Source organism: Thermostichus sp. OS-CIW-30 (genome assembly GCF_054060215.1).
Genome location: NZ_JBSSCZ010000005.1, coordinates 57672 through 115342 on the forward strand (window position 1 = coordinate 57672; position 57671 = coordinate 115342).

Below are 57671 nucleotides of genomic sequence, written 5' to 3' on the forward strand. Positions count from 1 at the left end.
GCGGTACGAGTTATCGGCTGCAGCTGTTGGACATCACCGCCCTGCCCCAACTGCTGGAGCTGGATCGGCGGTGCTATGGGGGATACTGGGGAGAACAGGGATATCGAGCGGAGCTGGAACGACCCACAAGCACGGTGATTGGGGTAGTGGCGGAACCCGCTGCCGTTGGCGCTTCGTGTGGCTCGGGCCAAACGGAGTTCCCCCTTCCCTCTCCAGGCCCCACCTCGCCGACGCAGGTGACAAAAGAGCTGGTGGGCTTCGGCATTCTCTGGCGTATTGAAGAAGAAGCACATATCATCTCTCTGGCGGTGGATCCCGAGCACCGGCAACAGGGCTTGGGCCGGCGGATTCTGGAAGAACTGCTGAACCAAGCGAGAGCAGCAGGCTGCCGCTGGGCCACTCTGGAGGTAAAGGCTTCCAATCAAGCGGCAATCCGCCTGTACGAATCGGCAGGGTTTCAACGGCTGGGACGTCGCAAGGGGTATTACAACGGAGAAGATGCGCTGGTGTATTGGAAGAAACCGATTTAGAAGGCTATCAATTGTAAATTGAAGAACTGCAAACGTATTTCGGGATACACCTTAGGTCAGACAGTGAGCAAGCCAATAGGCTAAGCATATCAAGGCTACAGGGGATCCAACCCATTGACCGAGTGTCGATTGCCCGTTTGATTCTTTATGTAGGTCATCAAAATGCTCTCATTCTGTGGATGCAAACTGCCCGCTACAGTTCCTCCCAGCAACACTGACTCTAGCCAATGCAGCCGCATCCATCGCACAACAGAGATCCTGACTTAATCTACAAAGCTCCTGCTCGGTGGGGAAAAGCTATAATCTGCGGTATCAACAACTTGAATTCGATCCTTGCCGTTCGATGGCCCATCGGAGCTTTGACTGATGGCTGGAGCCCTTGGGTTAATAGAATGTGAAGTTTTATTTCGAGATCCGACATTTCTGCCTCAATATATATTTCTCATATCATATTCCCCCTTTGGCCAACTTGCCTGAAAAAACACTTCAGGTTAACCTACACTTGTTATCTGTCCATCCTGAGCATTTTCAAGCTGTGAGGATCATTATGGACACCTCTGGAAACACCATTGGAGATGAGGCCATCTCTTTTGTCGTCAGTCTTTGGTCTAGGCTTATCGATTTTATGCCCAATCTCCTTGCGGCGATTGTCATCTTAATTCTGGGTTGGATAGTGGCCATGGCAGTAGCCTTCGGCGTTAGAGGACTGCTCAAAAGGACGCAACTGGACAATCGCTTGGCTGCTTGGGTTTTGGGCCAAAAGCCCGGCGAGAAGCTGCCCCAAACGGAGCGCTGGGTGGCCGCTGCCGTCTACTGGGTGATTCTTGCTTTTGTGTTGGTGGCGGTACTGAATGCCCTGCAGCTTCAAGCTGTCTCCGATCCGCTCAACAGGTTTTTGGGGGAAATCTTCGTTTATCTGCCACGGGTGGGTGGGGCGCTGGTGCTGCTGGCTGTGGGCTGGGTGGTGGCCACTGTTGCTCGGCTGGCGGTCATCCAGGGGCTGCGGCGTTTCAACCTCGATGAGCAGTTGGCCCGGCCTCTGCAACAGGAAAGCACTGCCGGTGAGGCAGGTGCAGAAGGAACCCCAACCGGCCAAGAGGGAGGTACAGAGGTCACCCCTTTCCTGCTGAATGAAACTTTGGGCAATGCCCTTTACTGGCTGATTCTGCTGTTCTTTTTGCCGATCATCCTGGATACCCTGAACCTGCAGGGGCCGCTGCAGCCGGTGCAAAACCTGCTGGATCAGTTGCTGTCGATGGTGCCACGGATTTTGGGAGCGCTGATCATCGGTGCAGTGGGCTGGTTTTTGGCCCGCATCGTGCGTGGGATCGTCTCCAATTTGTTGGTGGCAGCAGGGGCAAATCGGTTGGGGGCACGCTTTGGCGTTCCCCAGTTGGCCCAGATCGTCGGGACGGTGGTGTATGTCTTGGTGTTGATCCCGGCGGTGATTGCGGCGCTGAATGCCTTGGAAATTCGGGCCATCTCCGATCCGGCGGTGGCGATGCTGGAGCAGGTGTTGCGGGCCATTCCCTTGATCGCGGGATCCGCTTTGATCCTGGCCGTCTTTTACTTGCTGGGGCAATTTTTGGCCAGCTTGGTAACCCAGTTGCTGCAGGCGGTGGGTTTTGACCGTCTGGTCGCGGGGCTGGGCTTGCCCCTGGCCGCTGCTCCTGAGCCTGAAGGGGATCCCGCTGCCAAACGTCGCACTCCCTCCGAGATCGCCGGCTTGGTGGTCTGGGTAGGCGTGGTCTTGTTTGGGGCGGTGCCGGCAGTGGAGTTGCTGCAGTTTGCCGCCCTAACCGACATTGTGCAGGGGCTGTTGCTGATTTCCGGTCGGGTGCTCATCGGCGCCCTGGTGTTTGGGATCGGTCTTTATTTGGCCAATTTGGCCCACTCTATGATCAAGAGCTTGGGTAGCCCTTCCTCAGGGGTACTGGCCCAGGCGGCGCGGGTGGCTATCTTGGTTTTTGTTGGCGCCATGGCCCTGCAGCAGATGGGCGTGGCCACCGACATTGTGGTGTTGGCTTTTGGTCTGGTTCTGGGGGCGATTGCCGTGGCGGTGGCGTTGGCTTTTGGGTTGGGAGGTCGCGATGTAGCTGCCGAGCAGATCCGGCAATGGCTCAAGAGAGAGTGAGAGCAGGTTTTGTAGATATCGCCAAGGGGGACTTTGGTAGAATCACTCGGCTGTGCTACCACCTAGACGATCTGCAATCTAGGCTGAGCAAAGCGCCGAGGCCCAAGCGTAGGCGAATGCGGCAAGCGGCGTTTCGTCTGCGGGAGAGAATCAGGAACTTGGTGGACGAGTGCCATCGCAAGGTAGCGGCGTTCCTGACGGATAACTACCGATTGATATTCCTCCCCACTTTCGAGTCAGCCAAGATGGTTGCCAAGGCGGGGAGGAAGTTTGGTAGCAAGACAGCAAGGGCGATGCTCACCTGGGCGCACTATCGGTTCAAGCAGTTCCTGAAGTTTCAAGCCCAAAAGAAAAACGTGGTCGTCGTGGAAGTATCGGAAGCGTACACCAGCAAAACCTGTACCAAGTGCGGGCACATCCACACCAAGTTGGGTGGCGCAAAGGTGTTTAGATGCCCAAAGTGCAACCATAGGCTACCACGAGATTGGCAAGGCGCTCTGGGTGTTATGCTCAGAGCTTTGCGGGATACCGCCGTTCTGTTTGGAAACGGACAGAATGCTATCGCTTCACCGTTGAGCAGTAATGCTCAGCAGTGTTCAGCGTAAATGTATCAGCCTTTCTCTGTAGACGTTCGATTGCACCTAAAAAATTGCCCCGCCCATCACCGGGCGGAGTTATTGCTGCATCCTCAGGCCAGCTTAAACTGCCTCTGGAACTTTGGCCTCTTCCGCCGCCACTTCCTGCACCACGATCTTGCCCCGGAACACCACGTAGTTGTAGATGTTGTAGGACAAGATAACCGGGATCAGAAAGCCAATAAAGGTGAGCATAAACACCAGCGAGCTGGGGGAGGCTGCCGCTTCGTAGATGGTGACGCTGGGGGGGATGATGTTGGGGAAGACCATGAACCCCAAGCCGATAAAAGAAAGCGCAAAGATCAAAAAAGTGTAAACCAAAACGCTATTTTCTTCCCGCCGGCGCAGGCTGCGCAGCAACAACGCCACCAACAAAAGTCCCAGAACTGGGATGGCAGCAAAGATGTAGAAAAGAGGGGGCGAGAAAAGCTGAGCACGCGCCTGCTCGGACATGATAGGAGTGCTGATGGTGATAAACACTGCCCCCAGTAAAGTTGTCCAGGTGGCGATGGTTGCCGTCTTGTAGTAGGTTTCCTGAAGCTCGCCGGTGGTCTTAACGATTAGGTAGGCTGAGCCGATTAACACATAGCCCTGGATCAAAGTAAGAGCCACCAACAGCGTGCGCCAGGTCAGCCAATCCCAGGGGCTGCCGGCAAAGTGGCCGGCTTCGTCCACTTGGATCCCTTCGAAGACGCTGCCCAAGGCAAATCCCTGGCCCAAGGCTGCCAAAAAGCTGCCCACTCCAAAGGCCAGGTTCCACACCAACTTGTTGTCGGCGTTTTCCCGAAACTCGAAGGAAACGGCCCGCAAGATCAGGCCCACCACCATGATCACCAAGGGTATGTAGAGGGCATTGAGAATGGTGGCGTAGGCGAGAGGAAAAGATCCAAATAGGGATCCCCCCATCAACACCAGCCACGTCTCGTTGGCATCCCAAACATTGCCCAAGCTGGTCATGAGAATGCTGCGCCGCGTCTCGCTGGAGGCCGTCAGGGAGAGGATACCAACTCCCAGATCAAACCCGTCCAGCAGAACGTAGAGAAATAGGAATAGGCCCAGGATAAAAAACCAAACCTGGGGCAGAAACCGCTGTAAAGGCTCAAAAGATTCCATCGCTGTTCCCTCTGCTTTGAGTATTTCTGACCAGTGCGAGACAGTTCCCGATGGCGATCCCCAGTCCCTCTCCCTCTAGGGAAGGGAAGTTGGGAGTTGACGTAGCGAAGGGTTTCACTGCTGTGGGGAATGGGCCTGCTACGTTGCCCTGTTGCTACTTGGAGTCACCAGTTAGATGGCTACCAAACTGCTGCTACCGAGCTTCTGCAGGACGGCGATCTGGCTCGTGGCGGGCAGGCTCGACCACGATCACCGGCTGCGTTGCCGGGACAGGGGCGGGCAACTCCAGGTTTGGCCCTTCGCGGATGATGCGGCTGCCAAAGTAGAGAGCGGCAACGAAGAACACAGTGTACAACGCGGTCAGGCCAACCAGAGAAAACAGCACTTCTCCTGCCGGCAGGGGCGAAACCGATTCCACCGTGCGCAGTTGTCCATACACAATCCAGGGCTGCCGACCCACACAGCGGACGATCCAACCGGTTTCAACGGCGATGTATCCCAGGGGTGCTGCGAAGATCCAAGCTCTCATCAGCCATTTCTGCTGAGAAAGGGCCTCCACTGAGAGCTTGCCCCTCAGCCATTGCACAAGGGTAACTCCGACAAGCCCAGCTAGGAGGAGGCCAATGGCCACCATTGTCCTAAAGGAGTAGTAGATGAGGCCAACCATGTGGGGACGATTTTGGGGATCCCAGCTTTTGAGCCCTTGAATGGGTCGATCCAGCCTGGGCTTAAACTCCAGCAGATAGCCCAGCGCGCCGGGGATCTTCACCTCCCACTCGTTGCGCTCTTCACGGTCGTTGGGCACAGCCAACAGGCTCCAGTCCGCCCGCTCACCGGCGGGGATCGTCTCCCACTGGGCCTCCATGGCCGCCAGCTTGGCCGGCTGATAGCGATAGACTTGCTCCGCGCTCAGATGGCCGACGAACACCTGCAAAGGGGCGACCACCAGGGTCATTGCCAAGACCACTTTGAGGGAGCGGGAGAAGAACTCGCTGTGCCGCCGCTTGAGAATGTACCAGGCACTGATGCCACCGATAACAAACAAAGAGGTTTCCAAGGTGGCAAAAAACATGTGCAGAAAGCTGTTGACCATGAAGGGGTTGACAATAGCTTGCAGGTAGTCCCGCACCACAAATTTCCCATCGACGAACACGCCACCTGCCGGCGTCTGCAGCCAAGAGTTGGCCGTCAGGATCCAAAAGGTGGATAAGTTGGCGCCAAAGGCCACCAGGATCGTCGAGATCCAGTGAATCACCGGCGGGACGCGCTCCCAGCCGAACAGCATGATCCCCAGAAAGCTGGCCTCCAGCATAAAGGCCATCGTGCCCTCAAAGCCCAGGATGGTTCCAAAAAAATCTCCCACTGCTTCGGAGAAGGGCGCCCAGTTCATGCCAAATTGAAAGGCCATCGGCAAGCCTGAGGCCACGCCAATACCGAAGTTCAACACATAGAGTTTTGACCAGAAACGGGCGTGACGGTAGTAATCTAGGTTGCGGGTTTTTAGCCAAAGTCCCTCAATAACAACAAGGTAAATGGCCATCCCCGTTGTTAAAACCGGCCACAACATGTGAAAAATGGCCGTGAGGGCAAACTGTAGACGAGAAAGGGCAACGGTATCTAGAAACATGATTTGTACCAAGCTTAGATGAATTGGCCAATACAGCTTTTTCCGACAACATCCTCTGCAGTTGATGCAGCTACACCTCTTGCATGAAAAACATCTTGCTGACTGGCAGACATCAGATGAGGCCGGGAAAGCCGCGCTTTGTGGTTCCTTCTAACATCGAATCTTGGCTAAGACAATCGACAAGCCGTCCGACTCTAAAGGTTAATTTTAGGATTCTGGAAGTGTGAACCCTTTTTTGTAATTTAGACTACAAGACAAAGAGCGCACTGCGAACCTAGCGGCCAAAGCCTGGCAGGCCACTAGTATAGGATTTTGGTTTTTTTCGTCTTTAAACAACAAAACTGTTGTCTTGTTGTATAGATCCAGGAGCGCTTCCCAGCAAGGGGCGACTTCCCGTCTACAGCGCCAGCAGACGGCTGCTGATCGTCCCCGGAGCCTGCCAGAATTGGGATCCCAGTTTGCAGTGTGGGGTGGAAGATGTCGTTTATCCCGCTGGTGCGCTTTCTAGGCCAGTCCGGCTTGATTCAAGAGCTAGCCGCCTGCTTGAGATCGCAGCGACGGGCAAATCTGCAGGGGGCAGGGCGGATTGCCAAGGGGTTGATCGCCTCGGCTTTGGCCCAGCAGGAGGGAAGATCCCTACTGGTGGTCACCGCCACCTTGGAGGAGGCAGGCCGCTGGACGGCGCAACTGGAGGGCATGGGCTGGGAGAGTGTGCAGCTCTACCCTACTTCAGAGGCTTCCCCCTACGAACCTTTTGACCTGGAACCGGAGCTGGTGTGGGGCCAGTTTCAGGTGCTGGCCGATTGCCTCCAGGGGAAGAAGGGCATGGCCATTGTGGCGACAGAGCGGGCCCTCCAACCCCACCTCCCTCCCCCAGAGGTGTTGCGGGCCTTTTGTCTCCAGCTGGAACCCGGCTTGGAGATGTTTCCCCAGCAACTGGGGCAGCAGTTGACCCGTCTGGGCTACCAGCGGGTGAGTCTGGTGGAAAGCGAGGGGCAGTGGAGCCAAAGGGGCGACATTCTCGACGTTTTCCCAGTGGCCTGCGAGTGGCCGGTGCGGCTGGAGTGGTTCGGCAACGAGCTGGAGAGGCTGCGGGAGTTTGACCCAGTCAGCCAGCGCTCCCAAGATGGGATCCCCTACGTCTGGCTGACCCCCACTGGCTACGGACCCATCCTCTGGCCAGCGCTGCAGGAAAAAGCCGATCAGCTCTCCCAGGGCCTACGGCAGCAGTTGGAGCAGTCGCCCACCCCCCCGGAGGGCTTGCGCCGTTTTCTCGGCCTGCTCTACACCCCTCCCGCCAATCTGCTCAGCTATCTGGATCCCACCACCCTCATCCTGATCGACGAGCCAGAGCAGTGCCAGGCCCACAGCCGGCAGTGGCTCTACCACGCCCAAGAACAGTGGAAACAGGCCCAGGTTGCGGAGCCGGCTCTGCAGCCCTTTCACCGCCCCTTCGATCTCCATGCTCCCGACTGGGATCCCTTCCCCTGCCTGTTGGCCCGCACCTTTGCCCCTGCTGGCGAAGCCGAAGCTGCCCTTGACCTAAAAAGCCGGCCTGTGCCTACTGCTCCCCACCAGTTTGGATCCCTGGCCAAAACCCTGCGCGAGTACCGCAAGCAGCAGTTGCAGGTGTGGATCCTCTCTGCCCAGCCCTCCCGCACCGTAGCTCTGCTGCAGGAACACGACTGCCCCGCCCAGTACGTGCCCAATCCCAAAGACTTCCCGGCCATCGAGCGCCAGCTGCAGTCCTACACCCCAGTGGCCCTCAAGTATTCCGGCCTGGCCGAGCTGGAGGGGGTTCTCCTGCCCACCTTGGGGTGGGTGGTGCTCACCGACCGCGAGTTTTTCGGCCAGCACAGCCTGGCCACCCCTACTTATGTGCGCAAGCGCCGCCAGGCCAGCTCTCGCCAGGTGGATCCCAACCTGCTCAAGCCAGGGGATTTTGTCGTTCACAAGGCCCATGGCATTGGCCAGTTTCTGCGCTTAGAAAGCCTCACCATTGGGGGCGAAACCCGCGAGTACCTGGTTATTCAATACAGCGATGGCCTGTTGCGGGTGGCTGCCGACCAGGTCAACTCCCTTTCCCGCTACCGGGCCAGCGGGGATGGACCACCTGCCCTGCACAAGATGTCCGGCAGCACCTGGGAAAAGACCAAACAGAAGGTGAAAAAGAGCCTGCGAAAAGTGGCCTTTGACCTGCTGCAGCTCTATGCCAAACGCGCCGAACAGGAGGGCTATGCCTTCCCGCCCGATTCTCCTTGGCAACAGGAGCTGGAAGATTCTTTCCCTTATCCCCTGACGCCGGATCAACTCCGCGCTGTCCAAGAGATCAAGCGGGATATGGAATCCCCTCGCCCCATGGATCGGCTGCTGTGTGGAGATGTGGGTTTTGGCAAAACAGAGGTGGCAATCCGTGCCATTTTCAAAGCCGTAACCGCCGGCAAGCAAGTAGCTCTCCTGGCGCCAACCACCATTCTTACCCAGCAGCACTACCACACCCTCAAAGAGCGCTTTGCTCCCTATCCTATTCAAGTGGGCTTGCTCAACCGCTTCCGCACCTCGGAGGAGAAAAAAGAAATCCTATCCCGTCTCAAGAGTGGCGAACTGGATGTTGTGGTGGGCACCCACCAGCTTTTGGGCAAGGATGTGCAATTTCGGGATTTAGGCCTTTTGGTTATTGACGAAGAGCAGCGCTTTGGCGTCAACCAAAAAGAGAAAATCAAACTTCTCAAAACCCAGGTGGATGTACTCACCCTCACCGCCACCCCTATTCCCCGCACTCTGTATATGGCCTTGTCGGGTTTGCGGGAAATGAGCTTGATCCAAACTCCGCCTCCTTCCCGCCGGCCTATCAAAACTCACCTTTCTCCCTACAACCCCGAAGTCATCCGCACGGCTATCCGCCAAGAGTTGGATCGCGGCGGTCAAGTCTTCTATGTCGTCAACCGCATTGAAGGCATCGAAGAAGCCAGCGCCAAATTGCGGGAATGGGTGCCCGGCGCCCGCATTGCCATTGCCCACGGGCAGATGCCGGAAGGGGAGCTAGAGGCAACGATGCTGGCTTTTAACAATGGGGAAATCGATATCCTGGTCTGCACGACGATTATCGAATCCGGTTTGGATATTCCCCGCGTCAACACCATTTTGATTGAAAATGCTCAGGAGTTTGGATTGGCTCAGCTATACCAGCTGCGGGGGCGGGTGGGCCGGGCTGGGATCCAAGCCCATGCTTGGCTGTTTTACCGAGAAGACGGGATCCTCACCGAGGAGGCCCGCAAACGCCTACAGGCCATTCAGGAATTTACCCAACTGGGATCCGGCTATCAGTTGGCAATGCGGGATATGGAAATTCGTGGCATTGGCAACCTGCTGGGAACGGAACAATCCGGGCAAGTCAATGCGGTGGGCTTCGATCTTTACCTGGAAATGCTGCAAGAGGCTATTCGAGAAATTCGCGGCCAGGAGATCCCGCAGGTGGAGGACACGCAAATCGACCTGAATGTTACCGCTATGATCCCGCAAAGCTATATTCCCGACGAAGATCAAAAGATGCAGGCTTATCGACAACTGGCTGCTGCCGGCTCTCGGGTCGAGCTGTTGCAAATTGCCCAGGAATGGCAAGACCGCTTTGGCCCCCTGCCCAAGCCCACTCAGGAGCTGCTGCGGGTAATGGAGCTGAAGGTGCTGGCCCGAGCCCTGGGCTTTTCCCGCATCAAACTGGCCAAAGAGCATGTGCTTTTGGAAACCCCCATGGAGGAGCCCGCTTGGAATCGCCTGAAAGAGGCCCTGCCCACTCACCTGCAGCCTCGCTTTGTTTACCAACCGGGCAAGGTGACGGTGCGGGGTCTGGGGATGGTGCCGGCAGCGCAGCAACTGGAGAGCCTTTTGCAGTGGCTGGACAAGATAAGCCTGGCCCTGAGCCGGATGGAGGCTGGGATCCCAATGACCCCCTAGATCTTGCCGGATCTCTCTCGAGGCGGGCCCATGCTCTGGTGTGAGAGAGTGGAATGGCCGGCCCTCCTCTCTTCAGCACTCCTTTTTGCATCGGCTTCGCGTTTGCATCGTGTTCGCGTCATGAAAGTTCTAGAAGCTCACCACCTCCAAAAAACCTACCGGCAAGGAGGCAGGGAGGTGCGGGCGGTGGTGGATGTCTCCCTGACGCTGGCAGCAGGGGAGATCCTGGCTTTTTTGGGGCCCAACGGGGCCGGCAAGACCACCACCATTAAGATGATTGCCGGCCTGATCCAACCGGACGCGGGCACAGTGTGCGTTCTCGGACGGGATCCCCACAGGGATCCTGGCACATTGGCCCAAGTAGGGGCGGTGCTGGAAGGCAATCGCAACCTCTACTGGCGGATGACCCCCCTACAGAACTTGGAGTACTTTGGCGTGCTGCGGGGGCTATCCCCCAGAACCGCTCGGCAACGGGGGTTAGAGCTGCTGGAGACCTTTGGCCTGCAGGAGAAACAAGATGTGGCCGTGCAAACCCTTTCGCGGGGCATGCAGCAGAAGGTGGCCATTGCCGTCGCCCTCCTGCATCAACCGGCCCTGTTGCTGCTGGATGAGCCCACCCTGGGGTTGGATGTGGAATCGGCGCAAGCGGTGAAATCCCTGATCCGCCAAATTGCCGCTTCGGGTCGAGCCATCTTGCTCACCACCCATCAACTGGATATTGCGGAAGCGCTCTCGGATCAGGTAGCCGTTATTCGACAAGGGGTGATCATCGCCCAAGCCCCCACGGGAGAGTTGATCCGGCACTTTGCCGGCGCCGTCGGTACTTACCGGATCGAGCTGGAACAGGGGCTGGATCCCTGGAGGTTTGAACAACTGGCCCGCCAAGGGGTGGAGATTCTCGGATCCCATCGGGTGCGGTTCAGCGGCCCGCCAGAGATGCTCTATCAGGTGCTGGAGATCTTGAAGCCTTTGCCCTTGCTCAGCCTCAAACGAGAGGAAGCCGATCTCACCCACATCTTCCTCAAGTTGTTGAAAAGAGGGGATAGACAATGCCAGTGATCCACCTGTTTTGGGCCGAACTAAAGCGGGCCTGGATCCAGTACATTCGCTATCCGGCGGAGGCCCTGGGCGGGATCCTGATCACCACGTTCTTCTTCTATGCCCTCTTTGCCGGCGCCCAATATGTGGCAGGGCCTGCCTCCCAATTTGGCGAACGGTTGGATGCGGTGGTGATCGGCTATGTGCTCTGGACGCTGGTCATTTTTGTGGTGAACGACATCGCCCTCAACCTGCAGGTGGAAGCCCAGACAGGCACCTTGGAGCAGGTGTTGCTCTCGCCATTTTCGGCAGCCACTCTCTTCTTGGCACGGGCTTGTGCCAGCTTGGTGTTGCGCTTTTCTGTTGTTGTCGTCATTTTGGGTGCCATTTTGCTGCTCACGGGCAGTCGGCTGCGCTTTCCCCCCAGTTTGGTGCTGCCGCTCTTGAGCGTGGTGCTGGGGGCCTACGGTTTTTCGTTTTTGCTGGGATCCGCTGCTCTAATTTGGAAGCGAATTCAGCAGCTTTTGATCATCAGCCAATTCGGCCTGCTTTTTCTGTTGGCTGCTCCCACGGAAGAATGGCCGGGATCCCTGAGGTGGCTAGGGCAAAGTCTGCCCATGACGGCGGGGGCGGGGCTGCTGCGAGACGTGATGGTGCGCGAGGTAGGGCTGGATCCCCTGCGCTTGGCCATGGCTCTAGCCAGCGGCATTTTCTACTTCGGCCTGGGTCTGCTGGCCTTTCGCTGGGCAATGCGGCTAGCCAAACGTCAAGGGATCCTGGGATCCCAGTAGAGGTTTGCAGGAGGGCATCTAGAGCGAACGTTGGTTGGGGGAGCGGTGCAGCAGGTGAGGGAAGTGGTATTCTACCGCTCCAGTGACCGGGTTGTTTTCGGGGAAAGCCATGCTCCGCCGGCTCAGCTCTTGCAGCGCCTTTTCAATTTCGTCAAAGTCGGCAGGTAAGTCGATAGCTATCTCCGCAAGGGTGAGGATCCCTTGCCGCTGTTGGGCTAGCCGCAGGATCTCCCGCATCAGAGCTTGACCTTTGAGGGGCTGAGGAGGTGCTGAGGTGGTTTTTGAGGAAGCTGGGGATGGGGAGGGTCGGGATCCCTGCAGGACGGCCAGCTTGAAGTTGTAGTTCTCCACCATGCCTGGGATCAAAAACAGGTCAATTAACTGGCCAAAGCCCAGCAGGCCAAAGGTGAACAGCCAGAGGATGCCTGTTCCAGTCTTGCCCAGGTAGAAGCGATGGACGCCACAGATCCCGAAGATGCCCAACGCCCAGAGGATATAGGCAGTACCGACAGACTTGGGTTCAGCGGGGGGCAGCAGGTAGCGAGAACTCATGAGGATTTGACGAGATAACTCCGAGCGGGTACTTCCAGTTTGTCATCTCCTGGCCTGGACGGGCAGAAGAGAACCGGCGTGATCTCTGCAAGCAAGCTGGGATCCCTTCTACGCTCTTGTCTGAGGGAGGGCAGCCTCAACGGGAAAACAACCGGAATAATGAGATCCAAGTCCCCCAGGCTCAAAGAACTCCGTCTCCCGCTCACGCAAGCAGTGGACATGCCTATAGAAGGCAAGGGAAAGTCGATGTTTGAGCCAATTTTAATCGGGTTGAGCGCTGTGCTCTGGGGCCTCCTCTGGGGCTACGCTACACTGCTGGTTGTGCTGGTGAACTTTAAGGAGCAAGGATCGGTTTACGCCTACCCTATGCAGGCGGTGCTGGATCGCTTTGTCGAATCCTTGGGGCTGGGCTGGCTTAAGGATCTGCATGCCCTGCAACTGAGGCCGCTGCGCCGGATCAGCTATGCTCTGTTTGGTGCCGTCACCCTAGGGGTGGCTTTCATGCTCTGGGTGTTGGGGTGAGGCGATGCCCAGATCAACAGGCGCATTCCCGCAGCAACTGCAAATGCGTTAACCCAACCCGAGTTCTCGACAGGCTCATAATGACCGCTGCCCAACTGGTTGCTATTCTCTCCACTGCCATTGCCACCGCCACACCGGTGGTCTTCGCCTGTGTGGGGGAAACCATTACCGAGCGGGCAGGGGTGATCAACCTCTCCGCAGAGGGGACGATCATGCTGGCGGCCATGGTTGGGTTCGCCGTGGCCAAGCTGACGGGAAGCTTGGTATTGGGCTTTTTGGCTGCCGCCGCGGTGGGAGCGCTGTTTGCTGGGATCGTGGCCTTTGGCTCGCTGACCCTGAAGGGATCCCAAATTGCCATTGGTTTCGTCTTGACCCTATTGGGGGCGGATTTGTCTTCCTTTTTGGGCAATCCGTTCGTGCGGATCCCAGGGCCAACGGTGCCCAGCCTGCCCATCCCCTTCCTGAGAGAGGTGCCGCTGCTGGGGCCACTCCTGTTCCAAGGGGATCTGTTGCTGTACGCCAGCTACGCGCTCATCGGGGGAACTTGGTTCTTTTTGTATCGCACTCAGCCTGGCCTGATGTTGCGGGCTATGGGAGAACAGCCGGCGGCGGCTTTTGCCCGCGGCACCGATGTCATTTTCTGGCGCTATGTTTACACCCTTGTGGGGGGATCCCTATTGGGCTTGGCGGGGGCTGCCTTTTCTCTGGATTTCAAGGCCGGCTGGAGCCACCGACATACAGCAGGGTATGGCTGGATTGCTTTGGCCATCGTCATCTTCGGCGGCTGGAACCCCTTGCGGGTAGCCCTGGGGGCCTACCTGTTCGGCATTTTGCAGTCCTTTGCCGGAGTTGCCCAGACTACCATCCGCGCCGTGCCCACCCAAGTTTTTACGGTGGCTCCCTTTGTGTTGATGATTTTGGTGTTGGTGCTCACTTCTGGGGAATGGTGGGAGTACGGCTTGCGCGGGATCCCACCTCGGCTGCGGCGCTGGATCCAGCAGGCGGTGAAGGCCACTCCGCCGGCAGCTCTAGGGCAGCCGTTTGAACCGGGCTAGAGGGGATCCCTCCTCAGCAAGGGGGAATCTGAAAGCGCTAGAAAATAGCCTGCAGTTTTTTAAGGCAAGCCTGGATCTGCGCCATCTCCGAGGGATCCAGCTTTTGGAAGCGCTCTTTCAAGTAGGCGACGTGGGCCGGGAAAATTTCCTCAAACAGTTTTTCCCCCGCTTCTGTCAGCACGACCTTAAAGCAGCGTCGGTTTTCCGGGGGCACTTCCCGGCGCACCAGCCCTTTTTGTTCCAGGCGATCCACAATGCCGGTCAGTGTCCCTTTGGTCACCAGCGTTTTTTGGGCCAAGACATTCATGGTCATCCCAGGGGTATTGCCAAGGGTAACCAACACATCGAATTGGGGGGCCGTCAGCCCCATTTGCCGAATGTGAACCCCGGCGTAATTTTCAAAAGCTTGGTAGGCCCGCGCCAGATCCCGCAGCAGCCCCAAAAAAGGCTCACGGGCCGCCAATACCGTCCCCCTCAGCGGAACAGAGTCCTCAGGCTTGAGAACCTCGTCGCTTTGGAGAAGGGGGGATGGAGAGGAGTCAGCGGGAGTGGGCATGGTTGAAGATCGCAGTTCGCGTTGGTGGAACAAACTCAAACCCAAAGGACAGTCTCGGCTCCATGATAGCCCACTGTAGTACAGTTCTAACGCAAAATGAACTACGTCTATCTGCTTTGCTGAGCTAGCCCCTTCGCCGTTATGTGGTTCTCATAAAAAAAGGGGATCCACTGGATGGATCCCCCGTGACGGACAGAGCTTGTGGGGCAAACACCCGCCCAAGGCAGGTGACCACAGCAGACACTAGGGCTTCAGCTCGCTGGGGATGCGCTCCCCGAAGAGCACGAAGTAGAGAATCCGATAAATGTCCGTGTTCAGGATCCCGGTGGTCGGCACCAACTCTTGGGCGTTCAAGCCCGCAGCGCGAGCAATGACTCCACTGCCGACGTCATCTCCGGTAGCCCAAGCCACGGCAAAGGGAAAGCGCTTGCCATTCTTGTCAGGAGCAGAAATAAACGGCTTTGTGCCCGTGCCGTCAACTCCGTCAATGGGGGCACCACTGCCTTTGGGGTCAGTAGGGGGCAACGGCTCATCGGCGGACTCGACATCCACCAACTGCATGCCACCGGCATTGCTGTCGCTGGTGGTGATCATGAAGGTCTTGGGATTCTTCTCGATAAAGTTGAGAATCACCCCGATGGCATCGTCGGCCCGCTTCATAGCCTCCAGGCAGCCAGAGGCATTGAGGTTGTTGCACATGTTATCAGTGCCCTCTTCTTCGATGACGGCGAAGAAGCCCTTAGGATTGCGGGAGATCCGCGCCAGGGCAAATTCGGTCATCTCGGCAATGGTGGGGGCGCTGGCGATGTAGTTGGGCAAGTTTTCTTTCCGCAACTCTTCTTCAGGCTTGTCGTAGAAGGTGTCCTCGACGTTGAACACCCCCAAAACTTTGGAGACATCTGCCGGCAGCTTGAGCAGCTCGTCGCGGGTGTAGACAACGGCGTACCCCTTTTTCTTGGCCTCCTCAATCAGGTTGCGGCCATCCTTGCGCTTCCCTTTGCCAAAGCGGCCCTGGACACCTTCCGGCAGCAGCCATTCCTCGCCAGCGCCGAGGATGATGTCTACCCCTGACTCCACCACCTGCAGGGTAATCTCCTCATAGTCGCTGCGCTTGGCAACTTCGGCAACGAAGGCAGCCGTCCCCGGCTCAATGATGGATCCCGTTTGCACCAGAGCCGTACCCAAGCCTGCCGCCACAGCCTCTTCCATGATCGTGTTCAGGGTGCCGTTGGCAGAGGGGTACTCTTTGCCGTCCGGATCCAACCCAAAGCTCTTGGCGTGGACACGAGTTCCTGTGGCATGGGTCACCGCTCCGGCGTTGGAAGTTCCCCCAAGCTGGTCGAGAAGGTGCCCGCGATAGGGGGCAATCACGGGGAGACGATCCCAGTTCAGAAAGCCATCGGGGCCGTAGTAGAGAATGCGTGTGATGTCCCAGTGGGAAGCCGAAGTGCCATCCGGGTGGAAGAAGATGGCCCCGTTTCCGGTCGGCTGAGGCGCCGCTTGAGCCACACTAGAGGAAAAAACTGACGAGGACAGCAGACACAAAGTTGCAGCCAAAGCCGCCCTCAAAGAATAGCTACGCATAGCTAACACGCCCTTGCTCGTTCGAAGCTGAACGTTAAAAACGTAACACAGCTTCAGATGAGTTTGCAAGGGCATAGCAACGCAGCAGCGCGAAACGTGCCTGAAGCGAGTGCGCCACTGAGCGATTTCCCCGTCTGACAGTGCAGCTTACGGGGTCTATAACTAACGTTAACTATCTCTTAACTATCTCATAACTGTCAAGGTTTCTCGCAGGGCTTTTGGGGTACCTGCTCCAGGGCATAGCCGTCCTTCTGGTCAGGCGGCTCTTCTGGGGGTTTTGGCCAGTGGCTGCCATGCTCGTCTGAGCTGTTTGAATTGCTGTTGCCAGCGCTGCAATTCGCCCGCCTCCAACGGGATCCCACCGAAGCGCACCTCCATGTAGCGCTCCAAGAACTGGATGGCCACCTGGGCTTGTGGTAAGTCGGAGTGGCGCAAGTGTTCCAGGCAGGCCTCAGGGCCTAGGTGGGCTGGGATCCCCACCGCCGTCGCCAGATCCCGCAGTTGCAGATAAAGCCTTGAGATAAGCTGGCGGCGCTGCTGCGACTTGGGTAGAGCCGCCGGGATCCAGCGCATCCCAGCAAAGGCCAGACTCGGTAGCAAGAGGCCAACCATCCAGGTGGGCCAGGGGGGCGGAGGCTGCCACAGGGATCCCAGCAAAACCCCATTGCCGGCAGTGGCTAGGAGAATCCACCCCCCATCCTGCCAGCGCAAAGCCCGATAGCGGCGGCGGCGACCCCAATAGGCCATGGATCCGGTGATCAAAACCACCCCCAACACCGGCAGGCCATTCTGCTGCAGCGTTTGCCCCCAACCCACTAGGCTGCGACGGAAGCCAGCACCGACATCCTCTCGATCCGGAGAGGCGGCTACAGCGCTGGCCATCTCCTGAATCTGCCGCCAGATCTGCCGCTGGGTGGATAGGTCGTACTGGATGACGTACTTAAACCAGCGGAAGCGCAAGCTGTCGTAGAAATCTTGAAGGGGATCCCACCAGCTCTGCCGCTGACTAACATTGGCCTCTGCCGGCGTAGCGTCAAAGATGACCCAGCCGTAGGGGCCAAAGGGGATCTCCGTCCAGGAATGGGCGTCGGCATTGCGTACTGCCAGATAATTTTCCTGCGCCACCCAGCGCCCGCCCAAAAAGCCATTCACCATTCGGGCCGGGATGCCAATGCTGCGGGCCAGCACCGTCAGGGCTGTGGCGAAATATTCGCAGTGGCCCCGCCGATGGGTGAACAGAAAGGCTTCCAAAGGCGGTTCAGGGCCGGGATCCGGCAGATCGGTGGTATAGGCGTAGTTCTCCAGCAGGTAGTTCTGCAAAGCCGTCACCTTGCCAAAGACATCGGGGATCCCAGCGGTAACGTCTTCAGCCAAGGCGGGAATGCGCGGATCCAGGTCTGCTGGCAACTGCAGATAGGCTGCCTGTTGGACTGGGTCGAGAGCACTGAACAGCTCCGCGTGGCCTAGCCGGCGCAAGCGCGGGCTTAACTCCCTTGAGATCCGGCTCCGGGCGCGGTAAAGATGGGGCACCTGCCGAGGCAGAGAATGGCCAACATCTCCGGTCTCGCTCAGGATGAGGCGGCGATTCTGCCGTTGCCAAGCTTGTTGCACCGTCGCTGCTCCGCCCCGCTCCAGCCATTCCATCTCCACCAGCGGGGCCACCCCAAAAACGGTGTTGGTGACCAGCGGCTCCAGATAGATAAGCTGCTCCAAGGGGAGAAGCAGCAGGTCGGGAGCAGTGGGGATCAAGCTGGAGGCAGAGAGATCAAATACCCCTGCTGCGTTGGGGAAAATGGGGATGAAGCGGTCTAGCGTTCGCGACCAGGCCCGTCCATCGTAGCGATCGAAGCTGATCCCGCGCCAGTAGAGGGACTCCACACGGGGCGGCACCCCTGCCGGAAATTCCACCCGCATGACAACGGTGTTATCGGTTTTGAGGGTGCCGAATGCTCCCAGGCTGACTTCCTCGGCAAAGCCGGTGGTCATCACCGGCGAGCGGGCCTGGCGACCCAGAATTCCTAAACTGACCCGCGGGAACAAGAAAAACAAAGCCACGGACAGGATCACCGCCAGCAAAGCCAGGGATCCGAGAAAGCCCAAGAAGTTGAGGTTGATGCCACGGGTTTGGCTGGCTGCCTGCGGGTGCTGCTCTGCTTGCAGGCGCAGGTGGTAAAGGGTGAGGTTGATTAGCCCTACCCCCACGTACAGCAAAAACAGCAGCCCAAAGCTGATGTCTTCGTTGAACAGGGTGGCAATGGCCATCAGCAGCAGAGACAGCACCGCCAACTGGATGTGATCGGCTGCCCGTTCCCGCTGAAACAGCTTGGCCCCCGTTAGGTAAAGCACCAAGCCAATGGCCCCATCGGAAAAGGGAAGGATCCCAAAGATAACCAAAGCCAGCAGGCTAAGCAACACCGCCACCGTCAGGGGCATCCACAGGGGGGCATAGCGGGCAAAAGCAATCCTTGGCGGCTCCCAAAACCAACTGCAGGCCCCTGCGGCCAAGCAAACGGCAATGACCGGTGGCGACAGAGCCTGATCCCCCAGACAAAGGGCCGTGAAGGCGATCCCCACCAACAGGTAAACAAACACCTTTTGAACGGATGGCAGTGTCCAGGTCATGGCCCTTGGGATTCAATCCTTTCCAGCATAGCCAAGTCTTTTTTGCTACCGGTTTGCCCTCCCTGGGATCCCCTTCTGGACAAAGCGAAGGGCATTAGAATCGTTAGCTAAGAATCGTTAAGATTTTGTTACTCGCCGGTCTCGACGGGATACCTGTGACACGCTGCGCGAAAAGGTGGTGAGATGTCCAGCCAAAACGAAATTCACGTGGTGGGGGCGCGGCAGCACAACCTCAAGAATGTCGAGCTGCGGATCCCGCGGGATCGCCTGGTGGTGTTCACCGGCGTCTCCGGCTCTGGCAAATCTTCTTTGGCCTTTGACACCATTTTTGCCGAAGGGCAGCGGCGCTATGTGGAATCCCTCAGTGCCTATGCGCGGCAGTTTTTGGGGCAACTGGACAAGCCGGATGTGGATCGCATCGAAGGGCTGAGTCCGGCCATCTCCATCGATCAAAAGTCCACCAGCCACAACCCCCGCTCGACGGTTGGCACCGTTACCGAAATCTATGACTACCTGCGGCTTCTGTATGGGCGAGCTGGGATCCCGCACTGTCCCCATTGCAACCGGGTGATCGCCCCCCAGACGGTGGATCAGATTGTGGATCAGATCATGGCCCTGCCGGATCGGACGCGGTTTCAGTTGCTCTCGCCGGTGGTGAAGGGGAAAAAGGGCACCCATGCCAACCTGTTGCAAAGCTTGCGCCAGCAAGGGTTTGTGCGCGTGCGCATCGACGGCCAGGTGCGGGATCTGAGCGAGGAGATCGAGTTAGCCAAAAACAAAACCCACACCCTTGAGGTTGTGGTGGATCGGCTGGTCAAGAGCCCCGACATAGCGGAGCGACTGGCCGATTCTCTGGCAACCTGCCTGCGCCAGTCGGGAGGAATTGCGGTGGTGGAGCTGCTGCCGCGGGAAGAGGAGCGAGAACAGCTGCTGCAAAAGGTGGCCGAGTCGGCGGGGCAATACCTGAACAGCAAGCCAACGGAGCTGATTTTTTCTGAGCAATTTGCCTGCCCGGAGCACGGTTCGGTGATGGGCGAGCTGTCGCCGCGCCTGTTTTCCTTCAACTCGCCGATTGGGGCCTGTCCTGTCTGCCACGGGCTGGGTTTTGAGCCCATCTTCGACCCCGAGCGGATCGTGCCCGATCCGAAGCTACCCCTGTACGCCGCCATCGCCCCTTGGGCAGAGCGGGAGAACCCCTACTATCTGGCCCTGTTGGCGGGAGCCGCCAAGGCTTTTGGCTTCGACCTCAGCAGCCGCTGGTGTGATCTCACCCCCCAGCAACAGCAGATCATCCTCTACGGCGCCGACCAGGAGGTCTACATCGCCGAGGCGGAATCTCAGTACCGAGGCCGGGGGTACTATCGCCGCTATGAGGGGGTGATTCCCCAATTGCAGCGGCACTACCAGGAAACCACTTCCGAAATCTATCGGCAAAAGCTGGAAGCCTACCTCACCTACCGTCCCTGTTCCGCCTGTGGGGGATCCCGTCTCAAGCCGGAAGCTCTGGCCGTGCGCATCGGCGGCTACCGCATTACCGATCTCACCGAGATCTCCATCCGCGACTGCCTGCACCGCCTGGAGCAGCTAAACCTTACCCCCCGCCAAGCGCAGATCGGCGAGTTGGTGCTGCGGGAGATCAAAACCCGGCTGCAGTTTTTGGTGGATGTGGGCCTCGACTACCTCACCTTGGCCCGCCCGGCCATGACCCTCTCCGGGGGCGAGGCGCAGCGGATCCGGCTGGCCAGCCAGATGGGCTCCGGCTTGACGGGGGTGCTCTACGTGTTGGACGAACCCTCGATTGGCCTCCACCAGCGGGACAACGAGCGCCTGTTGCAAACCCTGTTTCGCCTGCGAGATCTGGGCAACACCCTGATCGTGGTGGAACACGACGAAGAAACCATCCGTGCCGCCGACCACATCGTCGATATCGGCCCTGGAGCCGGGATCCACGGGGGGGAAGTGGTGGCCCAGGGATCCCTGGCGGACATCATGGCCTGCGAGCGCTCCATCACCGGAGCTTATCTTTCGGGGCGGCTGCGGATCCCTACCCCTGCGCAGCGGCGGGCTGGCAAGGCGGTTTCTCTCAAGCTCACCAATGCCCACAAAAACAACCTCAAGCACATTGATGTAGAGATCCCCCTGGGCAAGTTGGTCTGTGTTACAGGCGTCTCCGGCTCCGGCAAATCCACCTTGGTCAACGAATTGCTCTACCCTGCCCTGCAGCACCATCTTGGACACAAGGTGCCCCAACCCACGGAGATGGGAGCACTTGAGGGCATCGAACACATTGACAAGGTGATCGTGATCGACCAATCTCCCATTGGCCGTACCCCCCGCTCCAACCCTGCCACCTACACCGGCCTGTTCGACCCGATCCGCCAAACCTTTGCCCAAACCTTGGATGCCAAGGCCAGAGGCTACCCATCCGGCCACTTTTCCTTCAATGTCAAGGGGGGGCGCTGTGAAGCCTGCAAAGGGCAGGGGGTGAACGTGATTGAAATGAACTTTCTGCCCGATGTGTACGTCACCTGCGAAGTCTGCGGGGGCAGCCGCTACAGCCGCGAAACCCTGCAGGTCAGGTACAAGGGCAAGAACATCGCCGAAGTCCTGGATATGACGGTGGGGGAGGCGCTGGAGTTTTTCGCTGCCCTGCCTCCTGCCGCCAAGATCCTGCAGACCTTGGCCGATGTGGGCCTCGATTACATCAAGCTGGGCCAGCCAGCTCCTACCCTCTCCGGTGGGGAAGCGCAACGGGTCAAGCTGGCCGCAGAACTGGCCCGCCGCTCCACCGGCAAAACCCTCTATCTGCTGGATGAGCCCTCCACCGGCTTGTCTTTTTACGATGTCCACAAGCTCTTGAACGTCCTGCAACGGCTGGTGGATACAGGCAACACCGTGCTGGTGATCGAGCATAACCTGGACATTCTCCGCTGTGCTGATTGGATTATTGACTTGGGGCCAGAGGGCGGCGACCGCGGCGGCCAGATCATCGCCGTTGGCACCCCAGAACAGGTGGCTGAGCACCCCGGATCCCATACAGGGCGATATTTGAAGCAGGTTTTGCAACAACATCCCCCAGGTCGCTGAGCAACTCAGCCTGCTCCAGGGAGAAAGTTGACCGAAAGCGGCTGTCGGGATCCCCTTTCGCTTTTTGCTCTGCTCACCTCAGCCATGGCGGTGGAGGACTGATGCGGCGAGGACTCTATCCCACCCAGGCGCTCCGCACCGTGAACGCAAGGGTAAACTACCCGACACCCGCGCTATGCGCAGGGTGCGGGCTTTATCCCAATCCCTAGCGGCCCCAGAGGACAGCTAAGTTTCGGAATTTCAGGCGAGTTTACAGTCGCCCCAAGGAGAGAGATTACTTGAGCAGCGTTATGGTCAGCATCCCCTTCCCACCCGCAGTGCCCACACTTGAACGACTTACCATTGCGGTAGGACTTACCCCGCTCAGGGTGGATGTGCAAGCACCGGTGGCAGGTCTGACTGGTGTAGGCAGGCGGCACCAGCACCACAGGCACTCCAGCAATGGCAGCCTTGTAGGCTACAAACATCCTGAGCTGGTAGAACGCCCAGTTGTTAGTCCTGCGCCGCTCAGCCTTACTTCGAGACTTCTGATTCAGGCAATCTCTGATGCCTGTCAAGTCTTCAAAAGCCAGTGCCGCACCAATAGCCTGGGCATCCCTGACCAAGGTTTTGCTGATGTTGTGGTTCAGCCATGTCTGGTAGCGCCGTTCTCTCCCAGAGAGCCTTCTCAGCAGCCTCCTAGAGCTGCGAGTGCGTTTGGATTGAACCTTGGCGCGTACACGGCTGAACCGGTCACGGACGGCCTGGATGTGCTCTCCACTCCAAGAGCGTCCGTTGCTAGCGGTGGCGATATCCCGCCTGCCCAAGTCAACTCCGATTACCTTTGGAGTTTTGCCAGTCGGGGGAGTATCCAGCTCAACAGCGATGTTGATGTAGTACTCCCCTTGCTTGGTCTTGGACAGAGTAGCGCTGGTGGGCGTTTGCCCCCGCAGCAAAGCGATTTGATAACCGCCAATCTTGAGCTTGAGCCAAACCCGTCCGCTCATCAGGGTCACGCCCACGGCCTGGTCGGACTCTCGGTACTTAAAAGTACGAGCGTCCAAAGTCAGACTGGTGGGGCGGAACTTGTGGACTTGCTTCACCGCCTTGGCATTGCTAATCACCCGACGGAGCGCCTGACAGACGTGGTTGGCTTTCAGCCCCGTTGCTGCTCTTACCGGTCGATAGACCAGGTGATGCAGCTTGACGGTGTTCCAGCACTTCTCACGCTTGGCGGTATCCAGAATCTGGTTGCAAGCGTCAGCAAACCTCTGCAGGGTGCGGTCAATTTCTTGACGCAACTCTACAGGGACTATCAGCTTGCAACGTACAGATATGGCCTGGCTCATAGGCTTATTGTAGTTCATCCAGACTTTTGACCAGCAAACCTATATGGAGGAGGGCTTTCCTCCCGACACCAAGCCTGCGGCTATGGTGCGGGCCTCCAGCCCGAAAATTTGGTGAACGGTTAGCCTGAGTCTCACGTCGCCATGGCATGATGGGTCGGAAGGAAAAGGTTCGCACTCTCCCCATGGTAGGGCAGACCCTGGGTGGCCGCTATCAGATCTTGGAAGCACTGGGATCCAGCGGACAAACCTACTTGGCACAGGATAGCCATCATCCTGAGCGGCTTCGGGTGGTGCTCAAACGCTGGCAGGCCGGCCAAAATGCTCCGCACCGCGAACACAGTGAGGACTCCGCCTCGCTACGGCATCTCTTTCAGCAAGAAGTGGCGCTGCGGGAGCACCTGGGATCCCACGAGGGTATCCCCCGCCTGTTGGCCTGCTTTGAGCAAGAGGGGGAGTTTTATTGGGTGGAAGAATGGGTTGAAGGGCCCACCCTGGAACAAGCTCTATTGCTAGGTAACGCAACCGAGAGGGGCCAGCTAACGACTCCGTCCCGCCAAATGCACTGCCATTGGGGGCACGACTGGACAGAGGCTGAGGTACGAGCCTTGTTGCAGGATGTGCTGCAAACCTTGGCCTTCCTGAATGAGGAAGGGGTGAGCTGCTGCAACCTGCAGCCCTCTCGCTTGATCTACCGTCAGGCGGATGGCCGATGGGTGTTGTTGAAGTGGGGGGGTGAGGAACAGGGTCTGGCTTTTTCCGGCTCTGGCTTCGGGAACCCCTATGGCCCCAGGCATTGCAGCGACCTCTATGCTCTTGGGCTGATTGCCCTGCAGGCCCTCTGCGGGATCCCGCCCCAGAAGCTGTTTCGCGACCCGTTGACGGGGGAGTTGCGCTGGCACGATCTGGCCTCTACTAGCGCTCCTTTTGCTGCTTTTCTGGATCGTTTGGTGAGCTGCAACCCACAACAGTGCTTTCCTTCAGCAACAGCAGCTCTGGCCGCTTTGCAGGCTTTGCCCCCCGCCGAGAGCCCCCCTGCCGCCGAACTCCTGTCCCAGCCCAGCCCTGTCGCCGCCGAGCCCTTACAGGAGCCAACCACCCCACCGCGTTCTCCGGTATCGCTGCGGGCGCGTCCCCGGATCCCACCGGTTTGGGCAGGAGGCAGCTTGGCGGCTTTGCTGGCGTTGACGGTGGCAGGGGTATGGCAGATGAGGGCGAACCTTGGCCTGCGGGGGGAGCCCAAGGATTCTGTCCCCCTCACGAGAACGGGATCCTCTGGCCCGGCAAAGCGCAACGGCCTGGGACTCCATCCTACTCGCGAGAACGGTTCTCATGCCTCCGTCCCCACCGCCGTCACGGTCGCGGAAGCGTCGCGTAGCGATAACGACCCGGCAGACTGGGCCAAGTCTTTGCAGCTCAAGGCTACGCTGGAAGGCCCTGTCGCCGTCACTGCTCTGGCCATCAGCCCGGATGGAAATCTCCTTGCTGCCGGGGGAGACGACGGCGTGATCCGGCTTTGGGATCCCCAGGCTGGCCAACTGCTCCAGAGCTGGGCAGGCCACGAGGGATCCGTTGAGGCACTGGCCATCAGCCCAGATGGTACCTTTTTGGTGAGTGGGGGGGCAGACAAGACGGCACGGGTCTGGGATCTGGCGACCCTGGGGGATCCGGCTCTCTCGCCTGGGGATGTGCTGGCGCGGCTGCAGTTGCAAGGGCACACCGGGTTGATCAACAGTGTCGCCATTAGCCCCGATGGTCGTTGGATTGCCAGTGGCAGCGCCGACCGCACCATCCGCCTTTGGCAGGCCGACAACGGCCAGTTGATCCGCACCCTATCGCCTCACACTGCTGCCGCCGCCCAGGATACCCCTCAGAGGGCAGGCATTACAGCGGTGGCCTTTGGCCCAAGACCCACCCGTATGAATACTTCCCGCCAGTCTGAAGGGATCCCCCCTTGGATCTTGGTGGCCGCCAATGGAGATCCCACCGTTCACCTTTGGGATCCTGGCAGCGGGGCCTTGCTGGAAACCCTAAAGGCCGACTACCCCATCGAGCAGGTGCTTCTGAGTCCAGATGGCCGCTATTTGCTCGCCGGCAGTACCGGTGGCATCTTGGTCTGGAACTTGGGCACGGGATCCTTGGAGCGCACCTTGCCCCAGACTTTGTCCGGCTTGGCCGCCCTTGCCCTCAGCCCTGATGGCCGCTTGCTCGCCAGCGGCACCGATTACCGCGCTCACCAGATTAAGCTCTGGGATCTGCGCAGCGGAGAACAGTTGCGCACCCTGGGCGGCCAGACTTGGATGGTGAGCGTCTTGCTGTTTGGCCCCGGTCGCGGAAGCGTCGCGCAGCGATATGGGCAGACCCTTCTCAGTGGTGGCGCCGATGGCTCAATTCGCATTTGGGGGCCAGCCGACCCAGCTCAGCCCTAGTGGGATCCAAGCAGATACTAGTGGGATCCAAGCAGATAAAATACTCGACGAAGAAGGGATCCCGGCAGAGCATGACTCTAGTCAATAATAAGCTCAACTATACTGAAAATAATGTATAATATGTTCAGTACGGATTACTACCAGTTGATCTTTCTGTTTACTTTCGAGTCTGCCAACATGGTAGCCAAAGCAAAGCAGAAAATTGGTAGTAAGACGACACGGAAACTGCGCTTTGGGTATTCTACTCAAAGCTTTGCGGGATACCGCCATTCTGGTTGGAAACAAACAGAATGCTATCGCTGCATAGTTGAACAGTGATGTTCAGCAGTGTTCAGCGTAAATGTATCAGCATGGGCAAAGTTGTCATCATTGGGGCGGGGCTGGCCGGCTTGGCTTGCGCCAAAGTGCTGAGCCAGGCGGGGTGGAGGGATGTCCTGGTTCTGGAAAAAAGCGACGGCCCTGGGGGGCGGGTGCGTACCGACAAGGTGGATGGCTTTCGCCTGGATCGCGGTTTTCAGGTGCTGTTCACCGCCTATCCCAAAGTGCGACAGCATTTGGATCTAGGCAAGCTCGATCCCCGTCCCTACCGGCCCGGCGCTATTTTGGCTCAACCCGGTCGCTGCTGGCTGTTGGGGGATCCCCTACGGGATCTGTCCAGCCTTCTCCCCTCTTTGCTCAACCCCTTGGCCAGCTTTGGGGACAAGCTCAAGGTGCTGCAATTGCGATCCGAGCTGGCGCGCCGCAGCCCGGAGCAGGTTTTTCAAGAAGGGCTAGGGGGATCCGATTGCTCGCTGCGGGAGTTTCTGGAGCAGTACGGCTTTTCCCAACAGATCTGCCAGCACTTTTTCTACCCCTTTTTCCGCGGGATCCTTCTAGATCCGGATCTGGGCAGTAGCGCCCGCCTCTTTGCCTTTTATTTCAAGATGATGGCCGAGGGATCCATTGTCACCCCGGCCTTGGGCATGGGAGAACTGGCCCGACAACTGGCCGGTCACCTGTCCCCCGAACAGATTCGCTACCAAACCCCGGTGGAGCGCATCCTGGCAGAAGACGGGAAAGTGCGCGGGATCCGCACCGCCAAGGGTGAAGAGATCCCTGCCGAGTGGGTAGTTTGTGCTACTGATGCCCCTCAGGCACGGGCCTGGCAGGCGGAGCTGTGCCCTCAAGCCCCCACCCCCATTCCCACCCAGGGGCGAGCGGTGACCTGTCTCTACTTCTGCGCCCCCTTTTCCCTCAGCCGCGGCGCCTACTTGTACCTCAACGCCACCGGCCAGGGCTGGATCAACCATTGGGTCCAACTTACCCGCATCAGCCCGGCGCTGGCTCCTCCTGGCCAACACCTGTACTCTGTGGTGGTGCTAGGGGATCCCCCCTTGAGGGACGAGGAACTGGCCCAAGCCTGCCAGGCCGAGCTGCAAACTTACTTCCCCGTCGCGGCAGCGTCGCGTAGCGATAAAGCCCCCTTGGAGCAACTGCGCCTGCTGCGGGTGTACCGGATCCCTTTTGCCCAGTTTGTACAACCCCCCGGCTTTCAGCAGCATTTGGTTCCCACCCATAGCGGCCTGCCAGGCCTTCTCTGGGCTGGAGAGTACACTCACCAGAGCAGCATCGAGGGATCCCTGCGCAGCGGCGAACAGGCAGCGGCGTGGATCCTCCAAAAATCCGCCTAGATCTGTACAAAGCAATACAGACTTTCTTAAGCCTGCTCCCAGAACCAAAGCCGGGATCCCGTGGTATGAAGGGGGTGAACTTGGTCGCCCACGAGGATCCCTCTGTTATGCAGAATGTTACCCTCAACCCCTTCTCCCTTTTGCAGCGCTCGCTGGAACTGGTAGGCCCTATCTATGGGCCGCTGCTGATCCTGGCTTCTCCTGGCTTTGTCATTCCCATCGTTGCGGAGCTGATCCCGCTTGCCGGGGGGATCCTCAACTTGGCCTATGGCCTGATTGGTGCGCCCATCCTGGCCGGGGCAGCCTTCTGGTTGGTGGATCAGCACTTGAAGCAGCGAACTCCCCCGCTGGGCAACAGCCTGGATCGGGCTGTCTCTAGGGCAGTGCCTCTGGTATTCGGCAGCATTCTGCTGGTGTTGATTGTCTCGCTGGGGATGCTGTTGTTTGTGCTTCCCGGAATCTACTGGGGGGTGAGGCTAGCTTTTACCCTCTACGCGATTGTCCTGGAAGACAAAGGTGCCACGGAAGGGTTGGGCTACAGTTGGAACCTCGTCAGGGGCCGTTGGTGGGGGGTGTTTTGGGCATTTCTGGCTGTGGCCTTGATCTTCGGCATCGCGATCCTGATTTCGTTTTTTGTTGGGGGGATCCTGGGAGATACCCTAGGTGCGGCTGTGGTTGGGAATGCTGCCGCCACGGCAGTTGCGCCTATCTTCGATATCTATACAGTGCTCCTGTTCCGATCCCTGCAGCAGCTGCAAGCGCAAGCAGCGTAGTTTGGCTTGCCCTCACCCCCAATCCTTCCCCCCTGGCGAGAGGGAAGTTGCAGTTGGCCTAGGGAGAAGGGCGCTCCAGGATCCCTCCCCCCAGCAGGAGATCCCCGTGGTACCAGACGGCAGCTTGGCCAGGAGTGACCCCAAACTGCGGCTCGGCAAACTGCAGCTTTACCCGCTTTGGCGATTCCGGGATCACCATGGCGGGCACTGGGGGGGTACGGTAGCGCACCTGAACCTCAACAGCCAAGGATGCCGTCGGCGCCGGGATAGAGACCCAGTTGACTTGGCTTACCCACGCTTCAGCCTGGGTAGCCTCCTCCCGTTCCCCCACGACAACGCGGTTCATGGCCGCATCGATGCGCACCACGTAAAGCGGACGGGAAGAGGCAATCCCCAACCCCTTGCGCTGGCCCACCGTGTAGTGGTGGATGCCCTCATGGGATCCCAGCACTCGCCCCTGGGTATCGACGATTTCCCCTGGCCTTTGCCCAAGGTACTGATCCAAAAAGCTCCGCATCGAGCCATAGGTTTCAATCAAGCAGAGATCCTGGCTTTCGGGCTTGTCGGCTGTAACCAGCCCGTAGCGGGCAGCCAACTGACGGGTTTGGGCCTTGGTGTACTCGCCCAAGGGGAAGAGGCTATGGGCTAGGTGCTCTTGGCTGAGGTCGTAGAGAAAATAGGACTGATCCTTCTGCCGATCTACCGCCCGCAGGAGTTGGTAACGTCCTAGCTCGGCGTTAAAGCGCACCCGTGCGTAGTGGCCGGTGGCCATCTGCGAGATGCCCAGCTTTTCGCGGGCATAGGCCAGCAACGGGCCGAATTTCACCAGCTTGTTGCATTGGGAGCAGGGCAGGGGAGTAATGCCCTCCGCGTAGCCGGCTACCAGGTAATCGACAATGTTGGCCTGGAACAGCTCGCGGCTATCCACCACATGGTGCGGGATCCCCAGCTGCTCACAAACAGCTGCCGCATCCACCAAGCCTTCGGTACAGCACTGCCCCTTCCCCCTCATGAGCCAGAGGGTGACCCCCTCCACGGCGTAGCCCTGTTCCTGCAAAAGGGCCGCCACCGTAGAGCTATCCACACCCCCAGAAAGGGCCGCCACAATGCGGGGCCGCGACGGGGATGCAACAGGTGAAACCGATGAGTGGGGGCTGATAACCATTGAGACAAGGGATCCTAGGAAAAGAAAGGCTCAGCCGGAAACAGAGGAGGCCTCTCTCTGGGGATTGGGGAACCCGGAACAAGCTGAGCCGGGATCTTTACTTTAGCCTTCCTCAGAATTGGCTGGCCCGGATCCCTTCTCAGGGGTGGTTTCTGAGATGCCCCTTTGCCGCAAGCGCCGCAGCGAATCCAGAGCCGCCGCCGCAACGCTATCGTGGGGATCCCTGGCCAGGTAGTTGAGAGCAGAAACGCTCTTGGGGGAAGGCAAATTGCCCAGCGCTTGGGCCAGCCGCTGCCGCACCAGCCAGTCTTCCGATTGGGCAAACCGCAGGATGTGATCCAGGGCCCGCGGATCCCCCAGTTCTCCCAAAGCTGCGATGGCCGCCTGTTGTAGCAGCTCTTCTGGCCCCTCCAACGCCCGCAGCAGCACGTCGTAAGCCCGCGGATCCTTCAAGTTCCCCAAGGCCACCGCGGCACTGAAGCGCACCAGCCATTCTACATCCTCGTAGAAAGCACGCACTAAAGCTTCAAAAGCCCGCGGATCTTCCAAGTAGCCCAGGGCACCTGCCGCGTCGGCGCGAATGCCATAATCCGGGTCTTGGGTGAGGATTTCCAGCAATTTGGGCAGACAGGCGTCCGTTTGCTTGATCCCCAGGGCAAAGACGGCAAAAGAGCGCACCTGCAGGTTCTCATCGTCGATGACCTGCAAAATCAGCGGCACCGCCTGCTCTGCCGGCACATCCCGCAACTGGGCCAAGGCCACCATCCGGTCTGCAGAACGCGGGCTGCGCAAGCGTTGAGCGATCTCCTGTAAACGGGCGGGGTTGGCGGGATCCAAAGCAGAGACAGTCATGGCGTTAACAAATATTTACAATCTTTCTTCAGTATGGCAAACGAGGCTGCGCTTGGACAGAGGCCGTCTTTGTCTGGCCCGGTCGGGATCTCTGGGGACATGGTGCCACTGTTTCGATCGACAAATCCTAGCACTGTTGTCGAGAAAAGCAGCTCGGCTTGGCCCCATCACGAAGATTTTGGATATTTTGGTGGAGAGGATACGAGGCTGATACATTTACGCTGAACACTGCTGAACATCACTGTTCAACTATGCAGCGATAGCATTCTGTTTGTTTCCAACCAGAATGGCGGTATCCCGCAAAGCTTTGAGTAGAATACCCAAAGCGCAGTTTCCGTGTCGTCTTACTACCAATTTTCTGCTTTGCTTTGGCTACCATGTTGGCAGACTCGAAAGTAAACAGAAAGATCAACTAGTAGTAATCCGTACTGAACATATTATACATTATTTTCAGTATAGTTGAGCTTATTATTGACTAGAGTCATGCTCTCCCGGTGGTCTCTATGCTGAAATCGCTGCCTGCTCGCCCATTGTCCTGCTTTCTTGTAGCCGGCCTGCTGTTGGCAGGGGGCGTTGCGTTTTTGGCCCCCCGTTGGTTCCCGGCTCTGGCCAACGAACAGGCTGTTCCTGAGGCCGAACTGGCGCTTCGGCCCCTCTTGCCTCCGGGATCCCGGATCCTCAGCTCGCGGCGATTGAGCGACACAGAAGCGGAAATTTGGGTGGAGTCTCGGGGGGGAACCAGCCCTGTGATCATGCGGCTGAATGCTGCAGGGACTTGGGAACAGGATATGAGCGCCACCTTGGCCCGCGGAGCCAGCCAGATGCAAGCTCTCGCCCGGCAACAAACGGTGAACTTGCCTGCCGGTTTTGGCCAGACCGCCCCCGATCAACCCCCGCCGCCGGTGCCCTCCCTTCTGCAGTCCCTCCCCCGGCTCCTCAGGCCCCTCCCCGATCAACCCCCGCCGCCGGTGCCCTCCCTTCTGCAGGCTACCCAAGCTGCCTCCAGCCTGATCCCACCGGTGGATCGAGAGCAGGAAACCCAGCGGGCCTTGAGTGGGGCTGGCCGTGTGGATCCCTTTGTGCCTCAAAACGTGCGTGCTCCTGAACCGCAGATTGTCCTGCCGCCCCTGCCTCCACCTCCGGTTTTGCCCCCTCCTGGCAGCGGCAATGGCGCCCCTGTAGCCGTGGCTACCCCGATCCCAACGCCTACCCCCGACCCGGCTGCCTTTGCCCGCAGTGTACAGGTTTCCGGGATGATACAGATCGGCGGCGAGTCCTTTGCTCTGGTTTCTGGCCCAGGTGTCATTCCCGCTGTGGTGCAGGCCGGGCAAAACTACCAAACCGCCAAGGTGGCCGGAGTATCGGTGCCAGAGCGACGGGTTGTGCTCTCGGAAGGGGGAGAAACGGTCGTGAAGCAAATGGAAGACACCAGCGTGATTGTAGGTGCGCCCTAGCTTCAGCAGCAGCAAGACACCGACGGTAGAACGGGCTTATTCCAAGTAGCAGCCAACTAGCAGTAAAACAGTTGGCTGGCTTGATTCCCAACTCCCCCTTCCAGAGGGGCCGGGGGCAAGGGTCAGAGGCTACTTGAACGGGCTCGGAACAACCCTAGTTGGAAGATAGGAGTTGCCAGATCTCCAGATCCCGAGATCTTGGCGGCAAGGCCGAGAAGACTTCAAAAGCGGGGTTCGCTGCTGAGGCGGGAGGGCTGCTGTTTTAGGTAGCGCAAAAACTCCCGCAGCTCGGCGTCGCTGAGTTGGTGGCGAGATTTCTTCTGAAAGCGACGTTCCAAAAACTCTTGTCCTTCCTTGCGGCCCCAGCCAATGCGCTGCATCTCCACATCCGTTTGGGCAATGATGTCCGATAGGTCATCCCCATAGGCCGCCGGCTCACTTAGACCGGGCAGCTCTGGGGAACTTGGCTTTGCAGGGATCCCTATCGACTCGGGGGCTGGAGAAGCAGGGGAAGACTGAGCGTGTCCGTTGGCCAACTCAGGAGTTGGCAGATAAGGCACCCTGGCGGCAGCAGAATCCATGCCCAAACTCAAAGAGGAAGTGGGGCGACCAAATCCTGCGTGGTGGAGGGCGCGCTTCAAGGCAGCATCTTCCGCCTCTTCGACGGTGTTCGAGCCAGCCATGCCACTGCCCAAAACCGTGTTGTTCACCACCACCTGGGCTCTGACAATGTAGATCCCTTCTTCCACACGCAACAGATCGGTGAGCAAACTGCCCATAGGGTACCGCTCTCGAAACTGTTGAATCATGTTTGCGCCGGAACCTGTCGCTGCTCGAGGCTTGATCACAAGCTAGCTTGAAAGTCGACCTCACATCCAGATCTCAATGTCTTAATAATCAGTAATAATCAAATTGTCCTCTCAAATTGTCGGATCAGTATCGGCAAAGAAGTCTGCCACCCAATTCCAGAGAGACCCTTCTAGGCAAGCAACGTTCAGCTTGGCAAGGGTATGCTAAGGCCAAGGGATCCAGTCGCAAAGGTTGCCCCAGGTGGCTGGCTAGGGAGAACTGATCTATCATCGGCGCACAGCGAGGCATGACGGAAACCTATGGCTAGCGATACGACCGGGGCCAGCTCAGCCAGTTTGGGGCAGGCAGCCATTCGAGAGCGCAACTACGGCACTGCTTTGCAGTTGCTCCGGCGGGCTTATCGTGCGGATCCCAGCCCAGAGAATGCCCGTTGGCTGGCCACCGCCTACGAGGAGGCGGGTTACCTTCAATTGGCCGCTCTGTACCGAGAATTGGCCCAAGAGCGCAGGGAGACTCCCAAAGCGATTCAATTTCAGGCCCCCAAACCTCCCAGCACCCTTGAGGAGCTGAAGCAGCCATCTCCTGAACCGCCGGATCGCAAGACCATTCCCTTGCCGCAGCCGATCCCACGCCCAACCCCACCCGCATCTCCTCCGGATCAGCCAATTTGGGTTTACAAGCCCACCCCCATCGATCCCAAAAGCATCAGCCGCCAAGCGCCCCTTCGACCTCAAGCTGCAGAGCCTGCCCCTTCCCCTCAACCATCGGCGAAGAGGGACGACTATCTGCCGGTTCAGCACGCCCCGGATTTGAAAAACCCGCAGCAGGGATCCCCCTTTGTGCGGCGACTGAACCAACTGCATCGCCAGTTTAAGGATCAGCCCACAGCGGAACTGGCGCTACAACTGGCGGAAGCCTACGACGAGCAAAAGAACTTTAAAGAGGCCCAGCGCTACTACCGAGAGGTTTTGGATCTGGATGACTCTTGGCTGTTACGACCGATGGTGCAAGAGCGCCTAGAAGAGCTGCGGCAACTGCAGGAGCCAACAGCCGAACAGAATCCTTGGGCAGATCTCTCAGCCCAAAACTTGCTCAAGCTAGGAGAAAAGTTGGAACAGGAAGGGGAAGTGGCTCGTGCCGAGCAAGTTTACCGGCAGATCCTGAAAATGGATGCCACCCTGGATGTCCATGCTAAGGCTCGCAAGGGTCTAAACCGGCTCTATCCCGACGGAAAGCGGTGATTTGCAGGCCACTCCATTCCCCTCACTCGGCGCAATGGGGAAGCAGCTCACCCTTCCCGAGGATCGAGGGCGTCTCGCAAACCATCCCCCAGCAGGTTAAAGGATAGAGAGGTCAGCACCACCATCAAAGTGGGGGCCAGCACCAGCCAGGGTTGTAGGATGATCACCGAAGCGTTGGTGGCCAGCGAGAGCATGTTGCCCCAAGAGGCATCCGGCTGTTGGATCCCCAACCCGATGAGGCTCAGCACCGACTCTGCCGCAATGTAGCCGGGCACCGCCAAGGTTGCCGAGATCACCACATAAGTGGCTGTCTGGGGCAAAATATGGCGCACCAGCAGGTACAGGGATCCAGCCCCGGCTACCCGCGCTGCCTGCACAAAGTCCCGCTCTCGCAAGGACAGCACCTGCCCACGAATCACCCTGGCTAGGCCCGCCCAACCCACAAAAGAGAGGATCACCACAATCACCAAGAAGCGCTCGGCATTGCTGAAGGGCACCCCGGTCAGCGGATTCACCTGCAACACCGCTGCCAGCGACACCAGCAGATACAGCGTCGGAATCGACATCAACACCTCTGCCAAGCGCATCAGGAGCGTATCCACCCAGCCCCCAAGGTAGCCGGATATGGCCCCCACCAGCAGACCAATGGGGAAAGAGATGCCAATGCCCACCAAGCCGATAAACAGGCTGACGCGCCCGCCATAGACCAAGCGACTGAAATAGTCCCGACCTTGATCATCGGTGCCCAGCAGGTGTAGCCGTGCCACAGAGGGCTCTTCGCCGATTGGGGATCCCACCTGTCCCTCTTCTGCAACAGGCCGCAGCGGGACGGTGCCAAACAGATGCCGATTGGAGGGGATCAACCCCAACCAACGGTAGGGAGTACCGGCCACAAACAAGCGGATCCCGGCTGGACGGCTGGTATCCACCAAGAGCGGGCGTTCTCCCGTTTCCAGATCCACTGGCCCCTGGCGGGTTGGATAAACGTGGGGCCCAATCCAAGCGCCCGATTCATCCCAAAAGTGAATGGCGGTGGGCGGCAGAAGGGATCCCCCCGGTTGAGATTCCAGTGGGCTGTAGGGGGCAACGAACTCGGCAAAAATGGCGCAGGCGTAGAAAACAAGGAGAATGTAAGCTCCTACTTGGGCCCATCGGTTTTGGCGAAGCCGTTTCCACCACTGCATGAGGCAAAGATTCCAGTCGAGTCCAGTTGAACCAAATGCCAGCAGTGTAGCTGATCGTGTCTTGTTCCAGTTGCAGAGAGGGCTGCAAGGTGTCACCGATTCATGCTGGCAGGACGAGTCCCTTCCCCAGTCCAAGACAAGCTCAGCCTGCCAAGGAATAGCTGGGGCTGTAGAGGGCCGTCATCTCCATCCGCACCGCAGCAATCGTCTGGGGCAGCACCCCCACCAGCCGTGCCAAAATGTCATCGGGCAATTGGCTAACCAAATCCGCAGAGAAAAATTCCTCTAAGCTAAAGAGCAAAACCCGCGCCCGCTGGGCCGGCAAAGGATTGTCGGTGATTTGCTGTAGCCAACGCATCCAGTGCAGCCGCTTGGCATAGGCACTTTGCCGCTCTTGGTGGTCTTGCGGATGCAGCAAAACCACATCCCCAATGGGGACAACGCCGCCGGACTCCACATCCAAGGGCCCCCCAACAGCAGCACCCGGCCCGGCAAACTCAGCATGAAACGTCTTGCAGATGATCAGGGCGTTGTGCCGCTGGGGATCCACCATCAGCAATTGCCCACTGCTGAGGGTTCGAATCAGCTGGCCAGGCTCAACTCGCTGAACCAGACTACGGCTGGGGGGAAGCTCGCTCATAGATCTCAGGATATCCTAACCTTCCCTTGCCTTACATGGTATCTTTAACTTTCTCAGAGCTGCTTGACGCAATCTTCATACTGAGCCCTCTATCGAGACTTTGCATGAGACTTTGCATGGTGAGTATTGCCAGAGGGTCTTCTTCAGGCTGCCGCTGGGCTGAGGCTGATCTTGCCGGTAACATGGATTCTGGTGTCTCCAGCTTGGCATCGGCCGATGCGACGGGCGTAGGGGTAGCCGGCACTGTGCAGCTCTTGCAAGAGGTCTGAGGTGTAGCCGGGATCCACCGCCACCAGCAAGCCCCCGCTGGTTTGGGGATCTGCCAGCAGCAGTTGCTGCCACTCGGGCAGGGATTCTGCCTGTACCCCCTCATAGCCCTGCCAATTGCGACGAGCCGCCCCTGGAAAGATCCCCGCCTCTGCCAGCGAGAGCGCTTCTGCCAAAAACGGAATGGAAGCCAGATCCAAACTGGCCCCCACCCCCGAGCCGCGACAGACTTCCAGCAAGTGTCCCACCAGGCCAAACCCTGTTACATCCGTCATGGCGTGAACTTGCGGTCGCTGGGCCAGTTGCGAGCCGATGCGATTCAGCTGGGTCATCACCTGCAAAACTTCCGCGTAGCCTGCCGCACTGAGCTGACCCTTTTTCAGAGCGGTGGTCATCACCCCGATCCCCAGCGGTTTGGTCAGGATCAGATCGTCCCCGGCTTGGGCCGTGGCATTGCGGCGAATGTGGTGTGGATGGGCCAAACCTGCTGCCACCAAGCCGAAGATGGGCTCCGGCGAATCGATGGAGTGCCCCCCTGCCAAAGGGATCCCGGCTTCTTGGCAAACCTGGATCCCTCCGGCCATGATCCCTTGGATGGCCTGCATCGGCAGGGTATTGACCGGCATGCCCAAAACCGCCAAAGCCAGAATGGGAGTGCCCCCCATCGCGTAGACATCGGAAAGGGCATTGGTCGCCGCGATCCGACCAAAATCCACCGGCTCATCCACAATCGGCATGAAGAAGTCGGTGGTCAAAATTAGGGCTTGGTGGTCGTTTAGTTGATAGACAGCCGCATCATCGCTGGTTTCAGCTCCCACCAACAAAGCCGGATTTGGGGATAGCAGGGGCACATCCTTAAGAATTTGTTGCAGCAGGGCCGGGGCAATTTTACAGCCGCAGCCACCGCCGTGGGAGTACTGGGTGAGGCGAATGGGAGCATCCATAGATTCAAGAAAAGGGAAAAAACATCAGCTGACTTTACTGTAGCGGCATCTGCAGGCAGTCGAGAAATGGACACGCTGAGTTAAGGTTAAAGGGATCCCACTATCCGTAGCGTTGCCATGTCTTTTGTTCCTTTGCATCTCCACAGCGAATACAGCCTCTTGGATGGTGCCAGCCAATTGCCGCGTTTGGTCGAGCAGGTGGTGGCTATGGGTTTGCCGGGGCTGGCCCTGACGGATCACGGTGTCATGTATGGGGCATTGGAGCTGGTGAAACTGTGTAAAAGCAAAGGGATTACTCCAATCATCGGCAATGAAATGTATGTAATCAACGGCGATATCCGCGACAAAAGCCGCAAGTACCCCAAGTATCACCAAGTGGTTCTGGCCAAAAATACCCAGGGCTACAAAAACTTAGTGAAGCTAACCACCATTTCTCATCTACACGGCATTCAAGGCAAAGGGATTTTCTCTCGCCCCTGCATTAACAAAGAGTATTTGGTGCAATACAAAGAAGGGTTGATCGTCACCAGCGGCTGCTTGGCAGGAGAAGTGCCTCAAGCTATTTTGCAGCGGCGGCCAGAAATTGCCCGTGAAGTTGCCGCTTGGTACCAAGAGCAGTTTGGGGATGATTATTACATCGAGATTCAGGATCACGGTTATCAAGAAGATCGCTTTGTCAATGTGCAGTTGGTGCGCATCGCCCGCGAATTGGGGATCCCGATCATCCTCACCAACGATAGCCATTTTATTTCCTGCTGGGATGTAGAGGCCCACGATGCGCTGCTCTGCATTCAAACAGGCAAATCCCTTACTGAAAAAAATCGCCTTCGCTACACCGGAACCGAATACCTGAAAAGCCCAGAAGAGATGCGCCGTCTCTGCCGTGACCATTTGGAACAGGAGGTGATTGACGAGGCCATCGCCAACACCCTGAAGGTGCTGGAAAAGATCGAGGGCTATGACCTATTTGGGGAAATGCGCATGCCCGACTACCCGGTTCCACCGGGCCATTCTGCCGATAGCTATCTCACAGAATTGGCCTGGCAGGGGCTGGCGAAGCGCTGCGGTGTTGCTCAGCCGGATCAGATCCCCCAAAACTACCAGGAGCGCCTGCGCTTTGAGCTGAACATCATCCAACAAAAGGGCTTCTCCAGCTATTTCCTGGTGGTCTGGGACTACGTTCGCTATGCCCGCGAGCAGGGGATCCCGGTGGGGCCGGGGCGAGGCTCGGCAGCAGGATCCCTGGTGGCCTATGCCCTACAAATTACCAACATTGACCCGGTTAAATACGGCCTACTGTTTGAGCGATTTCTCAATCCAGAACGTCAATCGATGCCGGATATTGATACGGATTTTTGCATCGAGCGGCGGGGAGAGCTGATCGACTATGTGACCCGCAAATACGGCCAAGAGCGAGTCGCCCAGATCATCACCTTTAACCGCATGACCTCTAAAGCCATTCTCAAAGATGTCGGTCGAGTCTTAGACATTCCCTACTCAGAAGCCGACAAAATGGCGAAATTGATCCCGGTATCCCGAGGCAAGCCCGCAAAATTGGAAGAGATGATTGGCGAGGATACTCCCGCTCCAGAGTTCAAAGAAAAATACGAGAAAGACCCAACCACCCACCGCTGGATCGAGCTGGCACGTTTGTTGGAGGGCACCAACAAAACCTTCGGGGTTCACGCTGCCGGTGTGGTGATTGCTAAGGATCCCTTAGATGAGATCGTGCCTCTGCAGTACAACAATGAAGGCCAAATTATCACCCAGTACTCGATGGAAGATATCGAGTCTTTGGGCTTGCTGAAGATGGACTTTTTGGGTCTGCGCAACCTGACGATGATTCAGCGGGCAGTGGAACTGATCCGAGAACACAATGGCGTCAATATAGATCTGGATAACCTACCCCTAGACGACAAGAAAACCTACCAGCTTTTGGAAAAGGGAGAGCTGGAAGGGATCTTCCAACTGGAATCTTCTGGCATGAAGCAGGTGGTGCGGGAGCTCAAACCTTCCAACCTGGAAGATATTTCTTCAGTATTGGCCTTGTACCGGCCAGGCCCATTGGATACGGGAATGATCCCCGACTTTATCGATCGCAAGCACGGTCGCAAACCGGTAACCTATGCCCACGAACTCCTCAAGCCCATTCTTCAGGATACCTACGGAGCCATCCTCTACCAGGAACAGATCATGCGCATTGCCCAAGACATGGCCGGATACACCTTAGGCCAAGCCGATCTGCTGCGGCGAGCGATGGGGAAAAAGAAAGTCTCCGAGATGGAGAAACACCGCGAGCAATTTGTGCAGGGGGCAGCCAAGCGGGGTGTAAGCCAAGAAGTTGCCACAGAATTGTTTGATCAAATGGTTGCTTTTGCCGAGTATTGCTTCAATAAATCGCATTCTACTGCCTATGGGTTGATTACTTTTCAAACAGCTTACCTCAAGGCCAATTACCCAACGGAATATATGGCAGCCTTGCTCTCTTCTGTGGGGGGAGATCAGGACAAGGTACAGCGCTACATTACCTATTGCTTGTCAATTGGGATCCAAATTCAGCCGCCGGATATCAACCGTTCTGGAATGGACTTTACTCCCCAGGGATCCAGCATTTTGTTTGGTCTGGGGGCAGTGAAGAATGTAGGGGAGGGGGCCATTCAAAACATTTTGGCTGCCCGTCAAGCTGATGGCCCCTTCACCTCTCTGGCGGATTTTTGCCAGCGGGTGGATCTGCGCATTGTTAACCGTCGTGCCCTGGAGGCCCTGATTTGTGCGGGCGCTTTTGATTGTATTTCTGGAAATCGTAAACAACTAATTGCCGATTTGGATCCCATCCTCAGTTGGGCAGCGCAGCGAGCCAAGTCCAAAGCCATCGGCCAAGCCAGCTTGTTCGATTTACTGGGGAGCAGTGGCAGCGCCGGCAATGGATTTGTGGAAGCTCCGCGTGGGCCGGTTACCGAGGATTTTCCACCCCAGGAAAAGTTGAGGCTGGAACGGGAGCTGCTGGGGTTTTATGTCTCGGATCATCCGCTGCGGCGCATTCAGGAGCAAGCGCGGCTGCTGGCCCCTGTAAACCTAGCTGACTTGGGCGGCTGCGCAGCCGATGCCTCTGTGGGCGTTCTCGCCCTGGTGACTGCCATTAAAAATGTCACAACCAAGAAAGGGGATCGCATGGCCATTTTGCAACTGGAAGATCTCACCGGCAGTTGTGAAGCAGTGATCTTCCCCAAAACCTATGAACGTTTGCGCGGTTGCCTGGAGGTGGATCAACGGCTATTGGTTTGGGCCAAAGTGGATCAGCGGGATGAACAGGTGCAACTGATTGTGGAAGATTTACAACCGATTGAATCTGTTAGTTGGGTAACGGTGGAGCTCCCTCTCGACTCTGCTGGGACACTGGAGGATCGATACCGTTTACAGACGCTAATCGCTCGCCAACGCTCGGAAATTAAAGAAGAAAATCGCATTCCTGTCGTGGCTGCCATCACCGCCCATCCCCATACCCTTTGGGTGAGAATGGGATCCCAATTTTGGGTTAACAATGCCCAAGCCGCCGTTGAAGCCCTGCGTCAAGCCGGCTACACCGCCCGCAGCGAATCGCTGCTCTCTCCATAGGCATGGCAGAGAAAGCTCCGGCAGCAGCAGGAGAAATTCAACGGAGCTGTTTCTCAAGCCAAGCCCGCAACTGGCTCACCGTCAGCCGAGGGGAAGGACGTGGCAAAGGTCGCTCGGGATCCCCTGCCAGGGTGAGCACGGGAACTTCCAGTTGGTATTGCTCCCACCAACTCGGGTTGGAGGTGATGTCGCGGACTTCCAGATCACGGATTTCGGGGATCTGCCGCAACTTCTCCACCAAGCTCTCGCAGAGGTGGCAGCCGGGTTTGCTGTAGAGAATCAGGGGGGGCCAAGGCACAGCGGATCCCTAGCGGGTGACGGTGCAGGCCAGCCGACGGTGTTGTAGGGAAGGCATCTGCCGCCTGACCAACTGGAAACGCTCTGGGTTAATTTCAGCAATGGCCACCCCCGGTTTTTCGCCACCCGCATCCGCCAAGATAGTCCCCCAGGGGTCCACGATCATGGCATGGCCGTGACACTGTCGCCGCTCGTAGTGGGTGCCCACCTGGGCGGGGGCTATCACGTAACAGGTGTTCTCAATGGCCCGGCATTGCAGCAAAACCTGCCAGTGATCCCGACCCGTGTAGGCCGTGAAGGCGGCAGGGATGAGCAAAATCTGGGCTCCGCGATCCACCAGGGATCGGTACAGCTCTGGAAAGCGTACGTCGTAGCAGACCGACAAACCGAGGTTCCCCAGTTGCTCTTGCTCGCAGGTGACCACCTCATCTCCGCTGACCACCGTGTTCGACTCGCGGTAGGTATTGCCGTCGGGCAGATTGACATCGAACAGGTGGATTTTGCGATAGCGGGCCAGCTCTTTGCCGTCAGGGCTGTAGAGGGCAGCGGTATTGTAAACTTTGCCCTGCCCGTCCGGCACAGGATACCCTCCTCCCAAAATAAATACTTGGTAACGCTGGGCCATCTTGGCCAAAAACTCCTCCGCCCGCTCCGCAATCTCAGGAGCAAGGCGGGCTTTCTCGGCTTCCGGCCCCATGAAGGCAAAGTTTTCTGGTAGCGTCACCAGCTCGCATCCCTGGCGCACTGCAAAGTCGATCCACTCTTCCGCCTGCTGCAAGTTGCTGGCCAGATCGGGAATGCTGGTCATTTGAATGGCGGCTGCCAGATAAGAGCGCATAGACGGAAACTCCAAAGGATGCTAAAGGGGATCCGGCCGGCTAGCCGACCAGATGCCACCAGCCCAAGGCAGGCCCCACAAATCGGATCACAACCCAAACAATCGCCAGCAGAATAATGCCTGCCCAAGCACCACGGGTTGTCCAATTGTAGATGGCGCGAGCTTGCCCTTTGGTGAGGGGAATGTCTTTGAGGTTGGGAAACACCAGCTCTTGGTCGGGATCTTGGCTGATGCGGGTTTTACGGCGCTTCGCTTCGCCCATGGGGTGGCCTCCAAGTTCTTCGCTGGGGTGGCGACTTTTATCTTAAGGCCTTCTGCCTTGGTCACAAGACTGGGTTGACATCCATCTGCATCACAATCGCCTACTTGTGCCATCGGGCCACGCCAATCCATCCCTAGCCGGAAATCCACAAAGGGGATCCCTGGTGCTCTTGGGGACGATTGCCATCCTCTTCGGTAATGGCCACAGCCCGCACCCATTCTGTAGATTCAAACACCGGCGGTAGGCGCAGCTCCTGTTGGCGATTTCCTGTTTCATCCACCGGAAAAGCTGCCACGAGAACGGCCCCCGCTCTATCGGTGGTAAAGGGCGCCTCCGGTTCCAGCACCACCCACAGGGCATAGACCCGGCCTTCCGGCAAAGGCGGCAACCCTTGGGCCACCAATCGCCCTTGCAGGCGCTGGGGATCCACCTCAAGCTTGACCGAGCCGGCCAGGTTCTCCGCAGTCGGCTGCAATTCATAGGTCAACACCTCGGCAGGGATCCCTTGCGTCTGGGCTAGCTGCAGCCTGCGCCACAGGTAGAGGTTCCCCAGCCCCAAAGCGACGATCAAGCCTGCGGCCACCGCCCCCAAGCCCCGTTGCCAGAGACGGGATCCCTTGGCAATCCAGGCGGGGGTGCGCATCGGTTGGGCTGCCTGCTCCGCATGTGCCTGCAACAGAGAAGCCCGCAGGGCGGGGGGAGGTTGCTTTTCCTCCACGCCGTAGGCTGTCTCCAATGCCTGTTGCAAAGCCTGCAGTTCTCGGTGCAGCTCCGGGCGCAGCTTGAGCAAGGCTTCCAGCCGCTCGGCCTCTTCCGGGGAGAGATCCCCCAGCACGTAGCCCGCCAGCCACAGTTGCAGTTCTTCGGGAGACACAGATTCGGCTTTCATGAGGGGCCTCCCAACAACTCGCGCAGCCGCAGCAGAGCCCGCCGAGCTCTGGCTTTGACCGTTCCCAAAGGCAGATCCAGTTGCTTGGCAATTTCCGTTTGGCTCATGCCTTCGTAATAGGCCATCTTTAAGACTTGCCGTTGACTTTCGGACAACTCGGCCAAGGCCGTTTGCACCTCGGCCACCCGTTCCGCTTGGGCCAACTGCTCCAAGGTGGGATCCGCAGCAGGACTACCCTGCAATTCCACTCTGCCCTGTTCCAGGGAGCGCTGTCGATTCCGCCAAGAGCGCAGCCGATCCAAACAGCGAGAGCGAGCCAAGATGCTCAGGTAGGTGCGCAGGGATCCCCGTCTGGGATCAAAGGAGGAACGAGCCAAGTTCAAAAAAATATCCTGGGTGAGATCTTCGGCTTCGGCAGTACTGCCCAGCATTTTGCAGGCAATTCCGTACACCAAGCCGGCATGTCGGTCGTAGAGAATGGCCAGAGCTTGTGACCGGCCTGCTTTTAGGGCTGCAAACACCTCTGCATCGGTTTTTTCCTGCAGGGATCCCTCAGCTTTGTCGCCCTCGATCTTCATGAGCGGGAAGAGGAAACGGGATGGAAAAGAGAAAGAAACTGCAGAGGCACAAGCATCGCCCAGAGTAATCCAAGCAGGGCAGCGGCTCTCATAATTTATCGTCTGCATAGGCGGAGGTCAACCCCGAGCTAAGGGGAGATAGAAGGCCCAATCCTGAGCTGGGATCGGGCCGGGTCAAGGATCAACAGCAGCAACGATCTCAAAACGATTCCAACAATTGGTTCCAAATCAATGAATCCAAAACATTGATTAATGTTGATTAACCTTGATTTAATTTAGATAGGCAAATGGGAATCGGCTTTCCTAGAGGGCGGCCAAGCCAAAGAACGGCCCACCCGGCAGGGTGCCCAGGGATGTGGCCCGACCGGTGTTTAGTTCAATTCGATACAAGGTGGAGCCGCCGATGGCAAAGCCGGTATCCACTCCATCAGCAGTACGGATGTCAAACCCACCCATAGGGCCGAAGTTCACCCCCAGAGGGCCAATGGGCACCTGAACCCCATCGTTGGGGGGTTAACAGCAGCTGCTGTTTTTATCATCGTTTATTTGAGCGGTTCTAGGTTCACGGCAAGTTGACGGCAGCTACGGTTTTTGCTACCACCGATCTAGTTAGCTTTGCTAACTCTACCTCAAGTTCTGGGGGAAGTCGCGCCTGTGGAGATTCCTCTGCCGGGGTTGGGTCAAAAGCTCAGCTAGGTAAGGGTCGTAGAAGCAGGAAGCAACCGGTTGTTTAGTTCATCCTGGGCGGTGAAATAAACGACTATGAGTTGCGGAACGGTTGAAATCCATGCCAGAAAGCATGCCCGCCGTAAAGGGCGCTGACAGGGTACTGGCTACGGTAGCGGCACCGGTCTGCAAGTTGATGGTGTAAAGGATGCTGGTGTCGGTCAGCCCGTAAAGCAGCCGGTTGGCAGGACGCACATCGATACCAATGAGGTTGCCGTTCACTCCTGTTACCGTCAGGGATCCTTAGCACAGAAGCATCGGCGGAGCGGATAAAGGTGAGGCGGTTGCCGCTGCTCAAAGCCACCAAATCCGCTTGGGAAGGCATCATCGAAGACGAAGTGCTGCTGCCACAGCCCAAGAGAGCATGACTCTAGTCAATAATAAGCTCAACTATACTGAAAATAATGTATAATATGTTCAGTACGGATTACTACCAGTTGATCTTTCTGTTTACTTTCGAGTCTGCCAACATGGTAGCCAAAGCAAAGCAGAAAATTGGTAGTAAGACGACACGGAAACTGCGCTTTGGGTATTCTACTCAAAGCTTTGCGGGATACCGCCATTCTGTTTGGAAACAAACAGAATGCTATCGCTGCATAGTTGAACAGTGATGTTCAGCAGTGTTCAGCGTAAATGTATCAGCAAAACTGCCGGCTATCACAGAGGCTGCTACAAAGCTTGTGTGTTTGTGCATTGAACAGGCTCCTCAAAAGATCGACAAACCATCAAAACCACTGACAGACAAGCCCCCCTAAACCACAGAGCCTGTGGCTGCAAAGCGCTGCAGTGAAAACTTTTTTGCCCTCAACCCAGAGAACTCTGCGATTCCCTCTGCCTTGTGAAGGAGAAGGCAGTTGTTCTCCGCGATGTCAGCGCGTGGGGCGCGTCTGTAGAAATTACTCAACTCCCCGGAACTCGGATGCCTGGGATCCAAGGGTTTTGGCCCAGACTTTAACTGGAAGCGCTGGTGTAAAAGCGCAGGGCAAAGCGCCAGAAAAGATGGGATCCCCACAACAGCCCTGCCGCCAGCAGAGCGGATCCCAGCAGCCACGGCCATTGGGCTCGCCCCAGCAGGGTCTCCGCCGGGATGGTGGTCAGGAAAGCCACCGGCACGACGAAGGTGAAAAACACGCGGTAGGCCACCGGATAGGCCACTATCGGAAATCGTCCTGCCTCTACTAGGCCCCGCAGCACCTCGGTGACGTTGTAGATTTTCACAAACCAAATGCTGGTGGCTCCCAACATAAACCAGAGGCTGTAGAGGATGATCAGCCCCAGCAGCAGAGGCAGCAGCCCCAGAGCATAGGCCCAAGCAGGCAAATGGAGCTGGATCCCGGCGTAGAGAATCAGCAACAGGCCAAAGCCGATATCCACCAGGCCCCAGGGGGAAAACACCCTGGCCGACAGCCAAAACTGGCTGCTTATTGGCTTTAGCAAAACAAAATCCAAGGTGCCTTCCTGCACCTGCTGCACAATGCGATTGAGGTTGACGTTAAAGAGACTGGCCGACACCCCCTGCAGAATGGTGAACACCCCCAACACGATGAGGGCTTCCGGCCAACTCCAACCGCCCAGCCAGTGCCCCTGCTGGTAAAACAACGACAGCCCAAACAGAGCGGATCCCAAGCCACCCAGACTGCTGAGGCTGGCAAAGAAAAAATTGGCACGGTACTCCATTTCTGCCGCGATTGAGGTGCTCCAAAACAGCCACAATATCCGCAAATAGCGCAGCACCTTGGTTTTCTCCAATCTCAGCTTTTATCCCACTTGCGGTAACAGCGGGCGGTAATGAAATAGGGGTGAAACACCTCCAAAAAACAGCTTTGCAGCACCTGAAAGAATTGCTCTACCTTTTGCGGGTCGTCCAGGTGAAAAGGAAACTCGCCGTTAAACCCCTTGAAAAAGTACCAGTTGATCAAAAGCTTACCTGACGGCTTGAGCCAGTCGTAAAACTGCCGCAACTGCGCTGCCGGATCCGCCAGATGTTCCACCACATCGAAGCAGATGACCGTGTCAAAAAAGATCTCTTCTGGGAAGTTTTCTGGACAGTGGATGCGCTCAGTTAAGCCCAGCTTTTCCGCCCGCCATTGCACAAACTGCCGATGGATGGGGTTGATATCCCAGAAGATCACCTGATCCACCGCTGCGCAGAGGGCCGCCCCGATAGCATGGGTGCCGATGCCGCCGCCAAAATCCAACACCAACCCGCGGGCATGATCCGCCACCAGGCGTAAGGTATCGCCGATGTAGTCGGTGCTGCTCAGGTGCCAAGCCGCCAAATCCAGCAGATAGGCGGATCTCACCTGATCCCGATAAAACGCATCTGCCCGATCCCAGCCAAAGTCTCGCCGGCCCAACTCCGCCAATTGCTGCTGCCCTGCCCGCAGTTTCTCCCGCAGATCGGCAGCCCCAAGGCCCAGGAAGGATCCCAGATGGGCTTCTAGGTCAAAGGCATTTTGCCAGTAGCCGCTCAGAGCAGGTGGGATGGGGAGCACAGGAGGATTCAGAAGACTGGTTGGGTTGGCTTAGGCAACAGTGAAATCCTCTTCCTCTGGCTGAGCCAGGTTTTCCGGGTTCGGCTCCGTGTCTTTATTAAAATCAAAGGTGGATGGGGATGTAGAGCTAGCAGCATCCAGAGGCTGCAATAACTTGGCTAGGGTTTCCGGGCTGAGTCGATCCGTTGTCTCCACAATTGCCGTTACGTTCGGCCCAAACCTTATCTTATCTAGGAGCTGAAGGCGATGGGACAAAACCCGTTTTCCGTTGACGAATAGGCCATTGGTGCTGGGCCTGGATCCCGGACTGCCATCGAATACCATGTAGCTGTACTGCAGGGATCCCTGTGCAGTTGGCCCTGAACCTGGGATGCGGATGAGGGAAGCGTGTTTCCGAGAGACGCAGGGATCGTAAAGGCGAATATGATTGTCTTTAGACCGTCCCACTGAGTAATAGATACTATCCAGAACAACCCCCCTCTGCCCCAATCGATCCCTGAAGATCAAGACCCAGTGAACAGGGACAGGCTGAGTACTGCAGCGAGCAGAAGAGGCCATGATGAATCAAGCTGCACCTAGAGTCGCTGGTGTCAACAAAAGGGAAACTCAATGAAGGTGGGTAGTCACTTAGCTCTTAAAGGCCAAAGCAGCAGCTGCTTTCCCCATTATAAGTAGCCATCCCCCTGAGTCCAAAAGCCCAAGTTCAGCTAGGAGTAGGGGTGTTGCCGAAACAGAAACCGGCCCAGAAAACCCATTCTTATTGGTCTAAGATGCATCCAGAGTTACCCCGTTTTGGGGAAGAACCCTGAGAGCTCAACTCTCGGCAGGCTGGCGAGCAGTCTAGCATGCCCAAAGTCTTTTAGACTAGAGCGCAGGGAGGTAGGTTGCAGGTTTGGCTTGGACAGGAGATCATAGAGTTTCGTCGAAACCCAAAGCTCCCATTGACAGCGTGACGGTGGAACACAAGCACATTCAGTTAGACAGTCGGCCCGTTGGCCTGAACACAGCCACCGGTACCATCAAAGCCCAGTTGGACTTGCTACTGCTGGGGTTGGAGTCCCTGAGCGGAGAAAGTTCCGAAGCGGTTCTGGCCGCAGCCAAAGCCCTCAACTTGGAAGAGCAGATTGGCGATCGGGTGACTCTCTGGCGACTGCGCAATGCTAACCCCTTACGCCGCAGCAGCGGTGGGCGCAAAAAGGTGGATATCGAAGAGGCCCGTGCCCTGGTGATGGTGATTGCCTATCTGGCTGCTCAGCAACAAGCCCGTATCCGCAGCACCTTGGAGCAACTGGAAGCCGCTGTCGATCAAGAGCTCAGCCCCTTCCGTCAGCCGCTGGTGGGAGATTACTTGGATGAATTCCTCTCTCACTACCGCAGCCGCATGGTGGATGGGGACGTGCGCGATGAGAATAGCCTCACCGAGCTGGCCCTGCGCATCTTGATTGAGCTGATGTTCTACAGTAGCCCGAAAGGCGCTCAGCGCCTGTGGAAAGCCTTGCTCAGCCGTCCTGAGATGGATTTGCCTGCCGGCAGCGATCTGGAAGAAGAGGGGGTGGCCCACAGCTCCGGCCCCGATGCCTCACCCTCTTCTTGAGGCAGTTTTGTCAATTATCGCCTCTGTAGCCCTCTACCCGTGTTGTTTGCCCGCAGTTGCCATGCCCAGCCTCACCCTGATTAGCCACACCTATCAACAACCCACTTCTACGCTGACTGTACGGGGAGAAGCCCCTGCCGATTCCAATTCTTCAGACTCCTCTGCAACGCCGCCGCTGCAAGCCATCCAGCGCAGCTTCGAGTGTCAGTTGGAAATCCGCCAGGGGGAGACAGTCAAAACTTTACACGGCGATAACGTTTGGCTCAACGATTTGATCACCGTAATCGACCGCTACGTGGGATCCCACTTGAGTGGGGAACCCAAGGGAACCTTCAGCGGTACCGTGGCCATCCGTCCGCTTGATTTTATTTTTCATCGTCTCACGGTGCGCCAAGGGGAAGATCGCATCGCGCAGGTGGATTTGTCGATGACGCAGTTGTACGACCTGCTGGAGAACCTCTCCCAGGTGGCGGATGACATTCCCCAACTGGCCAATCTGGGAACTCCGGTGACGCGGGCTTGGTATCGACAGCCCACCGGGATCGCGGCCCTGCTGGTGGGAGGGATCGCAGTTGTGGCCGGTGTTGGGATCTGGGCCAGTCGCCCCCCTAGGGATCCCGCAGTTTCCCCTTCCCCGCAAGAGCAGCTCACCACCCCTGCCTTGACGGGTCAATCGCAGCCTTTGGCCACATCCCTCCAAGAATCTGACCCAACAGCGGGAAGAGAGGCAGCAGGTGCAGATCTCCTTTCCCGTCTGCGAGACATTTTGGCAGAGCAGTGGCAGTCTCCCCCCGATTGGCCAGAGAGCTTGGTCTACCGGGTAACGGTGGATAGGACGGGATCCCCCCTGGCCGCCGAGCCGGAGGATGCGCTGGCCCGGGAGCGCCGAGCCGAAACCCCATTTGCCGACCTGCCGGAGCTACCGCCGGATCCCTTGCCGGCAGGCGCCCAACAGTTCCGCGTCAGCCTAGAGCCGGGCAACCAGGTGGAAGTGACTCAGGACAGGTAGGCATCTTGACAGGCCAAGCTAGGGTGGCTCTGTACTGTGGTCTACCCAGAGACATTGTTTCTGGAGCTTTCAGAGGATTATAGTTGTTTCAGGTTAGGGTGAGACGCCTGGGCTACTGAGGAAAGCTTTCTGGTTCCGTGCATTATTGCTCTGCAACGCTGACGCGACGACGCGGCCAGCGTTTTAGGTGTAGGGTGCAGTGTCCTAGTTTGCATTGAAATGACCATACTTTCAGGGCCGGGGGATTAGAGGAAGCGATCTGACCCTGGAGGATTAAGCCGGAAAGAGAGAGACCATCCAGTTCAGACAGCCAAGGCTGCCGCCAATGCCGAGGCGCAAAGGCTCTACTGATCGCATCTGAAGGGTTTAATCGGCTTCAGACAGCTAGGGCAATGAGGACAAGAGGATAAAGTGGAAGAGTTCCCTCTATATCGGATCGCTGCCATTCCATGACTGCAACCATCGAAGTGCCCCAGCGCGGCTTACCTGTCACCATCATCACAGGCTTTTTGGGCAGTGGGAAAACCACCCTTCTCAACCACATCCTCAACAACCGGAAAGGGATGCGCACAGCGGTGCTGGTCAACGAGTTCGGCGAGATCAGCATCGATGCGGAGCTGATCGTCTCCAGCGAAGAAGACTTGGTGGAGCTGAACAACGGCTGCATTTGCTGCACCATCCGGGACGACATCGCCGAAAGCGTGTTGCGGTTGATGGAACGTTCCGACAAGATCGACTACCTGGTGGTGGAGACCACGGGATTGGCCGATCCCTTGCCGGTGGCCCTCACCTTTTTGGGGCCAGAATTGCGAGATCTGACGCGGCTGGACTCAATCATCACCCTGGTAGATGCCACCAACTTTGCCCCCGATCTGTTCAACAGCAACGTGGCCTACAGCCAAATTGCCTATGGGGATGTGATTCTCCTCAACAAAATCGATTTGGTCGAGGAAGCCGAGATCGAGCGTCTGGAAAAACGCATCCGCGAGATCAAAGAAGATGCCCGCATTTTGCGCACCGTCAACAGCGCAGTTCCCCTGGAGCTAATCTTGGATACCGATTTGTTTCAGGCCAGTTCCTTGCCCCAAGAAGAAGCCCATGATCACGACAGTCACGACCACCATGACCATGAGCACGATCATGACCACCACCACTCCCATCACAGCCACATCGAGGCTGACGGCTTTAACTCCCTAGCCTTTGAGAGCGATCAGCCCTTCTCTTTGGATGCTTTCCAAAATTTTCTCAACGAGTTGCCCGATGCAGTCTTTCGTGCCAAAGGGGTGTTGTGGTTCGAGGAAAGCCCAGAGCGACATATCTTTCACCTCAGCGGTCGGCGCTATACCCTCAGCAGCGATGAGTGGCCTCGCCAGCCCAAAAACCAGTTGGTGCTCATCGGTCAGCGCCTCGATACAGCCCAGCTGCGGAAAAAACTCCAAGCCTGTCTTGCCCGCCCGGCCACGCGGGGTCAAGGGTTTGGTCGCTGAATCAGGACTTGGCGGCAGTCCAGGCTAAAGAAAGTCGGGCTACATTCCAGCACCCTCGATCATAAACCCCTGAGGTGATGGCGCACCCTCCATGTCCGACATCTTTGTGATGATCCGCAATCAGGCCAACAACGCGCTCACCTCTATCGATGGGATCCCTTTTCTCAGTTTCCTGGAGCGAGAGGGGCAGTTGATTGCAGAAGAAACCATTGAGTTGATCTATGCAGACGCTGGATTTGATGACCTGCCGATTGGAGAATACACTGTGGGGGTACGGCATGAACGGGTGGAGCCCCCGAAAGCCACCTGCCCGGTCAGTATTGCCTCTGAGGACGAGGTTGTTTTGGTAACATTTGTTTACCTTGAGCCCGAGCGGGTTCTGCTGACTATTCACGTCTCTGTGGAGAAGAGGTTGTAGCCATGACTGTCAAGGTCATCCCATCGCGCTCGATCAAAGCCTTTCGCTATCGGGTGTTCTGTTTGGGACAGGATCTCTGGAATGCCCGGGATCCGATTAGCCGTGCCAACCTTGCTCTGCAACTGGCGGATGCCGCTACGACTTTGGCCCGAATGGAAGTCCAAGCCGCTCAGCCCTTCAGCTCAAGCCCTTCCTATTCCCTGCCGGAAGCTGGCCATAGGTAGCCATCGATCCAGCCGGGAATCGAGGCCAGACGCAAGGGATCCCGCCTACTCCCACTCGATGGTGCCAGGGGGCTTGGAGGTGATGTCGTAAACCACGCGGTTGATGCCGGGCACCTCGTTGACGATGCGGTTGGAAATGGTGGCCAAGAGGTCGTAGGGAACTCGCGCCCAATCGGCGGTCATACCGTCTTCGCTGGTAACCAGCCGCACCACCACCGGGCAGGCATAGGTGCGCTTATCCCCCATCACCCCCACCGACCGCACCTCTGGCAGCAGCACGGCAAAGGCTTGCCAAAGTTTGGGATAGTAGCCGGAGCGGTTGATCTCCTGCCGCACGATCATGTCCGCTTCTCGCAGGGTTTCCAGCCGTTCTTTGGTAACCTCGCCTACAATGCGGATGGCCAGCCCCGGCCCCGGAAAAGGATGGCGGCCCACAATCTCTTCCGGCAGACCCAAAGAGCGGGCCAGTTGCCGCACCTCGTCTTTGAAGAGCTTGCGCAAAGGCTCTACCAGCTTAAAGCGCAGATTTTCGGGCAGGCCGCCGACATTGTGATGGCTTTTGATCTTGACGGCAATGCGTTCTCCAGTAACCGGATCCACATGGGTATTGGCAGACTCGATCACGTCTGGGTAGAGAGTGCCTTGGGCTAAGTACTCAAAAGGACCCAGCCGCTGGGATTCTTCCTCAAACACGCGAATAAACTCTGCCCCAATTCGTTTGCGTTTTTCTTCGGGATCGGTAACCCCCTGCAACTGCCGGAGAAACCGCTCCTGGCCATCCACGTAGTGGACGGGAATGTGAAATTGCTCTTGGAAAAGGCGCAGCAGCCGCTGGGGCTCTTCCTTGCGCATAAACCCTTGGTCGATGAACACGCAGGTGAGCTGGTCGCCGATGGCCTTGTGCAGCAGAAAAGCCAAAGTAGAGCTGTCTACCCCCCCCGAGAGGGCCAACAGCACCTTCTTATTGCCCACACGGGCACGTACCTCTCGAATGGCTTCCTCCAGAAAAGCTGCCGTTGTCCAGGTGGGCTCGCAACCGCAGATGTGATAGACAAAGTTGCGGATGAGAAAGGCGCCAGCCTCTGAGTGGGCCACCTCCGGATGAAATTGCACCCCGTAGAGACGACGCCTTGGATCGGCAATGGCGGCACAGGGGGTGTTGTCGGTAGAGGCCAAGGTGTGAAAGCCCGGCGGCAGTTCGGTAACCGAATCCCCGTGGCTCATCCACATGATGCTGTTTTCCGGCAGGTTGGTGAGCAGGTCGGTGGGATCCAAAATGTGCAGAGCGGCACGGCCATATTCCCCCTTCTGGGCTGCTTCCACCTTGCCCCCCAACTGCTGCACCATGAGTTGCATGCCGTAGCACACCCCCAGAACCGGGATCCCTAGGTTCCAAATCTCGGGGTCACACACCGGAGCGCCTGGCTCATACACCGAGTTGGGGCCCCCGGAGAGGATAATGCCCTGCGGTTGCAGTTGCCGCAGTTGCTCAGCAGTGGTGCGATAGGAAAGGATTTCCGAATAGACGTGGGTTTCGCGAATGCGGCGGGCAATGAGCTCAGAGTACTGGGATCCAAAATCGAGAATGACGATCATCTGGCGCTGCACTTCGAGGGGGGAAAGGCCGGAACTGGGAGGAGATGCAGAAGGGATCACAAAACCTGGCACAGTGCACAATAAAAAAGCCGGTCCAAGAGACTAGCTTGGCTATGGATACGATGGATACGAAAGAAACATTAAGGGCTCCTCCATGGTAACAGGGGTGGAGAGCTTGCACGCGGCTGCCTGCTCTAAAAAGCCTCTGTCAGGCTTGCCGAGAAAACAGCGCTTCTCGGAGGAGTCTCGCCGAAAAACCGCGTAAACTACCCGACTCCGACCGCTAAGCGGTACGGAGCGGGCTTTCAGTAGCCCTGGGCCTGCTCTGCTCTACCAGAGAACAAAACAAGCCCGAACCTCTAGGCTGGTTTACAGCAGCCCCCAAGAGCGCAATCACATTCGCACCATTCAAATCCGCATCCCCTTCCCATCCACAGTGCCCACACTTGAACGACTTACCACTGCGGTAGGATTGCGCAGGATCGGGATGGATGTGTAAACACTTGTGACAGGTCTGCGACGTGTAGGCAGGCGGCACAAGAACCAGAGAAACCCCTGCAACCCTCGCCTTGTATTCCAGAAACTGGCGTAGTTGGTAGAACGCCCAACTGTTGGTTCTGCGCCGTTCGGCCTTGTTGCGCGGCTGTTGATTGACCCTTTCCCGGATCCCTGTCAGGTCTTCCAGAGCGATAGCGCTGTTTGTGGTCTTTGCCCTAGAGACAATAGCTTTGGAGATGCGATGATTGACCCACGCCTGAAAACGTCTCTCCTTGCCAGACAGCCGTTGCAACAGTTCTCTGCATCTGCGCCGCGAACTGCGTGTGCCCTTACTGGCTTTGCGTTGGAGTACCGCCCTCAACCGGGAGTAGCGGTCGCGGACTCTGTTCAACTGCTGTCCATTCCAATTGTCCCCGTCTGACGTATGGGCAATATCCGTCCTCCCAAAGTCCACCCCGATCACCTTGTCGGTATCTTGTTGCTTGGGTGGCTTTTTCTCTACGCAAATCTGGATGTAGTAGGAGCCATCTTTGCGCTTGATCAGCGTGGCAGCTTTTGGGTTGGAACCAGCCAGCATCCCACGCTGGTAGTTGCCAATGGTCAGTTCAAAGCGTTCTCTCCCTTCCACCGTGGTCAGCGACACCGTCCAGTCTTTTTGACGGAACGAGAAGATACGTGCGTCGTAGGTAACGAACCTACGCTTGAACTCTTTAACCGGACGGTTGCGCTGTCTCGCCACTTTGCGGGCGCCGGCCACCCGTCTGCAGACCTGTTGGGCCAAGTTACTGGACAAGCCGAATCGGGCGCGAATCTCGTAGTAGCAAAGGGATTGCAGTTTGACCGCGTTGACGATCTTCTCCGGCGTGTTCTGGTTGACCCAATTCAAGGCTTGGCCAAAAGCCTCCATCGTCGCGTCCAATTTAGCGGCTTGCGACTGGGACACCTTGAGCTTGCAGGATATGGTCAGGACTTGGCTCATGAGTTCATTGTACTTCATCAAAGCGCATTCCTCCCGGCAGTGACCCTACGGGTACAGTGCGGGGCTCCTGCGATTTCTAGCTGAAAAAGCTGGCCACCGGCTGGGCATGACTCCCGCCAACAACGCAATACAGAAGCCAGATGACCTAGCAAAGTTAAGACTTATGATCGTGAAGGAGCGCTCCAGGCCGGTGGGGGTATTGGTAGGGATCCGCAGTGCCATTTTTTTATGTCGATTGTTGCCGAGTCCTTTCAAACCTATCTGCGCCGCCGCCGTCGTCTTCTAGCCCGCCGTCTCAAGCGACAGCAGGGCTGGGTCGTGGTTCTGGCTCTGCTGGCTTTGTACTTGCTCAGTTGGGATGCGCTGGGCGAAGATGGGTCACTATCGCACCTGTGGAGGGGACAACCCCTGTGGCTGGTGGTGATCCCGCTGTTGGGGGGAGGGCTGTACAGCTTGGGCGCCGGGGTGATCTGGATGCTGCGCCAGCGCTGGTCTGCCCAGCTGTTGGCCGAGATGATCAGCTTGCCCCATTTGACTTTGGCTGCCCTGATCTGGCTGGGGTTAGCCGTTTGGGGAGAGCACCTTTCGCCTTTCCTGTTGCGACAAAAAAACCAATTGTTGGCGGGCCTGTTGATCAGTTGGCTGCTGGCTCAGGGGTGGAGTTTTCTGCAAACGGGGTGGGTGGTGGAGGCTGGGCAACTGTGGGCCGACTACCTGCAGGAGCTGCGCGGTTCTGTATTACAGCCTTGCTACCAGCGCCTGGAAGCCTGTCGTCGCTCGCTTCATCTTTACCACGCCATTTGGCAAGACCTGCAACTGGAAGAACTGGAGGCCCAGCACCTGATTCAACTGTTGTCTGAGTCGTTGCTGCCGCTGACCCTGCCGCTCAAGGTCTATGCTCAGCGGGTTCACCATTGCTGTCAGCAGTTGGCAGCCCTGCTGGCGCAAATGCAGGAGCGGGTAGAGCGGTTGGAGCAGGTGCTTTTGAATGTAGAGCTGGAGTTGGCCTCTCATCAGTTGCTTCAGGCTCAGCCGCAGCCGATTAACTTGCTGGCGGAAGATTGGGCCAGCTGTCAGGAGCTGGATTTGCAGGAGTTGGTTTGCTTAAACCAAGAGCTGCTGGGCACCGACCGTTCTTTGCAGGGCTTGACCCAAGAGCTGAAAGGCTGGGCCGACAGAGCCATCCCCGCTGGATTGAAACTGGGATCCCTGGGATGAAGAAGGCTGACGCTTCTTCCTCTGAGCCTCCAGAGCTCAAGGCCCTGTGGGAAAGCTGGCTGGCGGATCTGGGTTGGCAGCCTTCTGAACAGCAGCAGCAACAACTGCAACAGCTCTATCCGCTGGTGATGGCCGGAAACCGAGCCCAGAACCTGACCCGCATCACCGATCCCATCGACTTTTGGGAGAAACACCTGTGGGATTCGCTGCGGGGCCTACGCCTGCTGGGATCCTGGGAGGCAATCCAAGCTCAGCCCTGGCGGGGGATCGACATCGGCACCGGGGCAGGGTTTCCAGGGATCCCGGCCCAAATTGCCCTGCCCCAAACCCGCTTTACCCTGCTGGACAGCACCCAACGCAAGATTGCCTTTGTACAGGACACCTTGCAAAGGCTCTCCCTCACCCAAGCGCGGGCAGTGGCTCAGCGGGCCGAAATTTGGGGGCAAGACCCACAGGAACGGGGCAGCTATGATATTGCTCTGGCCAGGGCCCTGGCCTCGGCGGAGACCTGCGCCGAGTATTGCCTGCCTCTGCTCAAGGTGGGGGGACGCGCCATCCTCTATCGCGGCCATTGGACGGAGGCAGAAGCCCAAACGCTGGAGCGGGCCCTCAAGATCCTGGGCGGAAAACTGATCCATGTAGAAGCCTTCACCACACCCCGCAGCCGTGGGGTGCGCCACTGCCTACTGCTGGAGAAAGTAGCCCCCACGCCGCCTCCTTATCCCCGCTCTCCCGGCACTCCCAAACGCCAACCGTTGGGCCAAAGCAATCGCCCATGAAGGTTAGGATCCTGAGTTTCCATCTTGCTACAAAAGCTTCTCCCAATTCTCGGACAAAAAGCTGCAAGGATAGCTTTGCAAATGCCATTGGGAAGACTAAGATGTGGTTGGCATGAGGTTCGGATTGAGCGAATGGTTTAACCAGGTGAGCCTCCGAACTGAACGCTAAAGGGTAAGGTTCGGAGTTTGCTACACCATGACCATTTTTGTGGGTAATTTGTCCTTCAAGGCCAGCGAAGAAGACCTGCGGCTTGTGTTCGCCGAATACGGCACCGTTAAGCAAATTAAGCTGCCGGTGGATCGGGAGACTGGCCGTAAGCGAGGTTTTGCCTTTGTGGAACTGGAAAACGAAGCCGATGAGCAAAAGGCCATCGACGAGCTGGACGGTGCTACTTGGATGGGCCGGGATCTGAGGGTCAACAAGGCGTTGCCTCGGCAGGCCGGTGCAGGCGGCAGTCGGGATGGCCGCTCTTCCCGCTTCTGAGTTGACTACCTACCGCTTTCTACCCTCTCTCAGATGAGGTTCGAACCAGGGATCCCGACCTGCGATCCCTGGTTTCTAGCGCGTTCCTGAGAACACTCTGCCCAGAAAGGCTAGGCTAAACCAGGCGGAGGCCACCAGGACGATGGCCGGGCCGGAGGCCACATTGAGGTAGTAGCTGGCGTACATCCCCAGCAGGCTGGCGCTCACCCCAAATAGGGATCCCAACAGCATCACCTGGTGCAATCGAGGCACCACCAGATAGGCGGTTGCCGCTGGCGTGATCAGCATGGCCAACACTAAGAGCACGCCCACTGCCTTCATGCTGGCCACCAACGTCAGGGAAGTGAGCACCATCAGCCCCCACCCCAGCCGCTCGGTGGGCAGGCCGGCTGCTTTGGCCCCCAAGGGATCGAAGCTGTAAAAGGTCAATTCCTTGAAGAAGAGGGCCACTAACCCCAACACCAAAAGGGTGATGCCCACCACTGTCAGCACATCGACAGCATTCACCCCCAGGAGGTTGCCGAAGAGGAAGTGGTTGAGATCGATGCGAGCCCGCCGTTGGATCAAAGTGATCAACAGGATCCCCAAGGCAAAAAAGGCCGAAAAGACGATCCCCATGGCTGCATCCGGCTTGAGGGGGCTGGCGGAGCGGATCCATTGAATTAAGAGGGCGCTGAGGAGACCGGCCACAAAGGCTCCCACAAACAGGTTGAGGCCCAGCATGTAGGCAATGGCCAGGCCCGGCAGCAGCGAATGGCTGATGGCATCCCCCAGGAGGGCCAAGCTTTGCACCAGCAGATAGCTGCCCACCACGGCACAGAGAATGCCGACGGCCACCGCCACCAGCAGAGCCCGTTGCATGAAGGCAAAACTCAAGGGATCCGCCAGGCTGTGCCAGAGCCATTCCATAACGTTGTTGACCTCAAACTCTCCCTAGGCAGCTGAGTCCAGCAGCAGGGCTCGGCCATAGGCCCGCTGCAACACCGCTGGCTGCAACACCTCCCGCGGGGATCCCTGGGCAATTAAGACACGGTTGAGGAGGAGCACTTCGTCGAAGTAGGCCCGGGCCTGCCCCAAATCGTGGTGCACCACCATCACGATGTGGCCGGCATCTGCCAGCTCCCGCAACAC

General features: G+C 57.7%; 48 protein-coding genes and 3 pseudogenes (2 of these 51 cut by a window edge). 24 read left to right on the plus strand and 27 right to left on the minus strand.

Going from position 1 to position 57671, the window contains the following annotated elements; genetic code table 11:
- From rimI to ACVWZF_RS03140, 3 genes and pseudogenes are all read left to right on the plus strand, one after another.
- On the plus strand, positions 1-530 hold the 3' portion of the coding sequence (gene rimI, locus ACVWZF_RS03130; RefSeq protein WP_457394136.1) for a ribosomal protein S18-alanine N-acetyltransferase. The gene continues 4 nt to the left of window position 1, outside the view; 530 of the gene's 534 nt are visible here — the last part of the coding sequence; its start codon lies beyond the left edge, outside the window; its stop codon occupies positions 528-530.
- Between the two features lie 547 nt (positions 531-1077).
- Positions 1078-2664, plus strand: a complete 1587-nt coding sequence (locus ACVWZF_RS03135) for a mechanosensitive ion channel (protein ID WP_457392174.1) — start codon at positions 1078-1080, stop codon at positions 2662-2664.
- Between the two features lie 2 nt (positions 2665-2666).
- Positions 2667-3269: pseudogene (locus tag ACVWZF_RS03140) on the plus strand (zinc ribbon domain-containing protein); the annotation flags it as partial.
- 93 nt (positions 3270-3362) lie between these two features.
- Here the strand turns inward: ACVWZF_RS03140 and cydB are convergent.
- Positions 3363-4412, minus strand: a complete 1050-nt coding sequence (gene cydB / locus ACVWZF_RS03145) for a cytochrome d ubiquinol oxidase subunit II (protein ID WP_414375450.1) — start codon at positions 4410-4412, stop codon at positions 3363-3365.
- Positions 4413-4605: 193 nt separating this feature from the next.
- Positions 4606-6039: a cytochrome ubiquinol oxidase subunit I gene (locus ACVWZF_RS03150; RefSeq protein ID WP_457403576.1), complete on the minus strand. Its 1434-nt coding sequence runs from the start codon at positions 6037-6039 to the stop codon at positions 4606-4608.
- Positions 6040-6516: 477 nt separating this feature from the next.
- Here ACVWZF_RS03150 and mfd point away from each other — a divergent pair, with 477 nt between their 5' ends.
- The 3 genes from mfd to ACVWZF_RS03165 all read left to right on the plus strand — a co-directional run bounded on the left by mfd (position 6517) and on the right by ACVWZF_RS03165 (position 11822).
- On the plus strand, positions 6517-9993 hold the full coding sequence (gene mfd / locus ACVWZF_RS03155; RefSeq protein ID WP_457410813.1) for a transcription-repair coupling factor: 3477 nt from the start codon (positions 6517-6519) through the stop codon (positions 9991-9993).
- A 120-nt stretch (positions 9994-10113) separates the two neighbouring features.
- Positions 10114-11052, plus strand: a complete 939-nt coding sequence (locus ACVWZF_RS03160) for an ABC transporter ATP-binding protein (RefSeq protein ID WP_457410815.1) — start codon at positions 10114-10116, stop codon at positions 11050-11052.
- Positions 11043-11822, plus strand: coding sequence for an ABC transporter permease (locus ACVWZF_RS03165; RefSeq protein WP_457410816.1), 780 nt, complete (start codon positions 11043-11045; stop codon positions 11820-11822). The genes ACVWZF_RS03160 and ACVWZF_RS03165 overlap by 10 nt, the downstream gene beginning before the upstream one ends.
- Before the next feature lie 18 nt (positions 11823-11840).
- Here the strand turns inward: ACVWZF_RS03165 and ACVWZF_RS03170 are convergent, their stop codons facing one another.
- Complete coding sequence (locus ACVWZF_RS03170; RefSeq protein WP_457410817.1) at positions 11841-12374, minus strand: TM2 domain-containing protein; 534 nt, start codon at positions 12372-12374, stop codon at positions 11841-11843.
- A 219-nt stretch (positions 12375-12593) separates the two neighbouring features.
- Here ACVWZF_RS03170 and ACVWZF_RS03175 point away from each other — a divergent pair, with 219 nt between their 5' ends.
- Together ACVWZF_RS03175 and ACVWZF_RS03180 are read left to right on the plus strand one after the other, a co-directional pair.
- Entirely contained in the window at positions 12594-12896 is a 303-nt protein-coding gene (locus ACVWZF_RS03175; RefSeq protein ID WP_187147267.1) for a hypothetical protein, read from the plus strand.
- 80 nt (positions 12897-12976) lie between these two features.
- Entirely contained in the window at positions 12977-13951 is a 975-nt protein-coding gene (locus ACVWZF_RS03180) for an ABC transporter permease (protein ID WP_457410819.1), read from the plus strand.
- A 37-nt stretch (positions 13952-13988) separates the two neighbouring features.
- Here ACVWZF_RS03180 and ACVWZF_RS03185 read toward each other — a convergent pair whose 3' ends face one another.
- From ACVWZF_RS03185 to ACVWZF_RS03195, 3 genes are all read right to left on the minus strand, one after another.
- Entirely contained in the window at positions 13989-14414 is a 426-nt protein-coding gene (locus tag ACVWZF_RS03185) for a MarR family winged helix-turn-helix transcriptional regulator (protein ID WP_011432828.1), read from the minus strand.
- Between the two features lie 336 nt (positions 14415-14750).
- On the minus strand, positions 14751-16100 hold the full coding sequence (locus tag ACVWZF_RS03190; protein ID WP_457410821.1) for an alkaline phosphatase: 1350 nt from the start codon (positions 16098-16100) through the stop codon (positions 14751-14753).
- Positions 16101-16346: 246 nt separating this feature from the next.
- Positions 16347-18713: a transglutaminase TgpA family protein gene (locus ACVWZF_RS03195; protein ID WP_457410823.1), complete on the minus strand. Its 2367-nt coding sequence runs from the start codon at positions 18711-18713 to the stop codon at positions 16347-16349.
- Positions 18714-18896: 183 nt separating this feature from the next.
- Here ACVWZF_RS03195 and uvrA point away from each other — a divergent pair, with 183 nt between their 5' ends.
- Positions 18897-21800, plus strand: a complete 2904-nt coding sequence (gene uvrA / locus ACVWZF_RS03200; protein WP_011432824.1) for an excinuclease ABC subunit UvrA — start codon at positions 18897-18899, stop codon at positions 21798-21800.
- Between the two features lie 173 nt (positions 21801-21973).
- Here uvrA and ACVWZF_RS03205 read toward each other — a convergent pair whose 3' ends face one another.
- Positions 21974-23128 carry an RNA-guided endonuclease InsQ/TnpB family protein gene (locus ACVWZF_RS03205; RefSeq protein ID WP_457410842.1) on the minus strand — a complete coding sequence of 385 codons (1155 nt, stop codon included), beginning with the start codon at positions 23126-23128 and terminating at the stop codon, positions 21974-21976.
- Between the two features lie 182 nt (positions 23129-23310).
- Here ACVWZF_RS03205 and ACVWZF_RS03210 point away from each other — a divergent pair, with 182 nt between their 5' ends.
- From ACVWZF_RS03210 to ACVWZF_RS03225, 4 genes and pseudogenes are all read left to right on the plus strand, one after another.
- Positions 23311-25554 (plus strand): WD40 repeat domain-containing serine/threonine-protein kinase, encoded by a 2244-nt coding sequence (locus ACVWZF_RS03210; protein ID WP_148202710.1) that lies wholly within the window; start codon positions 23311-23313, stop codon positions 25552-25554.
- A 123-nt stretch (positions 25555-25677) separates the two neighbouring features.
- A pseudogene (locus tag ACVWZF_RS03215) lies at positions 25678-25861 on the plus strand (hypothetical protein); the annotation flags it as partial.
- 43 nt (positions 25862-25904) lie between these two features.
- Positions 25905-27224, plus strand: a complete 1320-nt coding sequence (locus tag ACVWZF_RS03220; protein ID WP_011432821.1) for an NAD(P)/FAD-dependent oxidoreductase — start codon at positions 25905-25907, stop codon at positions 27222-27224.
- 65 nt (positions 27225-27289) lie between these two features.
- A complete protein-coding gene (locus ACVWZF_RS03225; RefSeq protein ID WP_457410826.1) occupies positions 27290-27997 on the plus strand; it encodes a glycerophosphoryl diester phosphodiesterase membrane domain-containing protein in 708 nt (235 codons plus the stop codon).
- Positions 27998-28055: 58 nt separating this feature from the next.
- Here ACVWZF_RS03225 and mnmA read toward each other — a convergent pair whose 3' ends face one another.
- Both mnmA and ACVWZF_RS03235 read right to left on the minus strand, forming a co-directional pair.
- Entirely contained in the window at positions 28056-29162 is a 1107-nt protein-coding gene (mnmA, locus tag ACVWZF_RS03230; RefSeq protein WP_457410827.1) for a tRNA 2-thiouridine(34) synthase MnmA, read from the minus strand.
- A 102-nt stretch (positions 29163-29264) separates the two neighbouring features.
- A complete protein-coding gene (locus tag ACVWZF_RS03235; RefSeq protein ID WP_049749566.1) occupies positions 29265-30014 on the minus strand; it encodes a HEAT repeat domain-containing protein in 750 nt (249 codons plus the stop codon).
- 503 nt (positions 30015-30517) lie between these two features.
- Here ACVWZF_RS03235 and ACVWZF_RS03240 point away from each other — a divergent pair.
- Entirely contained in the window at positions 30518-31468 is a 951-nt protein-coding gene (locus ACVWZF_RS03240; RefSeq protein ID WP_457410829.1) for a hypothetical protein, read from the plus strand.
- A 221-nt stretch (positions 31469-31689) separates the two neighbouring features.
- Here ACVWZF_RS03240 and ACVWZF_RS03245 read toward each other — a convergent pair whose 3' ends face one another.
- On the minus strand, positions 31690-32277 hold the full coding sequence (locus ACVWZF_RS03245) for a hypothetical protein (RefSeq protein ID WP_238376927.1): 588 nt from the start codon (positions 32275-32277) through the stop codon (positions 31690-31692).
- Between the two features lie 300 nt (positions 32278-32577).
- Here ACVWZF_RS03245 and ACVWZF_RS03250 point away from each other — a divergent pair, with 300 nt between their 5' ends.
- Positions 32578-33519 carry a hypothetical protein gene (locus ACVWZF_RS03250; protein ID WP_457410830.1) on the plus strand — a complete coding sequence of 314 codons (942 nt, stop codon included), beginning with the start codon at positions 32578-32580 and terminating at the stop codon, positions 33517-33519.
- Positions 33520-33566: 47 nt separating this feature from the next.
- Here the strand turns inward: ACVWZF_RS03250 and ACVWZF_RS03255 are convergent, their stop codons facing one another.
- From ACVWZF_RS03255 to selD, 3 genes are all read right to left on the minus strand, one after another.
- The gene (locus tag ACVWZF_RS03255) at positions 33567-34703 is read right to left on the minus strand and encodes an ABC transporter permease (protein WP_041436389.1); all 1137 of its coding nucleotides are present in this window, start codon (positions 34701-34703) and stop codon (positions 33567-33569) included.
- Positions 34704-34845: 142 nt separating this feature from the next.
- Positions 34846-35343: a hypothetical protein gene (locus tag ACVWZF_RS03260; protein WP_011432813.1), complete on the minus strand. Its 498-nt coding sequence runs from the start codon at positions 35341-35343 to the stop codon at positions 34846-34848.
- A 143-nt stretch (positions 35344-35486) separates the two neighbouring features.
- Complete coding sequence (selD, locus tag ACVWZF_RS03265) at positions 35487-36554, minus strand: selenide, water dikinase SelD (protein WP_011432812.1); 1068 nt, start codon at positions 36552-36554, stop codon at positions 35487-35489.
- A 117-nt stretch (positions 36555-36671) separates the two neighbouring features.
- Here selD and ACVWZF_RS03270 point away from each other — a divergent pair, with 117 nt between their 5' ends.
- Complete coding sequence (locus ACVWZF_RS03270; protein ID WP_011432811.1) at positions 36672-40169, plus strand: DNA polymerase III subunit alpha; 3498 nt, start codon at positions 36672-36674, stop codon at positions 40167-40169.
- A 37-nt stretch (positions 40170-40206) separates the two neighbouring features.
- Here the strand turns inward: ACVWZF_RS03270 and ACVWZF_RS03275 are convergent, their stop codons facing one another.
- The 10 genes and pseudogenes from ACVWZF_RS03275 to ACVWZF_RS03320 all read right to left on the minus strand — a co-directional run bounded on the left by ACVWZF_RS03275 (position 40207) and on the right by ACVWZF_RS03320 (position 46812).
- Positions 40207-40467 carry a glutaredoxin family protein gene (locus ACVWZF_RS03275; RefSeq protein ID WP_011432810.1) on the minus strand — a complete coding sequence of 87 codons (261 nt, stop codon included), beginning with the start codon at positions 40465-40467 and terminating at the stop codon, positions 40207-40209.
- Positions 40468-40476: 9 nt separating this feature from the next.
- On the minus strand, positions 40477-41304 hold the full coding sequence (locus ACVWZF_RS03280) for a carbon-nitrogen hydrolase family protein (RefSeq protein WP_011432809.1): 828 nt from the start codon (positions 41302-41304) through the stop codon (positions 40477-40479).
- A gap of 40 nt (positions 41305-41344) precedes the next feature.
- The gene (locus ACVWZF_RS03285; protein ID WP_011432808.1) at positions 41345-41566 is read right to left on the minus strand and encodes a DUF2839 domain-containing protein; all 222 of its coding nucleotides are present in this window, start codon (positions 41564-41566) and stop codon (positions 41345-41347) included.
- A 133-nt stretch (positions 41567-41699) separates the two neighbouring features.
- The gene (locus ACVWZF_RS03290) at positions 41700-42455 is read right to left on the minus strand and encodes an anti-sigma factor domain-containing protein (protein WP_011432807.1); all 756 of its coding nucleotides are present in this window, start codon (positions 42453-42455) and stop codon (positions 41700-41702) included.
- Positions 42452-43033, minus strand: coding sequence for a sigma-70 family RNA polymerase sigma factor (locus tag ACVWZF_RS03295; protein WP_457385903.1), 582 nt, complete (start codon positions 43031-43033; stop codon positions 42452-42454). Before ACVWZF_RS03295 ends, ACVWZF_RS03290 begins: the two co-directional genes overlap by 4 nt.
- Positions 43034-43336: 303 nt before the next feature.
- Positions 43337-43534 (minus strand): annotated as a pseudogene (locus tag ACVWZF_RS03300) (DUF4394 domain-containing protein); the annotation flags it as partial.
- Positions 43535-43768: 234 nt separating this feature from the next.
- A complete protein-coding gene (locus tag ACVWZF_RS03305) occupies positions 43769-43981 on the minus strand; it encodes a DUF4394 domain-containing protein (protein WP_457410831.1) in 213 nt (70 codons plus the stop codon).
- Between the two features lie 729 nt (positions 43982-44710).
- Positions 44711-45493: an ABC transporter permease gene (locus ACVWZF_RS03310; RefSeq protein ID WP_011432804.1), complete on the minus strand. Its 783-nt coding sequence runs from the start codon at positions 45491-45493 to the stop codon at positions 44711-44713.
- Between the two features lie 17 nt (positions 45494-45510).
- On the minus strand, positions 45511-46254 hold the full coding sequence (locus tag ACVWZF_RS03315) for a class I SAM-dependent methyltransferase (protein ID WP_457403382.1): 744 nt from the start codon (positions 46252-46254) through the stop codon (positions 45511-45513).
- 30 nt (positions 46255-46284) lie between these two features.
- Complete coding sequence (locus ACVWZF_RS03320) at positions 46285-46812, minus strand: FHA domain-containing protein (RefSeq protein ID WP_011432802.1); 528 nt, start codon at positions 46810-46812, stop codon at positions 46285-46287.
- 391 nt (positions 46813-47203) lie between these two features.
- Here ACVWZF_RS03320 and ACVWZF_RS03325 point away from each other — a divergent pair, with 391 nt between their 5' ends.
- From ACVWZF_RS03325 to ACVWZF_RS03345, 5 genes are all read left to right on the plus strand, one after another.
- Positions 47204-47848 (plus strand): DUF3038 domain-containing protein, encoded by a 645-nt coding sequence (locus tag ACVWZF_RS03325; RefSeq protein WP_011432801.1) that lies wholly within the window; start codon positions 47204-47206, stop codon positions 47846-47848.
- A 7-nt stretch (positions 47849-47855) separates the two neighbouring features.
- On the plus strand, positions 47856-48857 hold the full coding sequence (locus tag ACVWZF_RS03330) for a DUF4335 domain-containing protein (protein ID WP_457410833.1): 1002 nt from the start codon (positions 47856-47858) through the stop codon (positions 48855-48857).
- A 449-nt stretch (positions 48858-49306) separates the two neighbouring features.
- Positions 49307-50344: a CobW family GTP-binding protein gene (locus tag ACVWZF_RS03335; protein WP_457410834.1), complete on the plus strand. Its 1038-nt coding sequence runs from the start codon at positions 49307-49309 to the stop codon at positions 50342-50344.
- Positions 50345-50435: 91 nt separating this feature from the next.
- Entirely contained in the window at positions 50436-50762 is a 327-nt protein-coding gene (locus ACVWZF_RS03340; RefSeq protein WP_238376924.1) for a hypothetical protein, read from the plus strand.
- A gap of 2 nt (positions 50763-50764) precedes the next feature.
- Complete coding sequence (locus ACVWZF_RS03345; protein ID WP_011432797.1) at positions 50765-50986, plus strand: hypothetical protein; 222 nt, start codon at positions 50765-50767, stop codon at positions 50984-50986.
- A gap of 45 nt (positions 50987-51031) precedes the next feature.
- Here the strand turns inward: ACVWZF_RS03345 and guaA are convergent, their stop codons facing one another.
- Together guaA and ACVWZF_RS03355 are read right to left on the minus strand one after the other, a co-directional pair.
- A complete protein-coding gene (gene guaA, locus ACVWZF_RS03350; protein WP_457387995.1) occupies positions 51032-52582 on the minus strand; it encodes a glutamine-hydrolyzing GMP synthase in 1551 nt (516 codons plus the stop codon).
- Between the two features lie 283 nt (positions 52583-52865).
- Positions 52866-54059: an RNA-guided endonuclease InsQ/TnpB family protein gene (locus tag ACVWZF_RS03355; RefSeq protein WP_457410844.1), complete on the minus strand. Its 1194-nt coding sequence runs from the start codon at positions 54057-54059 to the stop codon at positions 52866-52868.
- Between the two features lie 228 nt (positions 54060-54287).
- Here ACVWZF_RS03355 and ACVWZF_RS03360 point away from each other — a divergent pair, with 228 nt between their 5' ends.
- The 3 genes from ACVWZF_RS03360 (at position 54288) to ACVWZF_RS03370 (ending at position 56540) form a co-directional block, all read left to right on the plus strand.
- Positions 54288-55277, plus strand: coding sequence for a hypothetical protein (locus ACVWZF_RS03360; protein WP_457410836.1), 990 nt, complete (start codon positions 54288-54290; stop codon positions 55275-55277).
- Positions 55274-56056, plus strand: coding sequence for a 16S rRNA (guanine(527)-N(7))-methyltransferase RsmG (rsmG, locus tag ACVWZF_RS03365; RefSeq protein ID WP_457410838.1), 783 nt, complete (start codon positions 55274-55276; stop codon positions 56054-56056). The genes ACVWZF_RS03360 and rsmG overlap by 4 nt, the downstream gene beginning before the upstream one ends.
- 196 nt (positions 56057-56252) lie before the next feature.
- A complete protein-coding gene (locus tag ACVWZF_RS03370) occupies positions 56253-56540 on the plus strand; it encodes an RNA recognition motif domain-containing protein (RefSeq protein WP_414329140.1) in 288 nt (95 codons plus the stop codon).
- A gap of 75 nt (positions 56541-56615) precedes the next feature.
- Here the strand turns inward: ACVWZF_RS03370 and ACVWZF_RS03375 are convergent, their stop codons facing one another.
- On the minus strand, positions 56616-57449 hold the full coding sequence (locus ACVWZF_RS03375; protein ID WP_011432792.1) for a metal ABC transporter permease: 834 nt from the start codon (positions 57447-57449) through the stop codon (positions 56616-56618).
- Positions 57450-57473: 24 nt separating this feature from the next.
- A protein-coding gene (locus ACVWZF_RS03380; protein WP_457410839.1) for a metal ABC transporter ATP-binding protein crosses the window boundary here: on the minus strand, positions 57474-57671 show its 3' end. Its footprint extends 564 nt past the window's final position; only the last 198 of its 762 coding nucleotides appear in the window; its start codon lies beyond the right edge, outside the window — the gene reads right to left on this strand; it ends in the stop codon at positions 57474-57476.

What these genes read in the sequence shown, in the direction of transcription:
- ACVWZF_RS03165 (WP_457410816.1), top strand. Translation starts at nt 11,043, where the DNA reads ATGCCAGTGATCCACCTGTTTTGGGCCGAACTAAAGCGGGCCTGGATC.
- ACVWZF_RS03205 (WP_457410842.1), bottom strand. Translation starts at nt 23,128, where the DNA reads ATGAGCCAGGCCATATCTGTACGTTGCAAGCTGATAGTCCCTGTAGAG.
- cydB (WP_414375450.1), bottom strand. Translation starts at nt 4,412, where the DNA reads ATGGAATCTTTTGAGCCTTTACAGCGGTTTCTGCCCCAGGTTTGGTTT.
- ACVWZF_RS03360 (WP_457410836.1), top strand. Translation starts at nt 54,288, where the DNA reads ATGTCGATTGTTGCCGAGTCCTTTCAAACCTATCTGCGCCGCCGCCGT.
- uvrA (WP_011432824.1), top strand. Translation starts at nt 18,897, where the DNA reads ATGTCCAGCCAAAACGAAATTCACGTGGTGGGGGCGCGGCAGCACAAC.
- ACVWZF_RS03270 (WP_011432811.1), top strand. Translation starts at nt 36,672, where the DNA reads ATGTCTTTTGTTCCTTTGCATCTCCACAGCGAATACAGCCTCTTGGAT.
- ACVWZF_RS03345 (WP_011432797.1), top strand. Translation starts at nt 50,765, where the DNA reads ATGACTGTCAAGGTCATCCCATCGCGCTCGATCAAAGCCTTTCGCTAT.
- rsmG (WP_457410838.1), top strand. Translation starts at nt 55,274, where the DNA reads ATGAAGAAGGCTGACGCTTCTTCCTCTGAGCCTCCAGAGCTCAAGGCC.
- ACVWZF_RS03295 (WP_457385903.1), bottom strand. Translation starts at nt 43,033, where the DNA reads ATGAAGATCGAGGGCGACAAAGCTGAGGGATCCCTGCAGGAAAAAACC.
- ACVWZF_RS03210 (WP_148202710.1), top strand. Translation starts at nt 23,311, where the DNA reads ATGGTAGGGCAGACCCTGGGTGGCCGCTATCAGATCTTGGAAGCACTG.
- ACVWZF_RS03220 (WP_011432821.1), top strand. Translation starts at nt 25,905, where the DNA reads ATGGGCAAAGTTGTCATCATTGGGGCGGGGCTGGCCGGCTTGGCTTGC.
- ACVWZF_RS03175 (WP_187147267.1), top strand. Translation starts at nt 12,594, where the DNA reads ATGCCTATAGAAGGCAAGGGAAAGTCGATGTTTGAGCCAATTTTAATC.
- ACVWZF_RS03235 (WP_049749566.1), bottom strand. Translation starts at nt 30,014, where the DNA reads ATGACTGTCTCTGCTTTGGATCCCGCCAACCCCGCCCGTTTACAGGAG.
- ACVWZF_RS03170 (WP_457410817.1), bottom strand. Translation starts at nt 12,374, where the DNA reads ATGAGTTCTCGCTACCTGCTGCCCCCCGCTGAACCCAAGTCTGTCGGT.
- ACVWZF_RS03195 (WP_457410823.1), bottom strand. Translation starts at nt 18,713, where the DNA reads ATGACCTGGACACTGCCATCCGTTCAAAAGGTGTTTGTTTACCTGTTG.
- ACVWZF_RS03280 (WP_011432809.1), bottom strand. Translation starts at nt 41,304, where the DNA reads ATGCGCTCTTATCTGGCAGCCGCCATTCAAATGACCAGCATTCCCGAT.
- ACVWZF_RS03260 (WP_011432813.1), bottom strand. Translation starts at nt 35,343, where the DNA reads ATGAGCGAGCTTCCCCCCAGCCGTAGTCTGGTTCAGCGAGTTGAGCCT.
- ACVWZF_RS03245 (WP_238376927.1), bottom strand. Translation starts at nt 32,277, where the DNA reads ATGATTCAACAGTTTCGAGAGCGGTACCCTATGGGCAGTTTGCTCACC.
- ACVWZF_RS03320 (WP_011432802.1), bottom strand. Translation starts at nt 46,812, where the DNA reads ATGGCCTCTTCTGCTCGCTGCAGTACTCAGCCTGTCCCTGTTCACTGG.
- ACVWZF_RS03135 (WP_457392174.1), top strand. Translation starts at nt 1,078, where the DNA reads ATGGACACCTCTGGAAACACCATTGGAGATGAGGCCATCTCTTTTGTC.
- ACVWZF_RS03250 (WP_457410830.1), top strand. Translation starts at nt 32,578, where the DNA reads ATGGCTAGCGATACGACCGGGGCCAGCTCAGCCAGTTTGGGGCAGGCA.
- ACVWZF_RS03335 (WP_457410834.1), top strand. Translation starts at nt 49,307, where the DNA reads ATGACTGCAACCATCGAAGTGCCCCAGCGCGGCTTACCTGTCACCATC.
- ACVWZF_RS03370 (WP_414329140.1), top strand. Translation starts at nt 56,253, where the DNA reads ATGACCATTTTTGTGGGTAATTTGTCCTTCAAGGCCAGCGAAGAAGAC.
- ACVWZF_RS03180 (WP_457410819.1), top strand. Translation starts at nt 12,977, where the DNA reads ATGACCGCTGCCCAACTGGTTGCTATTCTCTCCACTGCCATTGCCACC.
- ACVWZF_RS03290 (WP_011432807.1), bottom strand. Translation starts at nt 42,455, where the DNA reads ATGAAAGCCGAATCTGTGTCTCCCGAAGAACTGCAACTGTGGCTGGCG.
- ACVWZF_RS03355 (WP_457410844.1), bottom strand. Translation starts at nt 54,059, where the DNA reads ATGAGCCAAGTCCTGACCATATCCTGCAAGCTCAAGGTGTCCCAGTCG.
- selD (WP_011432812.1), bottom strand. Translation starts at nt 36,554, where the DNA reads ATGGATGCTCCCATTCGCCTCACCCAGTACTCCCACGGCGGTGGCTGC.
- ACVWZF_RS03255 (WP_041436389.1), bottom strand. Translation starts at nt 34,703, where the DNA reads ATGCAGTGGTGGAAACGGCTTCGCCAAAACCGATGGGCCCAAGTAGGA.
- ACVWZF_RS03285 (WP_011432808.1), bottom strand. Translation starts at nt 41,566, where the DNA reads ATGGGCGAAGCGAAGCGCCGTAAAACCCGCATCAGCCAAGATCCCGAC.
- mfd (WP_457410813.1), top strand. Translation starts at nt 6,517, where the DNA reads ATGTCGTTTATCCCGCTGGTGCGCTTTCTAGGCCAGTCCGGCTTGATT.
- ACVWZF_RS03225 (WP_457410826.1), top strand. Translation starts at nt 27,290, where the DNA reads ATGAAGGGGGTGAACTTGGTCGCCCACGAGGATCCCTCTGTTATGCAG.
- mnmA (WP_457410827.1), bottom strand. Translation starts at nt 29,162, where the DNA reads ATGGTTATCAGCCCCCACTCATCGGTTTCACCTGTTGCATCCCCGTCG.
- ACVWZF_RS03340 (WP_238376924.1), top strand. Translation starts at nt 50,436, where the DNA reads ATGTCCGACATCTTTGTGATGATCCGCAATCAGGCCAACAACGCGCTC.
- ACVWZF_RS03375 (WP_011432792.1), bottom strand. Translation starts at nt 57,449, where the DNA reads ATGGAATGGCTCTGGCACAGCCTGGCGGATCCCTTGAGTTTTGCCTTC.
- ACVWZF_RS03160 (WP_457410815.1), top strand. Translation starts at nt 10,114, where the DNA reads ATGAAAGTTCTAGAAGCTCACCACCTCCAAAAAACCTACCGGCAAGGA.
- ACVWZF_RS03240 (WP_457410829.1), top strand. Translation starts at nt 30,518, where the DNA reads ATGCTGAAATCGCTGCCTGCTCGCCCATTGTCCTGCTTTCTTGTAGCC.
- ACVWZF_RS03150 (WP_457403576.1), bottom strand. Translation starts at nt 6,039, where the DNA reads ATGTTTCTAGATACCGTTGCCCTTTCTCGTCTACAGTTTGCCCTCACG.
- guaA (WP_457387995.1), bottom strand. Translation starts at nt 52,582, where the DNA reads ATGATCGTCATTCTCGATTTTGGATCCCAGTACTCTGAGCTCATTGCC.